The organism is Desulforegula conservatrix Mb1Pa (assembly GCF_000426225.1).
GTDB classification, from domain to species: Bacteria; Desulfobacterota; Desulfobacteria; order Desulfobacterales; family Desulforegulaceae; genus Desulforegula; species Desulforegula conservatrix.
This window is the reverse complement of record NZ_AUEY01000014.1, coordinates 1-57,671: the sequence shown is the minus strand read 5'-3', so window position 1 is coordinate 57,671 and position 57,671 is coordinate 1. Positions and strand designations below refer to the sequence as shown.

The following is a 57,671-nucleotide window of genomic DNA, read 5'->3' as shown; positions in this document are numbered from 1 at the left end:
TTCTTTATTATTTTCAGTTTCCTCAAACAATTGGCTTTTTCGTGAAATGTTCTGGGCTTTATTTTCATTTTTATCTATCTTTTTCAAAAAAAGAATAAGAGTGCATATAATTGAAACAAATAAAACCGTTATGAAGTAATCAAGGTAATGTGCGGCCTCTATAGTAGAAGGGATGCTTACAGAAGCTATTGTTACACAGATTTTTATTTTACTATCTTCCTTCTTAAGACGCATTATAAAGTCTTGAAAAAGGCTATTAACAGACAGTTTCATCAGAAAAATATCCCTCAATAAGGTAATCTGCCTTGTGATGGCAAGGAGAAACCATTATGTAAATTCAGCTACTGTTTTTCGGACATAGTGCTAGAAATTTACGCCAAAACCCTCTTCAATGCAAAGTTTTTTGTTTAAAAAAGCATAATATGCAAAACCACTGTCAAGATATTGTCTATGTTTGGTATCATCTATCATTCTCATCTTTTTTGAAGATTTGAATAATTACCACCTCCAGGAAAAACCGAGCATCGTTTCCAGAGACTTGCCAGGGATTGTACCGTAAACACCAGGTACTGTGTATGATGAATCAAAAAGATTTTTAACATTAAAAAAAAGACTCGAATTCTTAAATATAATATCATCTGCTCTGACACTTAAATTCAAAACCCATGGATCATTGTAAGACTCAACCATACCCTCCAAAGGATAAATGACCTGATCCTGTTCAAAATACTTCAATGAAACATAATTAGACAATTTGTCCGTAATCTGCCATTTCCAGAAAATGTTACCGGACAGCCTTGAACCTCTGTCATAAGGATATGAAAGATCCACGTAATGTTTGACTACTTCTCCATCGACTATATATGAATAATCATTATATTTATATATTTCCCATGGTCCGGCATTCTGTAGCCATGTCAGGCCGAATCCGATCTCGTTTGAGTACGGAAGAAGTACAGAAAAATCTGATTCGAGTCCCCATATTTTCTGATTATTTGGTTCCGAAGCTCCAACATTGGGATCTTCAAGCACATGGTCGTCAATTTTGTTATAAAAACCGGTGACAGACCCTTTAAAAATTCTATCAGGCTTGAAAGTAAGCTGAAGACTGAGATTCCTTATATACTCCATATCAGGGTCAGAATTTTCGAGCAATTGAGTACCAGAAGGAGTTCTGCAAGCAGTACCATATATCAGTTTAAGCATGAGCTCATCTGATTTCGCCCATGATAACCCTGTATTGAAACTTGGGGGACTGCCGTATAATTCGTGTATATCTTTTCTTGTTCCGGTCCATAAGTTGAAATTACCCCAATTATGACGATACTGAGTAAAAAAAGACCACATCCTTGATAAAGAATCCACAGGCGTTACAGTAGGCAAAAAATAAACATTATCAGGGCCGAGATAATCAGGGTAATATCCGTCCCATACCGGCGCATCATCAATTTCCTTGAATCTCCAGGCAACACCTGCGGTGAGTATGCCTTTTTTATCAAAAACAGAACGATCGACTGCGCCCTCAGAATAAAAAGTCCTCTCTTTTTGCGACAGGTCAAGGTCAATAATTCCTATTTCAGGATTGATCCATGAATATGCGCTTGTAAGTCTCAAGGCTGTATCCATGTCAAATCGTTGATTGGACTCAATTTTGAGCAAGCCTGAGTCGACATCCCTTGATTCAATCCAGACTTCTTTCATACCCTGGTCAGATCTGGTGTAAGGGGTAAAATATTTTGAAAAGCGTGCTGTAACAATAAAAGCCTCATTAAAAGAGACATTACCCGAAACATCTATGGATTCGGAATCCTTAATCTTCGATATCCCAGTCCTTTTGGAAGGAGATTCGGGAAAAAGCTGATTGCCGTTCCCCCAGAAGCTTACAATATTAGCAAATCTGTCATCATCTGATTCCCATTTTCTTGCCGATACAGAAAGGAACGAGTCAAAATCACCTGAATCGGATCCAAGGTTCAAATAAGCGCCATTTCTGGCCCCGGAAAACCCATTGATATAACCAGATTCAACCCCGTTTAAATCCTTACCTGTTTTGGGGACAATATTTACAATTCCTGCAAATGCATCCGGCCCCCATAAAACAGATCCTGGGCCATGTATTATTTCAACCCTTTTTACTGATGCCAGGGACAGATTCTGATCAAGATAATTAAACGACTTGCTGATTTCGGATCCAAGCGGAACCGCATCATATTGAAAAAGCACTGAATCTGCGATTCCCCTCATATAAGGCTGGGTGCCCCACTCCTTTTGAGCCATAAAAAAACCTGGAACTTCTGATAAAGCATCAGAGAGTGTATCATAACCCTTCACATCAATGTCGTGCTTAGATATCACATTTGCAATAGCAGGGGCCTCCCATGCGCTTTCTTCTCTTTTAGAAGCTATGCTCAGCATTTCAAGTTCCTCACCCACAAACAGAACTCCAGGATCTGAAGAAGCAATATTCAGAGATTCAGCCCATGAATCCGCAGACATTGTCATGATAATCAGTAAAATTGTTATGGCTGCGGATAAAAAAGCTGGCAGACTTGTTTTGCCATTATATATCATTTATTATCTTCCGCCTGTTTCATGAGAACCCTGAACTTGGCCCTGGTAAGTCCAAGAAGCTTGGCAGCAGCACTTTGGTTATTATCCGTTATTTCAAGTGCCTGCTTGACAAAATCATTTTCCAGTTTTTCAAGATCAATACCTTCCACAGGGAGCTTGAAACCTGTTGGCAGACATTTAGGCGCACCATTATTTAAAAAAAACAGTGAATCGCTGTTTATTGACCTTGAATCAAAAGACAGAATAACCGACCGTTCAACAACATTACCCAGTTCCCTTACATTGCCTGGCCAGTGGTAAGAATTCAGAATCTGCTCTGCGTCCTTCTGCAGGGAAAATCCTGGGCCATGACTTTTTAGAAAATGCCTTGCAATGGGGATAATGTCCTCGGTTCTATCCCTTAACGGAGGCATATGAATTGGGAATACATTTATTCTGAAAAACAGATCTTTACGAAAAGTACCTGCGTCCACCATCTCTTCCAGATTCTGGTTTGTTGCGCAAAGAACCCTCACATCAACCGGGATTTCCTCATTGCCTCCAACACGGTTTATTTTTCTTTCCTGCAGCGCCCTTAGAAGTTTTGCCTGGGCATCCAGCGGAAGATCTCCTATTTCATCAAGAAAAAGCGTTCCTTCAGAAGCAAACTCAAATTTCCCCTGCTTTCTTCGGTCGGCACCAGTAAAAGCACCTTTCTCGTAGCCGAACAATTCAGATTCAAGAAGCTGGCTCGATATAGCGGCACAGTTCACAGGCACAAAACGCTTATGCCGTCTATCACTCTTTTGATGAATGTATCGAGCAAGCAGTTCCTTTCCAGTTCCAGACTCACCAGTAATCATTACAGCCGAATTAGTTACAGCGACTTTTGAAGCAAGTTCCATGATCATTTCCATGGCCTTGGAAGCAAAAATCAGATCGTATTCCGAGTCCTTTTCACCAAGTTCCATCTTCAGGGTTCGGTTCTCAACCATCAGCCTGGAAATATTGAGAGTTCTCTCTACAGTCAATATTATGCGATCTTCTTCAAAAGGCTTTGTTATATAATCAACGGCGCCAAGTCTCATTGCTTCGACAGATGAATCAATCGTAGCAAAAGCCGTAATAAAGACGACGGGACAAGGACAATCAAGCATATTGATCCTTTTGATCAAAGCAAGCCCGTCCATCTTAGGCATCTTTATATCACTTATTACCATGTCGTAGCTTCCTGACTCCATCTTTGACAGAGCATCAACGCCATTCCCGGCCTGATCAACTTTAAAACCCCTTCTCTGAAGCATGATGCTCAGAAGGTGGCGCATTCTTTCTTCATCATCAACAACAAGAATATTTGACATATAAAACCTCTGCCAGAATCTCAGATACTATTATAACCGGGGATTCTGATTTCAAAAACAGCCCCGCCATTTTCATGATTTGAAGCCTCTATGGAACCTCCGTGCGACTCGGCAACCTGAGAAGCAAATGAAAGCCCAAGTCCCGTACCTTTTGACTTTGTTGTAAAAAAAGGTTCAAAAATCTTAATTAGTTCGGTTTCAGGAATGCCTTCACCCTCATCTGAAATTCGAAGAATCCAAGAACCATCCATGACCGCTGTGTCCACAAAGATCTGCCCCTTGTCCCCACTTGCCTCACAGGCGTTTTTAAGAATATTTGTAATGCATCTGGTCAAAAGGTCCTGATCGATCTCCGCATTGAAGGGCTGGTCAGAAATATTAAGATTAAAACTGACTGTTGGTTCCGGATAAATAAGAACAAATCGTTCGCAAATATCCTTGACCATAAAATTCAGGTCAGTGTCCCTGAATTTAGGATCAACCGGCCTTGCAAACATCAAAAAATCCTCTATGAGTCTGTTGAGTCTTCGTATTTCATCTTCAACATAGCTTACAAGTATATTATCCTTTTCTATGTCAAAATCCTTTTTCAAAATATCCATGGAACTCTTAATAATGCCGAGCGGATTTTTAAATTCATGCGCAATTATAAGGGAAAATTTACCTGCTTCAGCAAGGATTCTCTGGTGCATCATTTTTCTGTTTGCAGAGTTCAGCGCCTCTTTGCTTCTATCAAGAGAGTCAAGCATTGAATTGAACGCAACGGCGAGATCCCTTGTCTCAGGAATTCTGCCAGGATTTGCTCTTAACAGAGAATATCCCTGACCTATCCGCCTGGCCACACCGGCGAGGTCACTCATCTCATGTATTATTGGCCTAGAAATATAGTAAAAGATGGCAAACGCCAACGCCGTAAGAACTGCTGCCGCTACGATATACTGGGTCGAGATCTTGATCATGAGAACATCTATACCGTGTGTGCTGTATGTGATCTGAACTTTTCCTATAGAATCCTGTTTCATTGGATCAGGGGCGTTGCTTATGCCGGAGGCTGGTTCAAATAAAATATTTTCATCACCTGATTTTTTAAAGACAACCGGCATTTCGACATTTGAAAGAGGCCCGCTGACTTCCCTGTCAAGATCGACCAACAGATTGTTCTGATTGTCCAGAATAACAACTCGAGCGACATCCTCTTCTCCGAGAAGATTCAAGGCAAGAATTTTTAAGCCGGCTCTGTCACCGATTAGAACCCCGACTTCAGCATTAAGCGCCAAATATTTTGCGAGAAACTGGATTCTGTCAGCAAATTTCTGGTGCATAAAATTTTGGGTAATTGAGACGCCGATAAAGCCCAGAGTAAAAGTAACTCCCGCAATGAGCAGCACCGAAGCGCTCAATAGTCTGAAATTTATACCGGCTCTTTTACCTATGCTCATTTGAAACATCCTGATCTATATTTTCATTTATTGATTTTATTCTTAATTTAAGCATATCTATTATCTTTTGATTATTGATAATTTCGTAATCAGGCGATTCCCATGAACATGTTTTTTCTCTCAAAGCCTTCAGCGCATTTAGAGCTGCCTTGGCTCCAATATCCTTATAGTTGATGACAAAAGCCATCGTAGCTCCATTCTGCAAAAAAAATCGGTTATATCCTACAGTGGGGACACCTGCTCCAATTGATTTCTTAATTATGAAAGGAACAAGACTTTCTGAAATAACTGTCTGGTCAGGAATCATCCATAAAACGTCAATATTCCCTAATCTGTTCTCAAGCGCCGGAGTTATGTCATGATGGGTATTTACCTGGATTCGTATTATGCGCACAGATTGCCTGGCTGCCTCTGTCTCAGCTTTTTTTACAAACAGCTCATTATATTTGGGATCAAAAAGAATACCGATTTTTTTTGCGCCGCTTATCCTTGATATAATGCTGGTAATCTGTTCTGCAGGCGGGATGCTCAGGGAAACTCCGCAGAAAGAGTTTGCTGCCTGATTGTGGATATCATCAGTATTTATAATCATTGTATAAATTTTAACCATACCTGAAATTTTATCTGATGAAATAAATCTTGATGCTTCAGGGCCTATTGCAAGTACGACAGAAAATCCGCCATTTTTTATTCTTCCTGACAAAGGATCTGAATCTTTATCATAGTCTTCGAGTTCAAATATTTCTGTGTCGCTGCCTGCAATCTCTCTGAATTTTGTGGAATATCCTTCAAGCGCTTCATAATAGGGCTTGATATTCTTGGATATGACTGCGGCGGATTTAATAGGAGCTGCCGATTGTTCGGCAAAAACATTCATGCAGAATATGAAAATAAAAAGCAGCCCTCCGTTTATACTTTTATATAAAAAATGGAGTCGCTGCCTTTTTTTCAGGTGCATATATTTTTGTTCATCTTTGTCAAAGTGTTATCTGTTTAACTTTTTGTGATCCTCAATAAACACTGTCTCAATTTTTTTTCTGAAATTCTCTGTCATCTTGTCTACACTTTCACTGGAATTTATAACCCTCGGAGTTATCAGAATAACAAGTTCAGTCTTTGTCAAAGAATCGGACTGCTTGCCAAACAAAAAACCAATTAGAGGGAGATTACTAAGAACAGGTGTGCCTGCGTTACTATTATTCCGCTCTTCTCGCATTAACCCACCGATTACGATGGTCTGATTATTTGCCACAGTAAGATCAGTAACAACGCTTCTTTTCTTAAAAGAAGCATATTCTTTCCCACCAGCAATTGCTCCATTACCCTGGGAGCTTACTTCCTGGTTTACCTTCATGCTAACAACACCGTTTTCATTAATATGAGGAGTAACAGATAGAATTATTCCTGTCTTTCTATATTGCACGTTGGTTTGAAAAACAGGAGTGCTCCCTGTTGTTGTTGCTGAATACTCAGTGCTTACAACCGGAATGTCCTCGGAAATGTCAATCCTTGCCTCCTTGTTGTCAGATGCAAGAACAGTTGGTGCCGAAAGAATTTTTGCCTTGTTCTTGCTTGCTAGTGCACTTAAAGTGGCATTCCATCTATTTGCCTCTCCAATGACAAATTTCATCCCTGAGGCCCCGGCTGTGGCTTCAAGCAAGCTTGTTCCTGGACTGCCGTTTCCAGCCTTGTATGTCCATTCGACCCCAAGGCTGTCGCTCTCATCCAGTCCTATATCAGCAATTGTCACCTCTATAAGAACCTGTCTTGGCAAAATATCAAGCATCTTAAGTATGCCGGAAACTATTCTGTAATCAGATGGCATGGCCTCGATTATAAGGGCGTTTCTGTTTATGTCAGTGGTAATTTTTATCGGCCCTTTTAAGGTCGTGGACAATCCTTCTCCTGTACCTCCCCCGGACGATCCTGAGGAAGCCTTATTTAATTTTGATGCACCCGTCATCGGGTTTATTGACGCTGCTGGGGCAATGGACTTAAGAGCACCTCCGGCATTTGAAGACGAACCTGAAGTGCTTGTCGTAGAAGAAGACAAATTCTGTGTCTGGATCTGGCCACCGACCATGGAGGCCTGTATACCGTTCGGATCCTGTGTTGGCTGGGCTGCGCCACCAAAAACCGAATTAAGAATATTACCAAGATCTTCTGCATTGCCGTTCCTTATAAAATAAACAAAAATCCTTGACTCTCCGTCTTCTCCCGGCGCGTCAAACTCAGCCACCATGGAATCGAGCCATTTTAAGGATTCAGGATCGGAAGACACGGCAATTAGGGTGCTTTGGCGGGTAACAGGAACAAATTTGATGGTTTCGTTCTTGTTGCCTCGATTAAAGGCTGCAATTACATCGGTAAGAAGCTTGGACATCTCGTCAGGCGTTGAATATTTGAGTTTATAAAATCTGTGTGCGGCACTCTTCAGATTATCTGTATCAAAAGTATCAACCAAGTAGTTTACCTTTTGGATTACAGAATTTTTTTCTATCAGAAGGAGCATGTTTGATCCTTCGTTAGATATCAGCTGACCATTTTCCGTGATAAAAGGCTCAAGCATTTTCGACATTTCGCTTGCAGAAATATGGCGCAGGGGAATTATCTGGACTGAAAGCCGCTCTTCTGGAGGAATACTCTTGCCATCTTTAGTGCTTCTGAAGTTAAGAGGCATTTGGCTTACGTTTTTAGCCTCTATTATCCTGTAAAAACCGCCATCCTTGACGGCAGCAAGGCCATTGGACTCCAATATCTGGTAAAACACAGGAAATACATCTTTTTTATCGAGCCCTCGCGAAGTGTGTATGCTGACAGTGCCTGAAACTGCGGCTTCAACTGTATAATTTATTTCCAGAATATCAGCAAATGTCCTTATTACTTCCAGCAAATCAGCCTCATCGAAATTCAGCATTATGTCACCTGATTTTTCAGAAGAAGATGGAGTAAAAGGCTTTATTGATCTGTTATCACCAGAATAACTCTTTTTCACGAGCTTTTCTTCTTTTTCTTTTTTGCCGGACTTCAGGTCTTCTTCTTCAAATTGAGTCTTGCTCTTATCATTATTTTTTGATGAATCCTTGGCCGACGACCCAGATACGGTTTTTTCAACATTTTTGCCATCAGGGAACCCCCAAAGGCTTAAAGACTTTTTCTCACTATCCTGATCAGTTTTACTTCGATTAAATGATGCACACCCACCAGTAGCAATAAAGCAAATGACCAGTATATATAATTGAAAACGTTTGATACCTATTATCATATTTTATTTAACCTTACGCTTAATTGTTCCAAAAGGTGTTTTCATTATTTCGTATGTTTCCCCGCCTTCGGTCACAAGATTTCTCCCTTTACCATCAGGTGTTTGCTGGTTGTCAGGATTAGCCTGTGAGTCTTGAACAGTATCTTTGGGAGCAATTGTTGTTGACTTCTCAATGGTCTTACTTCCACCCTTGTCGCCTGCCTGAGCTTTTGAAGGTGAATCAGATATGATTTTTATCTTTTTTGCTGAAGCATCATCGGATGGAGTTTTCCCGGCCTGTGCCTTTGACTTCTTTTCATCTTTTGCCTCTGATTTTTTATCGACAGACTTTGATTTCCTAAGTTTCACCTCGAAGCTCTCATTGTTTTTTACAACAATGATTCTATTAGGCTCAATTGTCTCTATAAGGTAATCACCAAGGGTATCGCCTTTTTTTACCCGAATCTGTGCTTTGGTAATTTCTGGAATTCCAGGATTGCTGACAATGGCATAATTAATTGAGCCTCCGAAAAAAGTGGCAAAAAGATCCAAAGTCCCTTCTTCTATTTCTTTAGGTTCATCGGTTTCCTTTGCAACTTCGATTTCTTTTTCTTCCTTTTTTACATCAGCAAAAGTCCTGTCAGAGCTAAAAGGATTCTTTTCAGTAACAACTGCAAAATCCGACTCATTCATCTTTCTGCCAATAATGACGCCTGAAACTTCCGGCCATTTATCTGAAGCCTTAATACCAGTTGGAGACTGGACGGCAGGATTCTGCCTTAAAACGCCTATGGTCAGTATTATGACCACCAAGGACGCAGCAGAAAGTATAAGATTAATCCACCATATTCTTGAAATCATAACTTATTTAGCCTGCCTTACCATATATCCGTCAATAGTCATCACTGTATTGATAAGCCTTGAATCAGAGGCTGAAACCGTACATGCCAAGTCTGATATTGTCAAATATTTTGAATCTGTTTCAAGGCCAAAAACAAAGTCCCTGAGCTGCCTGGCGTCAGAGTCAAAAGTTATCCTGACAGGCACATCAGTATAATAATCGCCCTTTCCCACAGGCTTTTCTTTTACAACATCGGTTGACTTAATCTTTATGTCTGATTTTGCTGCCTTCAGATTAATGATGTTTTGAAGATTGACAGCAGCGAGCGCAGGAGAATCTCCTTCAAGGAGGGCTGAAGCAGACGCATCTATGCTTTTTTTCAAGGAAGAAATCTTGTTCTCGTACTCACTCTTTCTGGCAATAAGTTCCCTGTATTTGAGAATCTGCCGCTTTTTCAAAGAGGAATCATCTTCGCCAGAAAAAAAACCTGAATCAGGAGTGAATCTGTATACAAGAGCAATGAGCAAAAGAACCAGACCTGCTATAATTATCCATTTTCTTTCACCTTCTATCCTGAGCTTTTTAATATCCAGATTGAAATCAAACTTCATTTTTCAGGCTTCTCCTTTAAAGAGGTCTCTATTTTGAGCCCAATTCTGAAAAGATCGTTTCCATCCTTGTCCTTGGTTATGGGAGAAAGGAATTTAACGTCCTCAAACAAAAGAGAATTTTCAAGCAAAGGAACAAGCCCGGAAGATGAAGCCGAAATTCCCTGAATCTCCACTGTGTCGCCTTTTATGCTAAACTGTTTCAACCATGAATTATCAGGCAGAATCATAACTATTTCTTTATGAATTTCCAGAGCAGAAGGTTTTGAGTTAAAAATAAGCTTTAGATCCATAATCTTTTTTTCAAGCTCATCTGCCTCTGAAATCGCTTTTTCAACAACTAGTGCCTGATCTTTGAGCCCTGATATTTCTTTTTCATAATATGTTAGCGCTGAATTCTTTTTGTAGATAACAGCGCCAAGATAAAAAAGGACTGAAAGCAAAAAAACCGCTGATATTAAAATCAAATATTTAATCGGGGTAAGATCTTTCTTGCGTCTGTTAACTGCAGGAATGAAATTAAGAAAATCGCTCTTTCTGGAGTAAAGATTTGCAAGGGCAAAAGAACCGATAAAAGTGTCCGATTCCAAATCATAGGCTGAAAAATCTGCCTTAAGATAGAATTCCGAAAGACTCCCGGCATCTATAGCAAAAGCCCCTGGATCTGTAGTGCATCCCATGACCCTTAAAGAATCAGAGTCTCTCCCTGACTCAATTATTTTCTGTATCTGTACGGGTATATTCTCTGACAAAGGCTTTCCTGAATCAAATCCGCCTGCGGCAATGTCTTTCTCAGATACAAATGAAAATTCAATGCGTTTTTCCAATAGCCTGACGACAAGCAGGGTGGCATCATCATCTCTTACAATTTTTTCGGACACAAAATCATTCACAATGAATGAAGTTACTGTTAGGGCTGTTACTCCGTTTTTAATAAAACCTGCCAGTTCAAGAAAAAAATCCATTTCCTTTTTCTTCATTACGACCAGGGCTATGTTTATAAGGCCGGCTCCCGAATCTTTGACGATATAATCATAAATGATATCTTCAGGATTGACAGGCAGTATTTTTTCCATCTCATATCTGAGGGTCTCCCTGAGGTTTTCTTTTACCGCCGAAGGGAAAGATACATTTTTTATCATCAGATTATCAGATGGAATTCCCATAAATATTTCAACAGGCTCTGCGTTATTTTCAGCCATGAATCTGTTTATGTTTTCTGCCATCATGGAAGGCCTGTCGCCTTCGGCATAATTCCAAGAATCTTTGGCTATGATCTGAATCCCTTTAAAAGATGATTTGACATAAACCGCGGACACAAGGTCTTTTTGGATATCGATCCCAAGACAATCCTGAAAAATCAAGAATTACCTCCTGTTATAGTCATAATATTCAAGCCCGGCATAGATATCAGGATTGATGATTTTTTCCAGAATTTTGATTTTTTTGCTGTCATCTTTGCTATCTATAAAAACAGTCCATTTTATTCTCTGCTTTCCTGAGCCATCAGCCATCCAGGCGTCGACCGTGATGTCATAAAACTTGTTTTTCAAAACATGAACGTATTCCTTTATACCTGCAAATATTTCAGGCCCAGTGATATTTGCAAATTCTTCACTGCTCTTAAAATCAGATTTTTTTCGATATTCAATGACTTCTGAAACAATTTTTTCATTCATTCCCGGCAAAGCAAGAAGCACCGCAGACGGAGCGGCATTTATATTTATCTTGTTATAATCATATTCTTTCCTTTTCTTTTCTTTTTCTCGTTCACTTAATGTCAGAAACTGCTGTATACCTTCGCTGGTCTCCTCAGCTTCAAGCGTCATATATGAAGGAGAATTTGTCTTCTTTTTAATCATCAAAGAGTCCTCAAGAACAGAAATACATCCCTGAATATTTCGGGAATAATAAATTTCCCTGTTCATGCCCCTTACAAGCAGTATTTCATTCTTTGTGGATAAATAGCTGTTTTTGCAAAGATATGGTTTTTTCAGTGATTTGTAATAATCACTCTCTGCGCCATTAATTCTATAAAAATCATCTGAATCAACCCAGTCAATTATGGAGTCCCTCATTATGTCAATCTCGCTACCATTGAATCCCAAACCTGCAAGCAAAATGTTTAAGGTTTTTTCCCCAGCCTCATTTATATTCAGGCGTCCACTCTCATTTTCAATCGTTACTTTAAAAAAAGCGTCGCCAACGGCCACAGGAGGCATTTCAGAATTAAGACGCCATACATAAGCCTGGGGCGAATCTGAATTTTGATCCACTTTAATAATACTAGAATCATAGAAATTATCCAGCTCGCCATCTGCTATTGCCTTGACCGCCTTGCTAAAGCCCATTTCCGCCAGATAATACGTCTGTACAGATGACTTCATCTCCATAAGCGTCTTTGTCTCGTTCCTGACAGATAAAAGAAATTCAGCCGATATGACGGCAAGAAAAGCTATTATCCAAATAGCCATTATGCTTATGAATCCTTTATCGCCATGGCCATCAAACAAATACAAAGACCGCCTCTTTAATATAGAACAAATGGGTTTCAGACATTGAATTTCTGCTCAACAGATGTAATTAAACGAAGATTTTCATTTTTTACATTTAGAATATCAATAAGAACAGCAGCCGGATATCGAGTTGCCTGGGGCCATGCTTCAACCCACTGTGATTTTGAAGAACCGGTTTCCTTGAAATAAAAAATAATTTTTAATGCCTCGGGAACGATTATTTTACGCCTTTTATTCTCAGTGCTTCCGTCTACATTTTTTTTAATTGCGACAAGATTCTCTGCAAGGTTCTCTTCCTCACAAACAAGTCTTACATTCGAGCTCCCTTCAAGAGGCTCTATTTTATAAGTTACAATATACAGAGAATCTCCGCCCCCACCATCAGTTGATGCGGACGATAAAAACCTCATTATCTTTTGATTCCCTTCAAAAGGATAAGAATTTTTTCCAAGAACCTGCCTGAAGCATATTGAACCTATCTGGCGCCTTATAAGTGCCTCAAGCCATCTGCCAGTGATCTGCTCTTCCATTTTTTCAGAACCTTTTTCCCAGGCTCTGCGCCCGACATTTAAAGCCCCTGCGACAATTGCAACAATTATTGCTGCAAGGCTGACAGCTATCAAAACCTCCATAAGGGTAAACCCATTATGACCGGATATTTTAGGGTATTTATTTTTGGCTCTGTTCCCCTTTGATGTTGAAAACCGAAATAATGAAACTCTTTGCAGCTCTTGATCTTGGGGAACTTTTTGAAAAAGTTCCTTAAGTCCCCTCAAAAACTTTATGTTTTTATTATTGTCAGACGCAAATGTCCTAAAGTTGTATACGCACTGTTTCCTTACCTGAAAGTTTTTGCGGAGCTTTTTCCAAAAAGCGACCCGCCGGAGGCAGCTTTTAGATTTGAATATCAAATAGTTATTGTATATATCCTTCTCCACTCTTAAGGAGAACAGAGCCTTTTTTTTAGTATCATAATATTTAATCAATTAATGGCTGCCTTTATGGTAACAAGTTCGTAATCTCTTACCATTCCAAGGAAAGTCCATTCTACCCGGACTGCTATCTCAAGCTCCTTAACAACTGAATCTTTCTTGCCTTTAACAGGCGGAATAAAAGTCATGGTTCTTGTCCAGCGGAATTCATCGTCTATGGTTCCTGACTGCGTTCCTTCCAGAAGTTTTGGTTCGGAAAGAGCCTCTTCCATAAGATTCCTCGCATGGTTTATTGCCTTGGAGTAACTGTCAGTAAGAGTTATATTTCTGATTCCGCCGGAAAACTGCTGCATTATTATCGTCAGGGAAATAGCCAGCAGCATGACAGCCACAAGAATTTCCATAAGTGTAAATCCTTGGCTGTTTTTCAGGGGGTTAGAAAAATCAGCTTTCAAGTTTTGCAAATCCTGTCACACTGTCGATAATTATATGCTGAACATCACCATCTGAATTGGACAAAACAATGCTCCCGGTTCTTGATGCCCCTGACGGGAAAAAAAGAAACTGAAAAATCCCATTCGCAGGCGCTTCCTTGTAAAAATTATCAACCTGCAACAGTATGCCGTCTCCGAGCCTGATGTCCTGAACATTTTCAAGCCTGATATTCTGGACTCCTGGTCTATCTTCATCCACAAGAATTCTCTCCACCCTTACCAGTCTTTCATTTGTATTTAATGAAACAAGATGAGGAGTATTAGTGTATACAGACAAATTCTTTGCATATTTCAACGCTGACACTGTCTTCCTGGCTGCTGCATTCACTTCCATGGATGAAAAAGAACCAAAAAAACGGGGAATCACAATTGCAGACCCAAGGCCAATTATCACCATAACAACTATGAGCTCAAAAAGAGAGAATCCGGCATTGTTTTCGTGCTTTTCTGTCATAACAGGTTAATCCAGATCCTTCCAGCTGACTATGTCCATGTCATTTCCTTCACCGCCAGGGGCGTTATCCGCTCCATTTGACACGATATCAAAATCTCCATGTTCGCTAGGAGATCTGTAAACATAGGCATTACCCCATGGATCCACAGGGATTTCCTTTGGGAGATAAGGCCCCTTCCATCTTGCCGCGCCTTCTGGTTTTTCTCTTAAAGCCTTAAGCCCCTGCTCGCTCGTGGGAAACCTGCCGTTATCAAGCCTGTAAGTATCAAGTGCGCTTTCAAAAAGTGAAATCTGGGTTTTAGCAGTCTTCTGTTTTGATGAATCTACTTTCCCAAAAAGCTTTGGCCCCACAAGTCCTGCAAGGAGTCCAAGTATTACCATTACAATAAGAAGCTCAATTAGAGAAAAACCCCTTTCATTTTTTATTATTCTGACTGCTTTCATTTAATCTCCTGTTTTCATTAATTCTTAAAAAAATAACGCTACATAGGGATATCATTTATACTGAATATTCCAAGCAGCATGGAAATTACAATCCCGCCGACCACAACGCCCATTACAAGTATTAATGCGGGCTCAAGAAGGCTGATAAGACGTTTCAGAAGATTGCGGAGAGTCTTTTCGTAGTTGTCAGCCACCTTCATGAGCATTTCATCCATACGCCCGCTTTCTTCACCTACAGTTATCATCTGTATGGCAAGGAAAGGGAATATTTCCACGCTTGCGAGGGCATTGGAAAGCCTGTCACCCTCTTTTACCCTTTTATGAACGCTGTCAAGGGAAGAGGCTATCACCTTGTTTGATATGATCTCTTTTACAAGCTTGATAGCATCAAGAATTGGAACACCGCTCTGGAGAAGGGTTCCAAGAGTTCTTGAAAAACGGGCCGAATCGCTTTTCTGAATAATGTCACCAAGTATCGGCATTTTCAGCTTAAATGTATCAATCTTTATTCTGCCGCTTTGTGTGGACTCAAATTTTTTATATCCCCAGACAATAGCGCCGATCATTATCAAGCCAAGCCACCAGTAATTTTTAACTCCGTTACTTATGAAAAGAAGTATCTTGGTTGATATTGGAAGAGCCGAACCCATCCCCTCAAAAATCATGGAAAATTTAGGAATGACGTATCCCATGAGTATGGCAACAGACACACCACCAGCCACAAGAAGGAAAATAGGATACACAAGTGCTGAAGAAATGAATTCCCTTAGTTCCTGTCCAGTCTCAAGAAAAGTCCCTAAACGTTCAAGAACCTTTTCAAGCACTCCACCAGCTTCTCCTGCTCTGATCATATTTATATAGAATTCCGAAAAAGCAGAAGGATGTCTTGAAAGGGCAATCGAAAGATATGCTCCACCCTGGACAGCAACAAGTACTTCCCGAATTATTGCTCCCATGGCCGCATTTTCTGATGATCCAGAAAGAACAAGAAGGGCTTTATCAAGTGGCAGACCTGCTGCAAGAAGAGATGCAAGATCCTGGGTAAAAAGCATCACATCCCTCGATTTAACACGGGATGATGCTTTTTTTAAAAAACCGATTATGTCTGAGTCAGCCTTGTTCTGATTGACTCCTTGCTCTATCCTTATGGGAATGAGTCCTTTTTTCTGGAGCAAAGACGCAGCGCCCATTTCGTTTTCAGCATCAATCAGACCTTTCTGGATCTTTCCTGAAGTATCTGAAGCCTTGTATTGAAAAGACGGCATAAATTAAAACTCCAATGTAACTCTCAGAACGTCAGGAATTGTTGTAATGCCTTCCTTTACTTTACGCCATCCATCCTGCCTGAGTGTCAGCATTCCTTTCTGAATTGCGACCTGCCTTATTCTCTCTGTGCTAGACTTCCTGACTATTTCCTGGCGCACCTCATCATCTATCTGAAGAAACTCAAAAATTGCCATTCTCCCCCTGAAGCCGGTATGCCTGCAATTATCACAACCTTTACCAGCATAAAAAACAACGTCTTTAAGCTCTTCATCACTAAGATTCATGGAACGGATGAGCTTGGGATCAGGATCTATTTGCGTCTTGCATTCCGGGCATATGACCCTGACAAGACGCTGGGCAAGAACGCCAAGCAGTGTTGAACTGAGTAAAAAATTCTCAACACCCATGTCAAGAAGCCTTGTTACTGCCCCGGCTGCATCGTTTGTATGCAGGGTGCTAAAAAGAAGATGTCCTGTCAGTGCTGACTGAATTGCAATCTCAGCCGTGTCCTTGTCACGAATTTCACCAACAAGTATAATATCAGGGTCCTGACGCACTATTGAACGCAGACCGTTTGAAAATGTAAGCCCGATTTTTGGGTTTACCTGAACCTGATTAATTCCATGGAGCTGGTACTCCACAGGATCTTCGAGGGCGATTATCTTGGTCTCGCCCGAATTTATCTTTGCAAGGGTTGTGTAAAGTGTGGACGTTTTACCACTTCCTGTTGGCCCAGTTACAAGAATCATGCCATAGGGCTGACTTATCATTGTCTCGTATTTTTCATAAATTTCCGGTGGAAAACCAAGCCTCTCAAGATCAAGGATAAGAGTACCCCGGTCGAGAATACGCATAACAAGACTTTCGCCATAGATAGTCGGGAGAGTGGAAACGCGGAAATCGATTTCTTTGTCGGCAATTTTAAGTTTGATTCGACCGTCCTGGGGGAGCCTTCTTTCTGCTATATCCAGTTTTGCCATGATCTTCACGCGGGAAGTTATGGCAGCCTGAAGCCTTTTAGGAGGTATCTCTGCTTCATGAAGAACCCCGTCTATACGGAACCTAACTTTGAATTCGTCCTCAAAAGGCTCAAAATGGATATCACTGGCCCTTGATTCCACAGCATTCAAAATAAGACGATTAACAAGCCTTATTATTGGGGCCTCAGAGGCAAGATCCCTTAAATGGCCGACATCTTCATTGCCATCCACGGCTATCTCATAAACGCCCTTCCCAGCCTCTTCAATAATGGTCTCAATTGTCTGGCTGCCTGAACCGTAAAGCCTGTCAATGGCTTCTGAAATATCCTCCTGACGTCCTTCGACCGTTTCAATCCTGAAACCATAAGCAAATTTAAGAGACTCAATGGTCTGAAAATCAGACAAATCAGCAATCGCGATCCTAAGCGTCCCGTTTTCAAGCCCTAACGGTACAAAGCACGATTGCTGCATGAATTTTATGGAAAGATTTTCTAAAACAACTGGTTCTTTTGGATATTCCCTATACGAAAGCATTCTTTATAAACCGTCTATATTTATGGAAGCTACAAGCATCCAGATTTTATAATAAATTCAAAGCCATATTATGACTACAACCTGATTCTGGGGGATAATAGATCAATATTACCAAGTCCGCAAGTCCGATGCGCTATGTATCAATATACTCCCCAAGTCCCCTCAAGATAATATCTGTAAAGTACAGGAGATAGTTCTGAATTGATTTTAATTTCTGCTTCGTCAATCTTGCCTGTTATTTCCTTGCCGAAATATGTCATGGCCTGCATGGCTCCAGCGTCAAGGCTTCTTGTATTAATAGATTTAAAATCAAGCTTTCTGATCACGTTTAGTAACGCATCTGGCTTTATGTCTTCAGACCTGGCGCCTATAACCCATCCCCAATGTCCCATTGTTGGTATCTGATTCTGATATGTGGCTGTTGAAAACCCAGCGGCCTCTATGGTCTTTTTTATACATAGAAACGCCTTGGTTGCAAAAAAAGGGCTGGTTGACTGCGCTACCATTACCCCACCTTTAATAAGGTGTTTTCTAACCATATTGTAAAAGGTTTCGGAATAAACATGCATCAAATCCACTGAATCAGGGTCAGGAAGATCAATAATGACAACTCCGTATAAGTTTTCACTTTTTTCAAGAAAAGAAGCTGCGTCTTCATTCACAATTTTAAGTTTTTCACTGTTCATTGAATCTTTGTTTATTTCCTTCAGAACAGGATAGCTTTTTGCAAGATTTGTCATTTCAGGATCCAAATCAACCAGAGTAATGCTTCTTACATTCTTATGCTTCAAGACTTCCCTTGCTGCGAGACCGTCACCGCCCCCAAGGATGAGCACATCAGAATGATCAGCAGAAGCCATCATTGCAGGATGGACCAATGGTTCATGATAAAGTTCTTCATCAAAGGTTGAAAACTGTTCCTGACCATTCAGATAAAGCCAGAAATATTTTTTCCATTGAGTAATGACAATTTTCTGAAATCTGCTCTGGGTCGAATAGATGATCTTGTCTTTATATTTTTTCTGCTCGCCGTAAAGAATTATGGGCTTTGAAAAGAAGGAAAGGCCGATGATAATGATTAACGCCAAAGCCGAACAGAAAATGACCAGCCGTTTTCTTAAGATAAGATGCCTGTAGTTAAAGCATACAAGAAGAGCCACAAAAAAATTTATGCAGCCAAGAGCAATGGGCGTATAAGTCATTCCAAGATATGGAAGAGCAAGGAAAGCGAAGAAAAGACCACCGAAAAGGGCTCCATAGTAATCTTTTTCCATTACATTGGATATGTTTACCCTAAGTTCTTCATAAGCTTCGTTAATTCTGGTGACAAGCGGAATCTCGAGTCCTATGAGAGTGCCGACGCAAAATGCCTGGGAGTATAAAACAAAAGCAGTGTTATCTGCGGTATAAGAGGCAAGCGAGTATCCTACAACAGCTGAAAAAGCGCACATGACGGACAGGAGCAACTCAGTCAGTATGAAAACACCGATCAGATCATTATTTACATATCGGCTGACTCTGCTACCGGCTCCCATGGCAAAAAGCATGATGGACATTACTATGGTCCACTGAAAAACAGCATTCCCTATCAGATAAGTTGCAAGTGTTGACAGAACAAATTCAGCTACAATTCCAGCGCAGCCGGTTACAAAAAGAGCAAGTTTTAGGGTAAAGCCTGTTGATTTCAATCAGATGCACCAGTTTATAATGAATGCGGCTGCTATATATGAAAAAGCTTCCAAATATGCGGCACCTATGTTTGGTTTTTCCTGCCCTGCTATTTCATCTTCTAGGGTTACTCCTGGCAAAAGAATCCAGTCAGTCATGAAACGAACCACTGGCAGCATTAATATCCCAATTACCGAGATGAACAGATACCTTGGAAAATCTTCCTGCCACGAATGAAAATCACCTTCCGCAGAAAGTCCGACTATTATTCCTATTGAGATCAAAGCGCCTGCAAAGCTAACACCGGCAGCCACATTGTCTTTTTCAATTTCGTCCTGCATCTTGTAAGGAGTTATAAGCTCATAAACCAGGGCCGCAATTATGAGCATTACCTGACCGGCCGCCCAGAAAGCGATTGCCGTCCAGATACTCCCGCCCTGCCCGGACACGGAACCGTAAATCACAAATCCGCTTGCTATGCTGACTGCCATTGAAACAACGCCAGCTCCCTGATTCTGGTCTCTGATGAGCTCGTCTTTGATATTACATCTGAATAAGATAAGCCTGTCACAGATAACCCATGAAATATTCAGCAGAATAACCGCCAAAAGGCCATAAATACAGACATCAATGACATCATCCACCAAACCGCTGGAAGGCCCGGCAATTACTCCTCCAATGGCGATTACAAGACCTGCGTAATATCCAGTCATTGCAAGCGCAAGGGCAGAGTTATCCTTCTGGAAAAGTTCATGAACAGGGTCGTACCCACGATGCATGACCCTGTTTACGGTTTTACCTATAAAAAAAAGAACATAAAAAAGCAGAATGAAAATTGCCGAGCTGATTATTGAATCAAGGTTGACATTAAGGTTCATAATTATTTACCGAAGCCTCCTGATCTACCCCTGAAAGTGGTTTTTGTTCTGCCAACGCGACTGTTTACACGATCACCAAAACTTTGGGAGCTAGCCCGCTGCCTGCTCATTTTTCGTTCAAAAAAATCTGGTTTATAGGTTTTGGCAGCTGAGCCATATGTTCCATATTCATTGTTTCTTCCATAATAAGGCTGGCGCCTCGAACTGTAATCTGAATAGGTGTTATAGTCTGAACGGCTTATAGGCCTGAACCAGCCACCCATGAAATCCGAAAACAGCCTGTACTTGCCGTAGAATTCCCAGAAAGAACCTCCGCTGCCGTCGTCCCGCCATTTTCCATACCTGGAATCACCCACATATGAATATCCCGGAGGAGAAACATTATTGTCCATTTCTCCGTCTTTTTTGCTTAAAATTGCCATTCCGAGGAACGGTTCATTTTTTAAATAGTATTCTTTAGGCACATCATACCATTCAGTTTCCTTTGTTTCCTCCGCAGTAACAATCTTGTACTTGTGCTGATATCTTGTAGAAAAAAAGCCTTCTTCCTGCATATCATCAAGTATGATCGTGAAAGTCTCAACGTCCTTGAGCTGACGCTGAATCTGGGTGATCGGCAATTCTTTCCTTGACGAACAAGACATCAGAAGTGCTGACAGGAGAGTAAGTATTATTAAAGCCCTGCATCTGAAATTAATGACGGGGAACATTTTCTTATCCTTTTGAATCTGTTTACATTAGGTTATTCAAAATTTATAAACCAATTAACAGATGGGGTGCTTTTCTTCAAGAAAACTAATATCCATGTATAAATAGGCTCTGTTCCACTTAAGTACGGAGAAGGATATATACAAAACTATTTGATGTAAAAATCTAAAAAGCTGCCTCCGGCGGGTCGCTTTTTGGAAAAAGCTCCGCAAAAACTTTCAATCATATAAATATTGGGCTGTTATCATAAACAACCATAAAGTTTTGATGAGACTTAAGGAAGTTTTTACAAAAAGATCCCCAAGAAAATAAAATATAAACAATTTGTTCTGCATATTTCTACTTTTAACTGAAACAGAGCCTATAAATAACACCATTTGAGCTATAAAGATCACCCTCCTGGAAAAACAAATCCTTGTTTCCTGAAAAGACGGATACATGAATCAACGACTTCAGAATCATAATAAATGCCTCTACGGGTTTCGATCTCTTCCAGAGCATTATCAATGCCAAGTGCAGGCCTGTAGGGCCGATATGAACTTTTGGCTTCAGTTACATCAGCCACGGTTAAAACCTTGGCTTCAAGAAGGATTTCATCCCCTTTTAGACCCAATGGATAACCAGATCCATCCGTTTTTTCATGATGCTGCCTTACAACTTCGGCAATTGGCCAGGGGAAAGGAATATCCTTTAGAATATTATAACCGACCTCAGGATGAACCTTTATCATCTCTATTTCAGCTCCAAGAAGAGGGCCGGTCCTGGTTAATATCGAGACAGGTATTCGTATTTTACCAATATCATGGAGTATTGCTGCATATTCGATGGTTTTGAACTGTTTTTCAGACAGACCCAAATCATTGGCAATGGAACAGGCAAGCGCCGCGACACGCTGCTGATGACCTGCGGTATAGGGGTCTCTGCTTTCAAAAGCCCTTGCCATGCCGTAAATTGTGGAGGTCAGAAGATTTCTGAGCGCAGAGGTCTGCTCCCTTACCTTTGTTTCAAGTTCCTCATTTCTCTGGTGCAGGACAATCTGCATCTGCCTGAGAGTGAGATGAGTCTTAACCCTTGCCCTTACTTCATCCATATGAAAAGGCCTGACTATATAGTCGACGCCGCCGCACTTGAAACCCTTGGATTTTTCCTCGGCATTTTCAAGAGCTGTTATGAAAATAACCGGAATATCCCTGGTGTCAGGATCTCTTTTTAGCTCGTCACATACTTCGAAACCGGTCATTCCGGGCATAATGACATCAAGCAGAATTAAAGCCGGCGGATTCCTGCGTGCAAAAGACAATGCAAGCTCACCATTTCTTGCAGCTCCGATTCTGCATTCCCCGGACAGAGCCTCAACAAGCATGTCTATATTTGCAGGACTGTCATCGACTATAAGAACAAGAGGTTTTTCTATCATAGGCCTTTTTTTGAAAAACATTTAAAGTGGCAATAATTTGGATTTGGTTACGGATATTAGCATAGAAGTTTTTTAAAATGACATTTTTTTTGCCCGCTCAAAAATGACGAAGTCGCAAAAAGTCCGATTCCCGACATTCCGGCGGGGCATGTCCGGGTGAAATAGAGAGCCTTAATCCAGAAATATCTGAAAATACAAAGATGCCGTATCAAGCCCGGCCTGACACCAATGCCCTTTTTGACTTTTTGTGAGTCCATCAAAAATGGATCTGAGACCTTGTCAGCACAGTAATGAAAGATCATGATTAAGGCGTTTTTCAATTCATGCTTGATTTTATGCATTTTTTAAGCAATAAGCCGTATATTCTAAAGGATATTCACAAAACCTTTTCGGATTACTTACAGGTTCTTAACGACAATCTTACATCCCACTAAATTCAATGCAGGCAAGCCATGAACGAAGAAAATTTTGAAGAAATGCTCAACTCTTATGACCCCTCATCTGCTGAAACACTTAAACGCGGAGACAGGGTTAAAGCACGAATCATATCGATAACATCGGATACAGTCTTTGTGGACATAGGTTCAAAAATGGACGGGGCAGTGGCAAAATCCGAGTTTATTGACAAAAATGGTGAACTGACCTGCAAGACAGGGGATTCTGTGGATCTCTATGTTACTGCATCAGGTGAAAGCGAGATCATTCTTTCAAAAGCAATATCTTCCGGCGGCAGTGAAATGATCAGGGAAGCCTACGACTCAAGAATCCCGGTGGAAGGCAAAGTCGCCTCTGAATGCAAGGGCGGATTCAACATAGAAATAATGAAAAAAAGGGCTTTTTGCCCAATCAGCCAGATCGACATCAGGCACGTTGAAAATGCCGCAGAATTTATTGGCCAGACCCTGACATTCGTCATAACAAAATTTGAAGAAGGCGGAAGAAATATTGTGGTTTCAAGACGGGAGCTTCTTAACAAGGAACTCGAGTCATCCAGAAAAGAATTCCTGTCCAATCTTAAGCCTGGAAGCGTATATAAAGGCAGGGTCCAGAAAATTATCCCCGTTGGCGCCATTGTCGAGATTTTCCCGGGGCTTACAGGTATGGTTCATATTTCCGAACTTTCATGGTCAAGAACAGAAAAGCCTGAAGACGTTGTAAGAGTCGGTGATAATGTGGACGTTGCTCTTATCAAGACTGAAAAGACCGCTGACAATCAGCTTAGAATATCCCTTTCGATCAAAAAGATAGCTGAAGATCCAATGCTTTCCGCAGCAAACCGTTTCACTGCTGGTGATATAGTTTCGGCAAAAATTACAAGACTTACACAGTTCGGAGCATTTGCCGAAATTGAGCCAGGAGTTGAAGGACTCATTCATGTTAGCGAAATGAGCTACACAAAAAGAGTGCATAAACCTTCTGATATGGTCAGCTCAGGCGATGTTGTCCAAGTTTCCATTAAATCAGTTGATCCTGAAACAAAAAAGATATCCCTTAGCATGAAGGCCGCAGAAGGCGATCCTTGGGCTCTCGCTGCTGAAAATTTCAAGCCTGGCAGTGCTGTTGAAGGAACAGTCGAAAAAAAGGAAGCTTTTGGCCTTTTCATCAAGCTTGCTCCTGGAGTAACCGGTCTTCTTCCAAAATCCATAATCAACGAAAGCTCTGACTCTGCAAAAGTACTCGGCATGAAGCCAGGAGACAAAATACAGGTTTTTGTTGGTGAGCTGAATATAAAGGATAGAAAAATCTCACTGCGTTTAACAGGCTCAGAAGATACAAAGGATGACTGGAAAAACCACGCCAAGTCTCAGCAGAATGAGAACCAGTCCATGGGATCGTTTGGTGAAAAGCTTGCGGAGTTAATGAAAAACAAAAAATAACTCCTTAAAACAACATTCAATAATTTGAAACACGGACGGGCTCTGAATAAATGCCTTTCCGTGTTTTTGCATATTTAATCTTGTTTATTCAGTTTTTTTTAAAATCATAACCCCGAAAAAGCAGGCCGCAAGCGGGGCGTTTTTTGAAAAAAGCTCCGCAAAAACTTTTAAGGGTTTTAAATCTGTTATTCAAAATTGACAAAGTCGCAAAAAGTCGGATTTCCGTCATTACGGCGCAGGTCGGAATCCACAAGTATCTGAAAATACAAAGATACCGGATCAAGTCAGGCATGGGGCCGAAGCCCCTTTATGACATTTGCGAGACCATCAAAATTTAAAGCATGAAAAAAAACATCCTTTTATTCGACTCCCATTGCCATCTTCAGGATGAAAGAATTACTGACAACCTCGAGCAAATTATGCAAAGAGCATATCAGGCCGGAGTGTCGTCATTTTTATGCTGCGGTTCCTGTGAAGAAGACTGGCCTGTAGTTGAAAAAGTAAGCCTGAAATACCCTGGTGTTTTTCCTGCATATGGGATTCATCCCTGGTATATACATGAAAAAAGCCGGAACTGGCTCGAAACCCTTGAAAGATATATATCCACAACAAATGCTGCTGTTGGCGAAATCGGTCTCGACAATGCTATAACATCCAACTCCTTTGATGAGCAGTCCGAAATATTCAGGCTCCAGATCCGGCTGGCCAACAAATACAAGAGACCAGTATCTCTTCATTGCAGAAAAGCGTGGCAGGCCATGACTGAAATTCTTTCTGAAGAAGGAGGTCTCGTCTCGGGCGGTGCCATTCATTCTTATTCAGGCTCCGCAGAATTTATCCCTATACTTGAAAAACTCGGATGCTATATTTCCTTTTCATGCTCTGTCACAAAAAGCGGGAACAAAAGGGCAAGAAAAGCCTGCCCGGCAGTATCAGACTCAAGACTCCTGATCGAGACCGATACACCTGATATCCCGCCCCTTGGTGACAACCCTGTTAATGAACCGGCCAACATCTTGCTTGTACTCAAAACTGTTTCGGAGCTGAGAAATTCGAGTATCGATGAAATAGCAAGACTGACGTTTGACAATGCAACAAGGCTCTTTGGAAAATCATGATAAGATTCACAAGAACAAAAAAACTCATTGGAGATGAAAACCTTCTTAAACTTCAAAATGCTAGAGTAGCCGTGTGCGGCCTCGGTGCCGTAGGATCTTATGCCGCCGAAGCACTCGCAAGGGCAGGAGTTGGTTATCTACGCATAGTTGATTTTGATACTGTGGATGAGTCCAATATAAACCGTCAGCTTTTTGCTCTTTCATCAACAATTGGAAAATCAAAGACTGAAGTTGCAATTCAGAGAATAAAAGACATAAATCCTGACTGTGAGATTGACAGCAGAAATGTCTTTATAGATGCAGAAACGGCGCCTGAAATACTCGAGAAGCCTCTTGATGCGGTGATTGACGCAATAGATGGGCTTTCTTCCAAAGTTTCCCTGATTGCAGAAGCCGTAAAATCTGACATTTTCATTGTCTCAAGCATGGGAGCAGCCTTAAGACTTGAACCAACGAGTATAAGATACGGCGACGTTTTTCAAACATCAGGTTGCCCGCTTGCGAGGCTGGTGAGAAAACGTCTCAGAAAAATAGGTATTTCAGAAGGAGTTCAATGTGTATATTCAGACGAATCAGTGGAAATGCCTCTCGAAGAAAGAGAATTCCAGAGTGAAACACTTAGGGGAAGACCAAGGCTTACCCTGGGCAGCATTTCTTATGTGACAGGAATATTCGGACTGACTGCCGCAGGAAAAGTCATCAGGCATATAATAGAACAAAATGATGATTAAGGTAGGTGATTCACAATAAGGAAAAGGTTTTTGCGGAGCTTTTTTACAAAAAAGCGCCCCGCTCGAGGCACTCGCCCTATCAACTTCAAAACAGCCGAACAAATACGTTTGCCTGACTTTGGTAGATTGGGTTATAAAGCCTCGCCTGAGGTCAGCTTAAAATCACTTTATAACTTATATCCCCGATTTTAAGAGATCACCTTATATTTTGCCCCAAGCTGACCGCAGCCCGCAGCAACAAAAGTTCCCTTGCTCCATCTTTTTCTTACAAAAAGCCCTTCTTGGGTCAGAAGCTCGGAAAAAACAAGGATTTCCTCATCTGTCGTTGCTGTGAATCCGCCGCCTGAAGACGGGTTGCATGGTATCAGATTTATCCTTACAGGAAGGTTTCCTATGAATTCAGCTACCTGTCTGGCGTGCTCCGGAAGATTGTTTACGCCTGGGATTACGATATATTCGACAAGGAAGCACCCACCTGACCTTAAAGGATATTCTTCGAGCGCTTTTTTGAGTTTGGCCATGGGAGCATGGATATTTATGGGCATAAGCCTTGATCTGATCTCGTCATTTGGGGCATTCAGGGATACTGCCACATGGAGTCTGCGAAGGCCAAGTTCCCCCAGTTTTTTTAATCCTTCGGGCAAGCCTGCTGTGGATACAGTCATATGGCTCATGGCAAAATCAAGACCCTTTTGTTCATTAAGGATCATTATGGCCTTTATGAGATTGTCAAAATTGTCTAAAGGCTCTCCCATTCCCATGAAAACAATATTCTTGATGTCCTGTTTAAGCTTAAACCTTGCCAGATAAACTTGGGCAACAATCTCCGAAGCGGAAAGGTTTCTGAATAGTCCGAGACGTCCTGTTTCGCAGAATATGCAGCCCATTCTGCACCCGACCTGGGTTGATACACAGATTGTGTTGTAGTTGTTCATCGGAATTAATACTGATTCAACAATAGCACCATCATCATATCTTGAAGCAAACTTGAAGGCATTGTCTTCGGCTTTCTCGGACATGACTATTTCAGGAAGATTAATTTCCACGTCCTTCATCATGGTTTCAGCAAAAACGCCTGATTTTTTAAAGGCGGGGTTTTCCTTGAAATTTTTTGAGCCGGTCTGAAATACTTCCTTGAATACAGCTTCCGCGTGATATGCGCCTTTCCCATAATTATTTTTCAAAGTCAGGGTCAGATCATGCAGACTTGTTTCGAGAATATCTATTTTCATATGTGCTTTGTTCGGTTATAGGGAATGGTCGTTATATTTTTTGTTGTATTTATTCTTTTTTTTGTACGGTTCTTCTTTATCAAGCATAAAAAAAGACAATAGAGTTCAATTTTAAATTTTATAAAATGCCAAACAAATTGTTATGATAGAAAAAACTGCACAAACCAAAGGAATAAACCACAAATCAGGACTTCTTGCAATCATTGGGCTGATAATTGCCATGATTTTCTGGGCCAGTTCATTTATTGCAATGAAATCCGCTTTCAGGTTTTATGATTCTTTTTTCGTAATATTCGGGCGCATGGCTGTCGCAAGTGCTGGTTTTCTTCTTTTCATTCGTCAGATCAAAAAAGTAAGGATAAGAAAGCGTGACCTGAAATTTCTACTTTTGATGGGGCTATGTGAACCCTGTCTCTATTTTGTGCTTGAGGCTTTTTCGCTTAAATATACATCTGCGTCACAGTCAGCCATGATAACATCCATGCTTCCGCTTATGGTGGCTTTTGCTGCATGGCTTTTTCTTGGTGAGAAAATCAGTTTTAGATCTGTTATTGGTTTTATAATTGCCATTGCAGGAGTTTCATGGCTTAGCGTAGCAGGGGAGGCAACCGCAGAAGCACCAAATCCTTTTCTCGGTAATCTTCTGGAATTTATGGCAATGATCTGCGCTACTGGGTATACAGTTTCTCTTAAATATCTGAGTGACAGATATTCTCCTGTTTTTTTAACCAGTTTTCAAAGCTTTATCGGTGCTATTTTTTTCGGGGTTTTTCTTTTTTTCAGACCAGAGAGCATACCCACCGAGATTCATCCTGGCGCGACTCTGACCATTCTTTATCTGGGTATTGCTGTCAGCATGGCCGCATATGGACTTTATAATTATGGAGTAAGTATTATTCCTGCAAATCAGGCATCGGCTTTTACGAATCTGATACCAGTGCTTGGAATGATTATGGGTTGGGTTATTCTTGGTGAGAGATTTACAAAGTGGCAGTATCTTGCTTCTGCTCTGGTTTTTGCAGGTGTTTTCATAAGTCAGAATAGATCTGATCAAAAAAAGACTTCATCTTCTCCGGTCAGGGGAATAAAATAAGAAATATTAGTTATTAATAGGCGCATTGTTTGGGGTAACTTTTTGTAAAAAGTTACCAAAAGCCTTCTAAAATTTCGTATTTTTATTATTTAAGCGCAGATGCCTCTATATTTTCTCTCTACTATGACTCTAAATCTAAAAGTTTTTGCGGAGCTTTTTTCAAAAAGTGACCCGCCAGAGTTATTCGGATCAATGTCGGATTACGAGCAAAGGACGCTCTAATCCGACCTACTAATCGGCCTTTTTTACTGCAATTTAACCATAAAAGGCCGATTTTTTTAATCTAAAATAATCATTATTTGCCAATGGGAACAGGGTCTGCGCTCTTTATGGCATAGGTGGCATTTTTGTCATCATAGACCGCCGTGATTTTTTTGCACTGATAAATAAACAGGTCGCTGAGCTGGATTATCCCGGTTATTTTATCTTCGGGCTTGTTGAGATAAACAACTATATCCAGTCTTTTACCTGTAAAAGAGCTTTTAAGGCCATATTTTCTTTCCCAGGCCACTGTCTCGTTTCCGCTGTCCGAGGCGTAGCTGAATGTTCCGTTCAGGGGGACTCTCAGAACCTCGATGAATTCGCCTTTAATAAGCTTGATTACTCTGAGGGTCTTGACATCCGAGTCCCTTTTTTCAATGGATTCTATGGCTATTTCCTTGACATCATCACCGTCCGTGTCGAAACCATAAACCAGGAAATCTCCCCTTACTGCCTTAAAGCTTATGGGTTCTATTTTTGATTCGGGAAATGAAATTGAGAGGCAGTCTTCGGGCCATTTTCTGCATTCCTTGTCTCTTGTGATCTGATCGTCTAAGGATACTTTAAGCTCCTCGGATTTTTTTGCAGAAAACCATGTACCCATAATTACTCCGGGTTCCTCAAGATAGTTCTGGGGAATTAAATCAGTTTTTGTAAAATCTATGGAGCTTGAAGAAGGCCCTGTTGATTCCGATGATTTTGACTGGGCCTGTTCATTGGAGACTGGCGATGAAGCCTGGTTTTTTTTATTCAGGCCGCAACCGGTTATGGAAAAAATAACTATTATAGAAATAATTGTTAAATTGGCATTTAACCTTTTCATGAACTTTTATTGTCCTCTTAAATATTTTTATTACATTTCATGGATATCCTGAGTATGGCCTCAAGATACTCATTCATTCCATAATAAAAAATACTGTTATGATCAGCTTCCCTGATTTTAAGAAGCTTTTTGTCTGTTTCTTCAGGTAATGATTCAAAAAGCTCTCGGGCGTCTGAATATGGTATAATATTATCGTATTCAGCATGAATAATAAGTACCGGTTTTTTGAAATTGGCCAATTTATCCGCATTGTCAAAAAAAGATTTTTTTGGTGACATGCCTGAAGTACTTGCTCCAAGCCTTTTCAGAAGAGGCTCGGCCCTTGAGAATCCGCTTTCTATTATGAGACAGTCTAATTCATTTTGGTAATTTTGGGCTATCTCGCATGCCGATGCGCTGCCAAGGGATCTTCCCATTACAATCATTGGCCCGGTGAATCCTCTTTCAGCCATAAGATTTTTTGTGAAATCAAATATTTTTAAGCTGTCATGCATCATCCCTTCAACTGTAGGACTTCCGGTCGATTTGCCGTATCCTCTGTAATCCGCAGCCATAAAATTCATGCCAAGCTTATTGTAAACAGGTCCGAGATCATCATAGTCTGATGCTATTTCACCATTTCCATGAAAAAAAAGAATCATAGGGAGCTTTTCGTCTGTTTGAAAAAGTCTTGCACCCAAAAAAATATTTTTTTCAGTGCTTATCATGAAATCTTCGGCTCCGGCAGGCGTTTCAGTCGAATAATCCTGCCTTGGATGAAAAAGAAAATCTAATATTTCAGGAATGTCAAACGCCTTATAGTCCGGTTTAGACGTGTCTTTTTGCACTATCTCACCTGTTATTAGGTTGATTTTAAATATTTAAGATGAAGTGACTCGAAGGTTATGAAGATTGCCATGAACCTGAAAAGATATACAGGTTCACGGCATATAGTTCAATAGAATTTGAAGGCTACAGATTTTGCTCGTTAATGCCGCCCTTTGCTTTTGACGGCTTTGGGACAGGTGGTGCTTCATCAATATCCGGAATCGGCTCTTCAAAATTTGCTTCAGGCTCAGGAGCAGCCGGTTTCACAGTTTTTTGCTTTGCGGCCGGCTCCTGTTTTGGCTCGGTTACAGCGCTTTTAGACGATTTTGAAACTGGTGCAGGGGCAATGGCTGCAGGTGCTGATTTTGGCTGCTTTGCGATTTTCTGCTCAAGTTCCTTGATTTTTGTTTCAAGGCGGGCTGTTTCTTTTCTGATGTCATCGGCTGTGGCAAATCCGCTTGATTTTAAACTCGCTGCCTCTTTCTGAGCAGTTTTTGCAATGCTTGTGGCTTCAGATACTGATCCCTTTAATGATTCTATTTCAGGCTTGACGCTTTTCTCAATGTCATTGACGGATTTGACCGCAGCATTGACACTATTTTGCATCTGACCAACGCTTGCCTCAACGTCTTTCTTGATTTTGTCAGCAGTTGAAGCGGCTGTTTCAGAAGCTGATTTCTGAATCTGCTCAAGTTTTGACGTAGCCTGGGCATTAAACGCGTCGAAATCCTTTTTATCCGGCTTGCTCTGTATCTTGGCATTGAGATCTTTTACAGATGCAGTGGTCGTCTCAAGGTCAGCGGTTATCTTCTGCTCTACTGTTGCAAGTCTTGTTTCAAGATTTGTCACCTTCTGCTGAAGCTCCGCAGAAAGATTCTTCAGCTCAGTTGATCCAGAATTCTGAATTGATGTGAGTTCATTTTTTATCTGAAAATACATTACCAGTATTGCAATTGTGACTATGCACGGAATAATGATGGCTACAATATTCAGCTTTGTCTGAACTTTGCTTACAGGATCAACAGTTCTGCCTAATCTTTCTTCATAATATTTGTCGCCGCCCTGTTCATGAACAGTGAGGCTGTTATCCTTTTCATCACCAAAACTGAAACTCGGTCTTATTTCTTCTTTATCATCTTCGTAGAGTCTCATTTTTCACTACTCCCACTCAATTGTTCCCGGAGGTTTTGAACTGATGTCATAAACCACCCTGTTAACGCCAGAAACCTCATTTATTAATCTGTTGGATATTTTTGCGAGAAGATCATGCGGAAGTCTTGCCCAATCCGCAGTCATGGCATCTATGCTGTTCACTGCGCGGATAGCGATGCAATTTTCGTATGTTCTCTTGTCTCCCATTACGCCGACGCTTTTTACAGGAAGGAGGACGGCAAAGGATTGCCAGAGCTTTCTGTAAAATCCGGCATTTCTTATTTCTTCAAGAAGGATTGAATCTGCTTCACGAAGTATGGCAAGGCGTTTTTCGGTCACTTCTCCGAGTATTCTTATGGAAAGCCCAGGGCCGGGAAAAGGCTGACGCCAGACCATTTCTTCTGTGAGTCCCAGTTCCTCGCCGAGTGCCCTTACCTCATCCTTGAATAGATGCTTTAAAGGCTCGATAAGCTTTAGTTTCATGTCTTCAGGAAGACCACCAACATTGTGATGGGATTTGATCACTGCGGTCGGGCCGCCAAAGGCTGATTTTGATTCGATAATGTCAGGATAAAGGGTGCCCTGGGCCAAAAATTCCGCATCTTTAATTTTTGACGCTTCTTCGTCAAAGACTTCTATGAACAGAGCGCCTATGATCTTTCTCTTTTTTTCAGGGTCTGTAACGCCTTCAAGGGCACCCAGAAATTTTTTACTGGCGTCCACATATATTATGTTCATGTGGAAATTATTCGAGAAGGTTTCTTCCAGTTTTTTTCTTTCGTCTTTTCTGAGCAGCCCGTTATCTACAAATATACAGGTCAGATGATCTCCGATTGCTTTGTGAATAAGCACAGCGGCCACAGATGAGTCGACTCCTCCGGAAAGGCCGAGGATTACTTTTTTACCGTTTGTTACTTTTCTGATTTCAGCTATTTCTTCTTCAACAAAGGATTTCATTGTCCAGGAACGTTTGCAGTCACAAATATTGAAAAGGAAATTGCTTAAAACTTTTCTTCCTTCCTGGGAATGCTCGACCTCAGGGTGAAACTGAACTCCGTAGAGTCTTCTTTTGTTGCATTCGATTACCGCTATTTCAGTATTATCTGTCGAAGCAGTGATTTCAAACCCTGAAGGAAGGCCGGTGCTGGAGTCCCCGTGGCTCATCCAGCATACAGAGTCGTCTTCTATGTCTTTAAGTAGTCCTGATTTGTTGTCTGTCTTGAGACGTGCAAATCCGTATTCTCTTTTTTCAGCTGATTCGACTTTTCCGCCAAGTGCATCAACCATGAATTGCATGCCGTAGCATATCCCGAGAACAGGGACTCCAAGTTCAAATATGGCCCTGTCGACCTTTGGGCTGTGTTCGTCATATATGCTTGAAGGCCCTCCAGAGAGTATTATCCCTTCTGGTTTCATGGCCTTTATTGCCTCAATCGGAGTGTTTGGCGGTTCAATCTGGCAGTAAACCTCGCACTCACGCACACGCCTTGCTATTAGCTGATTGAACTGGGATCCGAAATCGATGATAACTATCATATAATCCTCAAAAGTATTTATTTGGTGTTTCAAGGTAACCCTTGCAAAATTGCACCTATTTTTAGCAAATGCCCTGAAAAATACAATATCAAAAAGCCTTGATAAAAATATGGTGGTAAATTATCAATTGAAACATTCGGATTTCCCCCATAATTCCCATTAAATATTTTATCCGGTTAGTAACACATCCGGGGTGTGTCAAGGAGATTGATTTGCTTAACAAAAAAAACAAAGGTCAGGCAGAATCCCTGATCAGTGAAGCCATGATAAAATTCGAAAAAGAATATATGGGGAGAGGTCCCGTCGAAACCAGGACATATATTATTGAGGATATGATTCTGGTTCGCTTAAAAGGAGTTCTTACACCAGCAGAACATCAGCTCGCAATGCATCAGGATAATGCGAGCGGAAGGGAGCTTATCAAGCAGGTCAGGGTCAAGCTTCTTGAAAGCGGAAGACCTTTGATGGAAAAGGAAATTGAGGGCATCATGAATTGCAAGGTCAAAAGTCTTCACACAGACATTAGCACAATAACAGGTGAAAGGGTTATTATCTTCATATTGGAAAAACAGATTCCATAGGCCCTGATCATTGCAGATTTTATAATTCGGATTTGTGATTGCGGTGGGATGTTTGGCCCCACAAATTTCTGAAGGGATTGGATGCAAGAATTGATGCTTGTTTACAAGCAAAAGACGACTTCAAACCAACTAAAAATAAAGTATAACCACATTTTTCATTTGACATATAAATTCATTTGTGGTCAACAGCCTATGAAGCGATCTGGATGTGTTGCTTACAGCAAGGCGTTTGGATCGATTTAAAATCGATATTCGTTAATTTCTGAATATCAAAATAAGCCCCAGAGTTCAAAAGGATATCGGATTTTATAAAAATCCGGGATGCTTTTTAGGAATGTAAGGCCAGAGTCTGTATGTTTCATACAGGTTCTGGCCTTTTTTTATTGTGTTAAACCGGGTCTTCCATATTTAAGGAGCTAACAATGGGCGAGAATAATACATATAAACCTGTGATATCAAAATCGGCTTATATTCATCCCTCCGCAGTTATAATCGGCAATGTGGAAATAGGCGCAAATGTATTTGTCGGGCCCAACGCCGTAATAAGATCTGATGAAGCTGACCACAACAACCATGTTGCTCCGATGATAATTGAAGACGATGTAAACATTCAGGATAATGTTGTCATACACGCGCTTGCAGGATCCACCTTAAAAATAGGAAAAGGTTCTTCGGTTTCACATTCAGCAATAGTCCATGGGCCATGTGAAATAGGAAAAGAGTGTTTTATAGGATTCGGCAGTGTTGTATTCAAAGCGTCAGTGGGAGACGGCACTGTTGTTATGCATAAGGCTCTTGTGGAGAATGCCGTGATTCCTGAAAAAAGATCCGTACCTTCAGGAACAATAATAAAAAATGATGAAGACGCCTTAATGCTTGAGCCTGTGACTGAAGATTTGTCGGCTTTTGCCGGAAGGGTCAGGCAGAATAATCTTAATCTCTTGAATTCTTCCATCTATAAAAAGACCAACTATAAAATGAACAGGGCTCCCAAAATTGCTGTGGTCATGGGAAGCAAGTCAGATATGGATGCAATGAAAGAATGCATAAATGTTCTGGACGATTTTGGAATACCCCATGAAGTCAGAATTATTTCAGCACATAGAACTCCTGAAAGAGCACATGCTTTTGCCAGGGAAGCTACTGACAGAGGCCTGCAAATAGTAATTGCAGCAGCAGGAAAGTCAGCTCATCTGGCAGGCGTAATGGCTTCCATGACAACAATTCCTGTAATAGGTGTTCCAATGCAGACTTCGGATCTCGGCGGTCTTGATTCTCTCTTTTCAGTCGTTCAGATGCCTGGCGGTGTACCGGTTGCTACAACCGCGATAGGCCGGGCAGGCGCTAAAAATGCGGCATTACTGGCAATTTCCATTCTCTCACTTAATGACAATTCATTAAATGAAAGACTTAAGGAGTACCGGAGGGCAATGCAGCATGCAGTTGAGATGATGGATGATGAAGTGTGTGTGGCAATTCCTTGTTGAACGGGTGGTAAGAATATTGTCGGATCTCCTTGAATATTATTGACATTCTTTTAAAAAACAGGTTATGGACGCAATTCAATTGTGTTTTTTGATAAGTAGAACTTAATTGCTTCAAGACTTGATCCGTCATTGAACGGTGAACACATATATAAGGTTAGGCTTCAGGCAGAGTTAAGGTGGCAAATGTCCGGGCCGTGTAAAACGCATTGCAGCGAATAGGCCCTACGCTTTTTCCATGTTTTTGTTTAAAGCTTAAACCAAGAATATCAGCAAAGGAGTCTTTTTTATGGCAAAGACCATGAAAACAATTGACGGGAACACGGCTGCCGCGCATGTTGCTTATGCTCTCACAGATGTTGCGGCTATATATCCAATAACTCCGTCAACCCCCATGGGTGAGACATCAGATGCGTGGGCGGCGGATGGCAAAACCAATATCTTCGGTTCTCCACTTACCGTAAGACAGCTTCAGTCAGAAGCCGGAGCGGCAGGTGCAGTCCACGGCGCACTTGCAGCTGGTGCTCTTACCACAACGTTTACAGCTTCCCAGGGTCTTCTTCTGATGATCCCAAACATGTACAAGATAGCTGGCGAACTTTTGCCTGCTGTTTTTCATGTTACTGCAAGATCAATCGCTGCACACGCTCTATCCATCTTTGGCGATCACCAGGACGTAATGGCCTGCCGTCAGACCGGTTTTGCGATGCTTTGCTCAGGTTCTGTTCAGGAAGTTCAGGATATGGCGCTCGTCGCCCATCTTGCATCAATCGAAAGCAGAGTTCCTTTCCTTCATTTTTTTGATGGTTTCAGAACCTCCCATGAAATTCAGAAAATCGAGATGATCGATTATGCTGATATGAAGAAACTCGTCAACATGGAAGCTGTCGAAGCTTTCCGTCAGAGCGCCATGAATCCTGAGCATCCTGAGATTCGCGGTACTGCACAGAACCCAGACATTTATTTCCAGGGCCGTGAAGCCGCAAATCTTTATTATGATGCAGTTCCGAGCGTAGTTGCGGAATACATGAATAAGGTTTACGAGCTGACAGGCAGACGCTATGGACTCTTTGACTATGTAGGTCATGCTGAAGCAGACAGAATAATTATTGCAATGGGTTCAGGCTGCGAGGCCATTGAGGAAACCGTTGAATACCTTCTTGCAAAGGGTGAAAAAGTCGGTCTTGTTAAGGTAAGACTTTTCCGTCCGTTTGACATAAATGCATTGCTTGAAGCAGTTCCAGCGACTGCTAAGTGCATCACTGTTCTTGACAGAACCAAGGAACCTGGATCAACAGGTGATCCTCTTTATCTTGATGTCTGCACTGCTTTCATGGAAAAAGGTCAGTCTCCAAAGATAATCAGCGGCCGTTATGGTCTTGGCTCCAAGGAGTTCACTCCTTCCATGGTCAAGGCTGTTTATGACAATATGAAAAAGGCTGGCCCCAAGAATCATTTCACGGTTGGTATCAAGGATGACGTTTCCTTCACTTCACTTGATGTGACAGAAATAATTGAAACCACTGCAAAAGGAACTGTTCAGGCCAAATTCTGGGGTCTTGGTTCAGATGGTACTGTTGGTGCGAATAAGACTGCCATCAAGATCATCGGTGACAATGCAGGCAAGTTCGCGCAAGGGTATTTTTCATACGACTCCAAGAAGTCCGGCGGGATCACTGTGTCCCATCTCAGATTCGGTGATCTTCCGATAAAGTCGACTTACCTTGTATCAAACGCTGACTTCATAGCATGCCACAAGTCCAATTATGTTCAGATTTATGATGTTCTCGAAGGCATAAGAAACGGCGGAACCTTCCTTCTCAACTCTCCATGGACTGCGGAAGAGATGGAAAATCAGCTTCCTGCCAATGTTAAGCAGATAATAGCTGCCAAGAATATCAAATTCTATAATATAGATGCTGTAAAGATTGCGACCGGCGTAGGTCTTGGCGGCCGCATCAACATGATCATGCAGACCGCATTCTTCAAACTTTCTGGTGTTCTTCCTGTTGATACGGCTATTGCCTATCTTAAGGACGACATCAAGAAGACGTACGGAAGAAAAGGCGATGAAATTGTTCGCATGAATATAGAGGCAGTTGACCAGACCATAGCAAATCTTGTTGAAATTAAGGTTCCTGCTTCATGGGCTACAGCGGCTGCTACATCTTCCGAAGTTGAAGAAGTTCCTGAATATGTAGAAAATGTAATGCGTCCGATTCTTGCTCAGAAGGGTGACAGTCTCCCTGTTTCAGCTTTTGAGCCTGACGGTCTTTTCCCTGTTGCAACTTCCCAGTTTGAAAAACGAGGCGTTGCCATAGATGTTCCTGAGTGGATACCTGCAAACTGTATTCAGTGTAATCAGTGCGCTTATGTATGCCCTCATGCAGCTATCATTCCTGTTCTTGCAACTGATGACGAGCTTGAAGATGCTCCTGCATCATTTGTTACCGTTCCTGCAACAGGCAAGGAGCTCAAGGATTTCAAGTTCAGAATCCAGGTTAATACCCTTGATTGCCAGGGCTGCGGAAACTGCGAGGATATCTGCCCTGCCAAGACCAAGGCTCTTGTAATGAAGCCTCTTGATACCCAGACTGCTGTTGAGGTTCCAAACCATAAATTCTCCCTGACAATTCCTTTCAAGGATAATGTGGTTCCGCGCACAACAGTAAAAGGCAGTCAGTTCCAGAAGCCTCTCATGGAATTCTCAGGTGCGTGCTCGGGATGCGGTGAAACTCCGTATGTCAAGCTCATCACCCAGCTTTTTGGCGAGCGCATGCTTGTTGCAAACGCCACTGGTTGCTCGTCAATCTGGGGCGCTTCAGCGCCGTCAACTCCATACTGTGTTAACAAGGATGGCTTTGGCCCTGCATGGGGTAACTCACTCTTTGAAGACGCAGCGGAATTCGGGTACGGAAAACTTGTTGCCATCAAGCATCGCAGGGAAGCTCTTGCTGCTCAGGTAAAAGAAGCTCTCAACCTTGAAATTTCTGACGAGCTTAAAGACGCCATGAATGCATGGCTCGAAACCATGGATGACGGTGAAAAATCCCGCCAGACTGGTGATATGATGAATGCAATTCTTAGCATGGAACCAGTTGCAAGTGATCTCCTTGACAAAATAGCTTCCCAGGCTGATCTGTTCACCAAAAAATCACATTGGATATTCGGTGGTGACGGCTGGGCATATGACATAGGTTTCGGTGGTCTTGACCATGTAATTGCTTCAGGTGAAGACATCAATATCCTTGTAATGGATACAGAAGTTTACTCGAATACCGGCGGGCAGTCTTCAAAGGCTACTCCGACTGGTTCGATCGCAAAATTTGCAGCATCAGGCAAGAAAACAGCAAAGAAAGACCTTGGCAGAATTGCAATGACCTATGGCTATGTTTATGTCGCATCCATATCAATGGGCGCTAACAAACAGCAGACCATTAAGGCGATTCTTGAGGCAGAAGCTTATCCTGGGCCTTCAATCATACTCTGCTATGCACCTTGTATAAATCAGGGCATAAAGAAAGGTATGGGCAAATCCCAGGAAGAGGCAAAACTTGCTGTTGAATGTGGATACTGGCCTCTTTATCGCTTTAATCCTGATCTTGCTTCAGAAGGAAAGAATCCTTTTGTTCTTGAATCAAAAGCACCGGATGGAACGCTTCAGCAGTTCCTTTCAGGCGAAGCGAGATATTCCCAGCTTGAGAGGTCTTTCCCTGATGAGTCCAAGCGCCTCAGAGCCAAAATCGAGGAAGAGGTTGCTGGAAGATATAATGATCTTGTTTCTCTTTCCGGCGCAAAGCCTGAATGCAAATAACCTGTTAGTCTGATATATATTTGAATATAAAGGCTGTTTCACTTTATGTGAAACAGCCTTTTTTATTGGCTATGTTCTCGTTAAATTATGAAATCTAAAAAAATATTTTTTTAAAATGGTTTCTGATCACCTGATCAACGATTGTTAAAAATATATCTGAATTAGGGTGAATTTTTAATCAATAAGAGTATAAATAAAACCCTAATATAATTCAGTTATAAAAAGGATTTTTAAATGCCATTAAAAGAACAGTTTATTTATTATTTTCTTTGCGGATTGATCCGAGGCCTTGGTTTAATTCCTGTAAAAACAAGAGAGTATCTTGCGTCTCAGATTGCAAGGCTCTGGTTTAATCTGGACAAAAGGCACCGTAGTCTGACCATGAAAAATCTTTCCATGGTTTTTGATAAAAAAAGCAAAACAGAAATCAGGGATCTTGCCAGGGATGTCTTTAAACAGTGGATTCTTGTTCTTTTTGAATTAGGATGGGGGTTCTCGCTGGATAAGAGGAATTTCGGCAAATATGCGGATATTTATGGGTGGGAGCATGTAATGGCTGCCCATAAGAAGAAAAAAGGCATTCTCTTCTGCACTGGCCATCTTGGAAATTGGGAAATTATGATTGCAGGTTTTCAGAAGATGAAGGCTCCGATAAATGTTGTATATCGTCCGATTGATTTCAAACCGTTTGACAGATTTATAAATGAATCAAGAACCAGGCTTGGACTTAAGCTTATTCCAGTAAGAAATGCCATGGAAAAGATTACAAAAACCCTGGCTGACAGAGAAATGATTGCCATGCTGATAGATCAGAACGCAAATTACAGCAATGGCGTTTTTGTGGACTTCATGGGACACGAGGCATGTACATCCCAGGGTATGGCAAGACTTGCTCTCGCGACAGGCGCATCTGTTGTTCCTGGTTTCATGGTCAGGGACAAAGGCAGATACAGAATGGAATTTCTTCCTGAGATTCAACTGATCAGAACCGGCGATTATATGGAAGATATCCAGATCAACACAGCAAGGTATAACAAGGCTGTTGCTGATTATTCTCTTAAATATGCAAATCAGTGGTTCTGGCTTCATAACAGATGGAAGACCAAAAGATTCAGCGCATGGCCAAAGCAGTAATTCTGCTCGGAGTTTTTTTCAGGCTGTGTCTGTGTTTGTAATAATGAGGTCGAAATGCCGGATTCGACTCATCAAGAACAGCCTTCCAGCTAATCCGTTCAAAGAAACTCCGAAAAAAGATAACAACACCGGGGGGTTGTGAACAAACCACCATTTCTGAGTTTGTTTGCGGGCTTTTTTACAAAAAAATACCCGCTGGAGATTGTTCAAATCAATGAGACCTTAATTTAAAGCTGGAAAAGACCGAGCCACGCTCATTTCAGAAAAACAGGAATCCGAAGAATATTTTAATTGGAAGGCCATCAATCTGGAATTTTTTGGGAACAGGCTGGTCTGCAATAATAATCACCTCTATTGCTGTTTATTATTATGGCGTCCGGTCTTTCATGGACAAGTTCAAGGAGGTTCTTGTCATTGATGGTTTTAGTTTCAATGCCTGCCATGTTTTCTTCAGTGAACGTTCCATCTTTTAGGCTTTGAACAATAATAAATTCGTATTCGGATCTCCATGAACCGATAAGATTTGAGCAAGGTTAATTATGATAAAACCGCAAAAAGCCTAACTTTCGTCATTCCAGAGAAAGCCGGAATCCATAAACACCTGAAAAATAATGGATGCCGGATCAAGTCAGACATGACGGTGTAGTCATTTTTGAGTTTTTTGGGGCCTAAGCTGAGTCTTTAGTCATTGAGGCGGACTTGGAGTAAGCCTCATTCCAAAAAGTTTAGCGCACCTTGAATCGGAAATTTTTATTTTGCCATCTTATTGCGGTTTTATCAAAATTAATCAATATCAGAACAGTATTTTGATTCATTATTGAGGTTATGCAGCCAGACTATTGATTTAATGAGTATAATGAGTTATTAAACTTCATCTGAGATTATCCGAGGATATACTATTCAAAATGCCTTAGCACGGTTTAAGTTATGTCTAAGTGCGGGCATTGCCATCAATTAGACCAAGTCGTTAGATTTAAAAGCCACAAATAATTGGACTTCGGGTTTCCGTGATATTTTTTCATAATAATGTTTTGAAAAACTAGATGACTCGAATCGCTGTTTACAGCACAAACTCCTTTATTTGTCTTTTGCGACTCCATCAATAGTCATTCTGGATGATTAAAGCTATTAATCCCCACTTAAAAAACATAAATACAAGGATCCGGATCATGAGAAAGTTTAAAAAAACATTAGGGATAATATGCATGCTTGCGCTGCTTGTTCCTGTTATGGCCTATTCTGCGGATAAACCTGAAAAGGCTCCTTCAGGTCCGCATGCGTCAAGTTTTGTTGATAACAAGGATGGCACAGTCACTGACAAGAAAACCGGACTTACCTGGAAGCAGTGTCCTGAAGGGATAACCGGTGGCGACTGTGCTACTGGAAAAGCCGATAAATTCAAATGGCAATTCGCCCTGGATCATGCAAAGTCAATTAATGACGGTGAAGGATTTGCAGGTAAAAAGGACTGGAGAGTCCCGGCGATAGATGAGCTTGCGACCATCATTGATGCTAATCGGAAAGACCCCTCAATAAATTTGACTGCATTCCCTAATACGCCTTTTGATGCATTTTACTGGTCGTCAACTACGACTGACGATGGTAAAAACGCTTGTTGCTACATCTTTGGCATTGGCAAGAGACTTTGGAGCTTTAAATTCGATGTCGGATATCTCAGGCTTGTCCGCGGTGAAATGAAAAATGCCGTAAAGGCGACTGAAGAAGATAAGCCTGAGGAAAAAAAGAAAGACTCATCAAAGAAAAGTGATAAAAAGACCGGCGATGTAAAGACCACTGACACAAAGACTGATGCTGTAAAAAGCGAATCAGAAAAGAAATAATTTTAAAAGAAGATGTGAATATGAGGGTAGCCTTTTGGGCTGCCCTTTTTCTGTAATGTTTGTGAAGCTTTTTTTAGATCTACCAGCTTGTCAAAATTTCCAACCTACTATTATTCAGAATACGTCATCTATTGTAACTTTTTTAAAGTTCTTGACCTCTGAAAAAATAAAATATAAGTTTTTTATAAACAACGTTTGCTAAAAGGTTTTTTGTTCAAAAAGGTGCTTTAAAAGTTGGCAGATGTTCTTTTTTTTAGTCTTAATGGGACGATTTTCATTAGCCTTTTGGTGGTATTACGTAAATGCGTTTTCTCTCAAAAGCAATATAACGCCCCTCTGTTTCGAGAATCATAAGTCTTTTGGAGGAAAAAGCCCGGAAACGCAGATGATCTGGGTATCAGGCAGTATTAACAAATACCTATATGCCTTGTGGAGGTATTATGAAAAAATTTTTAGCGAGTATAGCAGCTGCGGCAATCATTACTGTTCCTATGACTTCCTTCGCCTTAGAACCAATGACTAAGGGTGATCTTAAAAAAGCTACTGGACAGGCAGGAGTAAGTATTTTTTTTGATCACATTGTAATGGTTATTAGCTCGCAGCCAACTGTCACATATTGGGATACGGATGGAGTTTCATCTTATGCCGGAACTATAGGGCAGGTAAAGTCGGCTGGTATCAGAATTGAGTATGGACCCAAAAAATCAACCAGCCAAAAATAATTCTGAGTCTGGCCTGGATATGGTTGTTATTGCTTTTGTTTCTTTTCGATTTTAACGGCACAGGCTTTGTATTCTGCGGTGAAACTGACAGGATCATAAACTGGATTTGTCAGCCAGTTGGCGCATGTTTCCCTGAAATGGAAGCTCATCCAGAGCATTCCAGCAGGGACTTCATCCGTAATTCTTGCGTTTATGCTGACTTTGCCTCGTCTTGAAATAACGTTGATTCTGTCTCCTGATTTTATTCCAAGTTTTTCTGCGTCTTTAACTGAAATATCCGCAGTTTCCTCAGGCATGAGTTCATCAAGTCCGGCGCATCTTCCTGTCTGGGTTCTTGTGTGATAGTGGTACAGTCTTCTGCCTGTGCTTAGCATGAAAGGATATTCGCTATCCGGAACTTCAGCAGGAGGAGTCCATTCAACAGGCGTGAATATTCCAAGCCCGCATGTGAAGCGGCCTTCTTTATGCAATATGCATACGCCGGGATGTTCTTCATCCGGGCATGGCCACTGAAGGCCATTTTTTTCAAGCCTTTTGTATTTTATTCCTTTTAACTGGGGAGCAAGTTCGGTAACCTCATTATCCCATATCTCACTGGCACTGTCTGATTCCCAATTATGGCCGAATCTTTTTGCAATCTCCTTGAAAATCCACCAGTTTGGCATTGCAATTCCAGGAGGATTACTTGCTGTTCTTACCCTGCTTACCCTTCTTTCGCTGTTTGTGAAAGTTCCGTCATTCTCACTCCATGCGGCTGCAGGAAGCACAACGTGGGCGAAGCGGGCTGTCTCTGTCATGAAAATATCCTGACAAACAAGAAATTCTGCGGAAGACAGGTTCTTTTCAACTTTTCTTATATCAGGCTCTGAATTGGCAAGATTTTCGCCAAAGACATAGAAAGCCTTTATTGATCCAGTTGAAAGAGCTTCAATAATTTGGGGAATCATGATGCCTTTTTTATCAGGAAGACCAGTAACACCCCATGCTTTTTCAAATTTATCCCTTGATCCCTTGTTCGTGACTGACTGGTAACCCGGGAATATTCCAGGCAGTGCGCCCATATCGCAAGCTCCCTGAACATTATTCTGGCCACGCAGAGGATTTACTCCTCCACATTCAATGCCCATGTTTCCAAGAAGCATCTGAAGATTGGCAATGGCAAAAACATTATTTGTGCCGCAGGTATGCTCGGTTATTCCAAGAGTATAGCAGAGCATAAAAGGTTTTACAGAAGCAATTTTTCTTGCGACCTTGACTATGAGCTGGGGCGATATTCCGCATATTTCAGCCGATCTTTTTGGTGTGTAGGATTCAACATTTTCCTTAATATCGTTTAATCCGATGGTGCATGAATCGACAAATTTTCTGTCATAAAGTTCTTCACTTATTATGACGTGCATGAGGCCATTTAAAAACGCAATGTCAGTCCCGACTTTTAGCGGTACATGAATTGAAGCAAAATCCACAAGCGCATGACGCCTCGGATCCACAACAATCATTTCAGCTCCTGCCATTACAGCATTTTTGACAAAAGTTGCCGCAACAGGATGGGCTTCGGTCATGTTTGAACCTATGACCATGAACATTTTGGCTCTGGCAAATTCATTAAATGAGTTTGTCATGGCGCCTGAACCGAAAGCTGTCGCCAGACCGGCGACTGTGGGAGCGTGTCAGGTTCGGGCGCAGTTATCTATGTTGTTCGTGCCAAAAACAGACCTGAATAGTTTCTGCATCTGGTAAGAATCTTCGTTTATGCTCCTTGAGCAGCTGATGCCTGCCACAGAATCAGCCCCATGTTTTTCAATAATTTGCTTGAATTTTGATGCAACAAGGTCAAGAGCCTCGTCCCATGACGCCTCTCTGAAACTATCCTTTTCGCGTATAAGAGGGGTTTTCAGTCTTTCTTCCGAATAAATAAAATCATAACCGAATCTGCCTTTTACGCAGAGTCTGCCCATGTTTGGCTGGGCGTCATCTACTCCTGTAACCCTGAATATCTTTCCATCCATGACATGCAGCCATACCTGACATCCGACTCCGCAGTAAGGGCAGGTTGATCTTATTTTTGTTTTTTTGGAGGACTGCTTGATTTCATTTATTGATTTTTTTTCTTTTAACGCACCAACAGGACAAGCTTGGACGCATTCACCGCAGAAAACGCATTTTGAATCTGTAAGTGTTTTATTGGCTCCTGCAATTATTCTGCTTTTTATTCCCCTGAATCCGAATCCTATAGCATTGTTCACCTGGAAATCATTGCATGCCTGCACGCATCTTCCGCAAAGTATGCATTTTGACATATCCCTGATTATCATCGGATTGTCAGTCTCTGGCTGTATTTCAGCCCTGTCAGATCTTTTGAATCTTTTGGGGTCGGCCTTATATTTTTCGGCCAGATTTTTCAGCATGCAGTCGTCATTTGCTCCGGCACATTCTCCTGTGTCGCAGTCATGTTTTCCTGATGCAAGCATAAGTTCTAGAACCATTTTTCTGGCATTCTTAACTTTTTGAGATTCAGTCTGAATAATCATACCTTCAGAAGCTGGAGTGCAGCATGATGCAGCAAGATTTTTCATTCCTTCTACTTCCACAACGCAGATCCTGCATGCTCCGGTCGGAGTTGCTCCCTTGAGATGGCATAATGTGGGTATACCTATTCCATTTTCCCGAGCTATTTCGAGGATTGTCATTCCTGCTTCGAAAGCAATCTCTTTACCATTTATGTTTATAGCATTAGTCGACATTAATGAACCTCCTCACTGTCCTGGGATTCCATTACAGATATATTCTTGCCCTTTGATTTGGCCGTATATAGAGCCTCGTCCGCACGTTTTACAATGGTGTCCATGGTATCATTGTCTCTAAATTCGGCAACACCGCAGCTTATGCTTATGCTCAGATCCTCACCTGGCATTGATTCTGCGTATTCGGAAAATCTTGTCTGGGCTATGCATTCCCTTATTCTTTCAGCCATGTATATGGCACCCTTTTTGTCGCTGTAAGTGAGGATGATGAATTCATCCCCGCCCCACCTGACAAAAACATCTGTTTTTCTTATGCAGGTCTGGGTGATGTTCGATATGTCAACCAGGATCTTATCTCCATAAAGATGGCCAAGGCTGTCGTTAAGTGTTTTGAATCTGTCTATGTCATAAAGAATGATTGAAAAATGTCTTTTTTCCCTTCTGAAGGTATAAACAGCCATTTCAAATTGCCTGTCAAACTCTCTTCTGTTGCAGGCTCCAGTGAGTTTGTCCGTAATAGCAAGAATTTCAAGATTTTTCTGGAAAATATTAATGGTAAAAACGATTAGAATAATAACAATCAGAGTAATGGACAGGCCGATAAGAAGATTGGTTGCAAAATTCTGTCTGATTTCTGTCATGGAGCCTGTTTCGTTATGTTCAACCATAAGAAACCAGTTGAATTCAGGTATGTATCTTACAAGAAGAAGTATATGCTTGCCATTTTTGTCAAACTCGTAAAAGGTCCCGGATGTATCACTTTCTGTTTTCTTTTCAAGTATCTTGTCCGCAATTTCCCCAAGTCCTTCAAGATTCTGGATTTTGACTTTTTCGACCAGACTTTTATCTTCATGAACCTGTATTGTTCCTTTGTCATCAACAAGATAGATTTCCTTATTATAGTTATGGCCGTACTTTTTCAGGGAATTAGCAACGCTCTCAAGCTTGAGGCCGACTCCGGTAACTCCCAGCAAATTTCCGGAGCTGTCATTCAGTCTGTGATTTATAAATATTGTGAGGGTCCCGTCAGCTGCTTCATCAGTATCTACATCAAGAACATATTCCTTGTTAGTTGCTTTAAATGCGTAATACCAGACATCATGGGCGTCTTCTTTGCTGATTTTTTTCTGAATACCTTTGAAATGATAGTAATTGCCCGTATTTTCTGAAACCAGGAAAACCGAGAAAAAACCGTATTTATCCCTTATTTCTTTAAGATAACTAGTGATTTTTGATATGTCTTTTTCACCTTCCATACTCCAGTCTTTAAGGAAGGTGTCATTGGCCATGAGAGATGATATAAAGATCGGTCTGATCAGATCCTGCTGTATTTCAGAATAGATATTATTGCTTGTAAGTGGGAGGGCACTGTTTACAAGATTATCCCTGACAGTGTTTCTTGAAATCTTGTAGTTGAGGAAATTGATTAGAAAAAAGCCCAAAAAAAGGATTAATGTCACCGCTGTGATGAGCTTTGTTTTGTGTCCAGTTTTTTTCAAAATGTTTTCCTTTATCTTTTATAGCCTTTCCAGCACGACAGATGCTATCTATCCGTCAAAAAATACAGATTCTCATTATCCGGGAGGCGTATATAAATATGCGCTTTATTATTGGGGGGGATTATTTAAAAATCTTTCTCTTTTTATACTATTTAGCAAAAAAATTAAAAATGAATTTAATATTTAAAAATGATTTAGCTGTTTCATAAAGGTCTTTTTTATCCTATACGGGACAACGGCCAATGGCGATTGACAACTTTAAACTAAGGCTTTGTTAGTGTTAAAAAAGGCCTATTAGTAGGTAGGATTAGAGCGTTCTTTGCTTGTAATCCGACATTGATCAGAATGCCGACGGGTCGCTTTTTGAATAAAGCTCAGCAAAAACTTTCAGGTAGTTAAACAGTGCATACACAGCTTTAGGGCATTTGCGCCTGATAAAATAAAACATAAAGTTTTTTAGGGGACTCAAGGAAATTTTTGCAAAAAGCCCCCAAGATCCAGAATAGCAAAAAGGTTTATTATATAGCTTTTCAACATCTAAGGGCACATAGCCTAAACTAATGACTATTCGGTTTTTTTTGATTAGATTGCTAAAACCTGCTTTTACAAGTTTTTTAGAAATTTCATAGGGGTTGTTTTGAAAGACCTTTCAAGCCGCGTTAAGGACGTCAGGGGCTACGGTTGTGTGATTCTTGCCGCCGCACTCTGGGCAAGCAGCGGATCATTCTCGAAGTATCTTTTTACAAAGGGGAGCATCACCACATTTGATCTTGTTCAGGCAAGAATAACTCTTGCCAGTATATTTCTTTTTTTGATTATTTTTTTTACGGACAGATCAAAGTTGCGTATATCCAGGAAATCAATTGGTTATTTTTTCTGGCTTGGTTTCGTCGGCATGGCTCTGGTTCAGTTTACCTACCTTTATGCCATAAGCAAGATCAACGTGGCATCTGCAATTCTTATACAGTATCTTGCCCCTGCATTCATTGCCATTTTTTTTCTTATGACTGGGAGAGAAAAGATCAGCAGGATAACGGTAGCAGCTCTTCTCATGTCTATCTCAGGATGTTTTTTTGTCGCTGCTGGCAAGAAATTAGGGCTTGGAGATATGAACAAGGCAGGAGTGATTTCAGCACTTTGCTCAGCTTTGACATTTGCCTTTTATTCTGTGAAGGGCGAAGAAGGGATGAAAAAATATGATCCTTCCACTGTGCTTTTGTATGCACTCATTTTTGCGGCAGCTGCATGGAATATTTTCAGATTCCCTTTTTCCTGGGTCTCATCCGACCTTGATATGTTGAGTGTGGCGGCAATTATTTATATCGCTGTGATGGGCACTATTGTTCCATTTCTTCTTTATTTTTGGGGCATAAAAATGATCAGACCCACAAACGCATGCATAACAGCCACAATCGAGCCAATCATCGCAGGCATTATTTCATGGCTCCTTGTTGGCGAAAAAATGGATGCGGTTCAGATATCCGGAGGCGTTCTTGTCATTTGCTCTGTTGTTCTGCTTCAACTTAAATCAGCGTCTGTTAATAAACCATCTTACCCGTAAAAACAAAACTCATGCCCTGTTCTTTTGGCTATGATCCAGCAAAAATTGATGGACTTGCAAAAAGTCAAAAAATGGCGGCGGCGTAAAGCCGGACTTGATTCGGCATCTTTGTATTTTCAGATACTTCTGGATTCCGGCTTGCGCCGGAATGACGGAAACGGATTTTTTGCGACCTTGTCAATTTCCATAGGTGGCCTGAAAAGGGAAGAGAGTCTTTCTTTTTGATGTAAATAGGATAACAGAGCGTCTTGCCGGGGCGTTGGTCATGGTTGGCTTTGTTGTATTGTATGGAACTGTGTGGTGACCTTAAGCCACGATGGTGGGCAATGCCCACCATACAACTCTAAAAATGCGAAAGGCTATTTATTCTTTTTCTTTTCAAGCTTTTCCTGCTTTTTCTCTTTTTGTGTCTTCAGAGGTTTTTTCTTTTCATCTTTTTTTGTATCTTGTGATTTTGCCATGGGTTTTCTCCTTTTTAAAAGCCGATTGAAAATCAGCCAAGATCAATAGTGTATATTATTATTGTGGGCTTCTGCCCTTGGTCTGAAGTGTTATTTAGAACATATCAAAAAAAAATAATCATGTGATTAATGATATCAGAATCTGTAGAAAAGACCTGCGTTCAGCATTACTCCGCCAAGGTCTGTGTCATTGTCGCCGAATCTGCTTACTGCCGAATATTTTGACTCTAAAATCAGTCCTGCACCTTCAAACATTTCACTCTGGGTAAAAAGCTTTAGTCCTCCTTTTACAAACCATCCCGAAACTGTCCCGTCATTGGATTTGAAATAATCATCTGAAGGATCTTCGTTTACATACCACAGTTCTCCTCCAAGGCCTCCGAAAATGCTGACAAAAGGCATTACTTCATATTCATATTGGGCTCCGATGGATACAGGGATAAGGGTGAGCTCGGTTTTAACCCCTGTTTCTTCACCTGACACAGTTACTGCGTATCCTGATTTCCACATATAACCTGCTTCAATGTCAGCAAGTATATTGTCGCAAATTTTGCGCTCATAAAGAATAGTGACTGGAGAGCTGCTGTTGTCATAAACGTCTTCATAAAGGCTTTCTGAAGGTTTGAAATATCCCCATTTTAAAGCAATTGTATTGTTTCCATCAATAGCTGCGGCAGGACTGACCGGAGCCAAAATCCCTGCTATTACCGCAACCATTATTACCGCCCTGTATTTTTTGAAAAAATCTGCAGCTATGAAAAGAATTGCCGCCATAATGCCGAGTGCCGCAACTGCGTCTTTTCTGGCGTCCGATGATGAAACAAAACAACCGCTGAAGGAACTGTCATCGCTGAGAAGTGTTTTGGATTTTTCGATCACGACTTTTTTTTCGGCAGAATATCCACTTTCATTATTATAGTAATCATAGGCCGTTGCCACAAAATAGTAGGTGACGTTCTGGGTCAGTCCCGTAATTGTTGTGCTTGTGCCTGTCCCTATATCAATTGGTACGCTGTCGTAAACTCCTGGATTTGTTCCATACAGTATTTTGGTTCCTTTTATGTCGGCAAGTCCTGGAACAGGATGTTTGATTTTTATGGTTATGGATTCTGTGCCTGCTATGCCTGCAAAAGTAATTTCAGGAGCAGGAGGAGCTAATGTGTCAGGGGTAGTGTCTGCGGCGATTTCACTCGTTTTGTCAGATTCCTGACGGTCTGTATTTACAGATGTAAGAGCAAAGAAATATCTTTTGCCTGATTCAAGTCCTCCCACCTCAAAAGCACTTAAATTTGCCCCTTCTGTCTCTGCTTTTGAAGAATAATGTCCTGCAGAAGTTCCGTAATAGACCCTGTAGAAAAGAAGATCCGATTCTGTGTCTTCTTTCCATGTAAGAGTTATGGACGTGTCTGTTATTGAATCAAGACTCTGTATTTTGAAATTTTCCGGGGTAGGTGGCTTTGACGGCCCTGTTCCTGTTGTTGCGTTTACTGTTGTTGAATTGCTGCTTGTCTCACTTCCTATATAGGCTGCCACGGCAAAATAATAGGTCGTCAGAGGTTCAAGGTTTTCAAACTTGTATGAAGTAGTGTTTTTACCAGTAACCTCTTTTGATGTAGTCAGAGACGTTGATGAAGTTCCGTAGCTGATTTTATAGCCTTCAGTGCTGTCTGTATTTGCGGTCCATTTAACCGTGATGCTTGTTCCAGATACTTCGAGTGAAACTCCCTGGGGAATTGAAGGTGTCGCAGCAAGGGCGTATCCTGATAATAAAAGTAATAAGGCAAAAGCAAGTAGATTTGATTTAATTAAATGTCTCAACTTTATCTCCTGATCCCTGGTTTTTCTATAAATATCTGGGCAAAATTTGAAGTGTCAGTGTTGTTCATTTCAGCCATCAAGATCCACTGCTTTTGCAGATTAGAACAGATATGCTGAAGATATTCTATATCACCGGAACTTATATATTTAATGATAATCAATTTCAATGTTATTCAGCCCCATATCTCTTTGTTTTTCAAAGGAGCTGTAGGCCGAGGCTATAATATTCTCCAGACTTGCATTTCCAAAAGATATGAATTTGACAATCGAAGCTTCTCGCAGACCCAATTCTTTTGTTGCCGTTTTTAATGGTATTCCTTTTTTCCAGATTTCCTGGCATTTTCCGTAAAGATCTTCCATGAAGGAAAGTTTAATACCCAAGGCTTTTTTTCCATTTTTAAGCACAGGATTATGTCCGCAGAAAAGTGTGTCAAAATCAAGATTGATCGCTTTTCTCAGAGATTCGATCTGATCAGTGATCTGTTCGTCTGATCTGAAATATTTTATTTTATTTCCAAGATAAAGATCACCTGAAAAAAGCCATCCCCTGTCTTTGACAAGGTAAACGGTATGATCCTTGGCGTGACCTGGAGTGTATATATTTTCAAATCTGTAATTTCCATGCTCGATATATTCCGGAAGAGCTTCTACTTCGCATCTTGAGGCTCTCCCCCAAACAAGATACTGATAAGGCATGATTCGTCTGCCCGAAATCATTTTGGCCGATGTCAGTTCATGCCCTGAAACCATTGCTCCTAATTTTTTCTGGATATCACCTGCGTTGCCTGCATGGTCTTCATGGTGGTGAGTCAGTAGAACTCTGCTGATTTTATGGATAGATGCTATTTCAAGCGCCTCTTTTTTCATATGAGGCTGGCCCGTGTCTATCATGACGTTATCTATGACATACAGGCAGACTGTCATAAGCGGATTACCGACCGGTGACCAACCCAACCTGTAAATTGATACTGATTCAAACTCTGATTTATTCTTAAGTCTCATTTTACGGTTTCTTCATCTGATGTATCGACTGGTCAACTATACGGCATTTATGAGTATAGAACTCCCAGTCCTGATTATATATTATTCTGGCACCCTTTTTATTTGTCATATACGATATCATCCATTTTATGAATATCATAATCCTGTTGTTAAATCCGGTTATGAAGTAGATGTGTACAAAAAGCCATGTCAACCAAGCAGGGAAACCAGAAATTGTCAATCTTCCTATTTCTACAATAGCCCTGCTTTTGCCTATGGTTGCCATCTGTCCTTTGTCGAAGTAGGAGAAATCTTTTCTTTTTTTGCCTTTGATATCATTTAGGATGTTTTTGGCTATGCATTCTCCCTGCTGTATCGCTACAGGTGAAAGGCACGGAAGGGGAGAACCTGTTTGGTGCGAGAAGCTTGCCTGATCTCCTGCAACAAAAGCATTGCTGAAGCCAGGAACAGACAAATCTTTTTCGATAATTATTCTGCCCTGCTTATCAAGCTCAAAACCTATCTTATAGTTGAGCTCAGGCGCTTTTATCCCGGCAGCCCATATAACTGTTCCTGCGTCAATTCTTTCATTGCCGATTTCAACGCCTTTATCGCTAACCTTGGTTACCATGCTTGAAGTCCATACCTGGACTCCAAGGTTTTCAAGATCCCTTGTTGCTATGCTGCTAAGTGCTTCAGGAAAAGACGATAAAATTCTTGGCCCCGCCTCTATTAACACTACCCTGGTAAGTTTCGGGTCTATGTTTCTGAAGTCCTTAGAAAGCGCAAACCTGCTCATTTCTCCAATTGCTCCCGCAAGCTCAACGCCTGTGGGACCGCCTCCCACAACTGCAAAAGTCAGATTTTTTTTCCTTTTTGAAACATCGGTCTGTCTTTCAGCTTCTTCAAATGCAGTCAGTATCCTTCTTCTGATTTCAACTGCCTGCTCAAGGGTTTTTAGGCCTGGAGCGAAAGGTTCCCACTCATCATGTCCGAAATAGGCATGCTTTGCTCCGCAGCAAAGAATGAGGTAGTCATATGATAATTCGGAAAAATTTGTTGTGATCTTTTGATTATTAAAGTCAATATTATCGACTGTTTCCTGAAGAATATAGATGTTTTTAAATCTGGAAAGAATGCTTCTTATAGGGACTGCAATATCAGACTCGCTAAGTCCTGAAGTTGCCACCTGGTATAATAGTGGCTGGAAAAGGTGGTGATTTGATTTGTCAATCAGAGTCACCTTTACATCCTTTGATTTGCCAAGAACCTTGGCTGCTTTAAGCCCTGCGAAACCTCCTCCTACTATAACAACATGTCTCATAATAGATCCCTTTCCTGAGGGTTATGCACTTTAGAAGTTTGGTATTGTTTGAGTATTTTCATGAATTAAGACAGGCTTAAAAAACCTTGGCTTTGTGAAATCAGAATTATTTTTGATGAACTCGCAAAAAGTCAAAAAAAGGCATCGACGTCATGTCTGGCTTGATCCGGTATCCATTAATTTCAGTCAATTCTGGATTCCGGCCTGCGCCGGAATGACGGCAATAGGATTTTTTGCGACCTTGTCATTTTTAAGATAACCTATTATTAGTGATCTTGAAAAATCTTTTTTATGAGTTAGCTTAATTCGCAATACTAAAATCAAATTCAATTTCAGAATAATATCATAATTACATAAATATACGGAGATTCATGATGAACAACAGAATTAAGACAGCAATACTGCTTGCAGCCCTTACCGCCTTTATTATCTGGATTGGCGGAATGCTGGGAGGCAGATCGGGAATGATAATAGCTCTTTTTATGGCTGGTGTCATGAATTTTGTCTCGTACTGGTTTTCTGACAAGATAGTTCTTAAAATGTACAGAGCGACTGAGGTTGATCAGACAAATGCGCCTGATCTTATGAGAATGGTAAAGGATCTTTCCGCCTCAGCAGGTCTTCCGGTTCCAAAGGTTTATATAATTCCCGGTGATGCTCCCAATGCTTTTGCAACAGGCAGAAATCCCGAAAATGCAGCTGTTGCGGTAACAGAAGGAATAGTAAGACTCCTTGAGCCTGACGAACTGGCCGGAGTAATCGGGCATGAGCTTGGGCATATAAAAAACAGGGATATTCTGATAGGGACTGTAGCAGCGACAATGGCAGGAGCAATTATGATGCTTGCCAGCATGGCCAAGTGGGGAGCTTTTCTTGGTGCTGGCAGAGATGATGAAGAGGGCGGCGGACTTGGTTTTATAGGTATCATACTAATGAGTATACTTGCACCAATCGGTGCAACCCTCATTCAGATGGCCATATCAAGATCCCGTGAGTATCTTGCGGATGATGCCGGAGCCGAGATATGCGGCAGCAGATTTGGCCTTGCAAGGGCTCTTGAAAAGCTTACTACTTATAATCAAAAAATACATATGGATGCCCAGCCAGCAACTGCCCATATGTTTATTGTTAATCCCCTTTCTGGAAATGCGGTTTTTAACCTTTTTTCAACTCACCCTCCAATAGAAGAAAGAATTGCAAGGCTTCGCGGCGGAGCAAGGCCAGAAGCAAAAACTGAAACCAGGTTTGAGGACAATCAAAAGGGTGAAGCAAATAGAAACGGAAATGCTGAAAATATGTGGGACAAGTTCAGATAGATTGACGTGTTCGCAAATTCTTTAAAGAGCCCAGGCTTTCTTTATGGCCTGGGCGCATATTGTGCCAGAGACATAAATTTAAGCTCCTTATAGATTATAGATTGAATTAGTCAGAAAGCTATTGGGCAAATAAATCCAAATCGATGATTATTCAAGAAACTCAGATACTTGTTCAAATAGCAAACCATCAGAAATAAAGTGAGGGGAATTTGCCAACAAATCCCCCACACTATTTTTTAAACAACTTTCTTTATAACCCGGCAGCGTTCAATAAAGGTTCATGATAATTATCTGGATCACCTGTGAATCCGCCAGTCTCTCCCTGATCTATTCCATGATTTATCAGGGCTGCTTTTACGTCAGCAGGTGATAATCCTGGATTATTATCAATATATAGGGCTGCAGCACCGGCAACATGTGGCGCCGCCATGCTTGTTCCGCTTATTATCTTATATCCGCCGCCTTTCCATGTGGAATTTATGCTGACTCCAGGTGCCGCAATATCTACATCAGCCCCATAATTACTGAATGTAGCGAAGGTATCATCAGGACCGTAATAAGTATCAGGACCGCCGCCTCCTGGTTGACCATTGGAATCAGCGATAGCTGAAACTGTTATGACAGACTTATAAGCTGCTGGAACACTGTTCTTTGCATCTGTGCTTTCATTTCCAGCCGCCACAGCATATGTAATTCCAGCTGCCACAGAATTATCTATGGCTTGTCTGAGTGTTGAGTCCGTATCTGTGCCTGTTCCGCTAAGACTCATATTTGCTACTTTGATAATCCCAGCACGTGCTGTAACCCAGTCGATCCCGGCAATAACTCCTGACCATGTGCCTGAACCATTTTTATCAAGCACCTTGACTGCCCATAATCTTGCGCCAGGAGCCACGCCAACAACCCCGATGTCGTTGTCTTTGGCTCCAATGATACCGGCAACATGGGTTCCGTGGCCATTATCATCATCAGCCCCAGTCCTTGTCCTTATGAAGGTCACACTGCGTTCTATACTGACATTCAGATCCGGATGATCAAGATCAATTCCTGTATCAAGCACGGCTACGTCAATATCAACTGGACGAAGAGTTGTATTGAGATCTGCATTTATTCTTTTAATTCCAGTGGGCAGAACCTGTCCAGCCGGTGGTGGTGCTGGCCCAGGCTTTGCCTTTGCTTCAAAAGATCCAGAAGCATGAATCAAACGGTCTGGATCTATAAAGCTTACCCTCGGATCAGATCTCAGTTTTTCGAGCCTTTGTTCAGGGATATAGGCTGAAAACCCTTTTAAAGCATGTGTATAAATATGGCCTATTCCTAAGCCGTGTATTCTTGCCATTTCATTTGCGGTTTCAGGCAGGGATTTATCAATATTATCATTCAGAACCACTATATAATGATCAGGTACAATTCCAGAATACAGGTTTTCCGAAGCCTCAACCGAAAAAGCAAACAGCAGAATAACCGCGATTGCCGATAAGATAATTTTCAGGAGTTTCATAGTAGTCTCCTTTTAAAAATAGTTTTCTTCTATAATATAATTAAGCATTTATTTTGTATGCGTCCATCATACTCATGTTTATCGTTATTATTCTTTGAATCAGAGTTTCAGGCAAATCCGCACGAACATATTGCCTTTTAAAAGCCATAAATGTAGATTTCTAAGAAATCTGAAAATCAAACGAATATTTCAGATAACAATTTATAAAAAAGTTCTCAAAAATTGAGGAAAATCACTGAAAACATTCATCTTGGGATTAATACTATCTATTACGGCCAATATTGCTTTTGCATATGGCCCAACTTCCATAGCGCTTTCAGACAGATCTCTATGGCCAGAAAAAATTTCGGACGCTGAGAGCTTCGACCGTGCATCGCTTGCTGAAATTCTTGTTTTTACGAGTGTCTTCAATGAAAAAGAAATAATGGGACAGGATTACCTTGGGAAATGGCTGAACATTAACTCGGTCAGTATGGATTCAGTCAAAAAATGGAGAGAAAAGACAGCTGCCATCCTTTTTCAGAATTATAAAATTGCGGCTGCATCGTGCCCCAAAGATGATTTCATGTGTTCAAAGTCGGTCAAAAGCTTCAAAGATCTTTCAGAAGTGGCCAAAGGCATTGGCTCAAAAATTCCAGCAAGTTATAAATCATGGTACGAGAATTCCAGAGCCTTTCATGAAGCCTATATCCACGAACAATACAGGCTTGCCGCGCTTTTTCCTGAAACCACCAGCGAGATTGGAAAACTTAGCGAAGATGAAATTAATGGATTTGAAATGAAGGATAAAAACTTCATTCTGACATTTGATGATGGCCCTTCAGAACTACCTGGAACTACAGACAAACTTATTGAAATGCTGAATAAAGAAAAAAAGACCGCCATTTTTTTCATGCTTGGAACAAATCTGAAACAGAGACTTAAAACCAAGCCTAAAACCGAGCTGAGCGCAATCTATAAGGGAATGACTGTGGCATCCCACGGAATGGAGCACAAGTCCCACTCAACATGGCCTAATTGGAAAAACTCCCTGGACGATACAGCCCTATTGCTGCAAAACACCTTTGGAGAAAGCTATTCGCCGCTGTTTAGGCCACCATATGGAAAGAGAAGTCAGGAATTGCTGGCTTACGCAAAATCAAAGGGCATCAGGACAATGCTCTGGAATATCGATTCCCAGGACTGGAACAACAAAATATCTGCGGCTCAGGTCTCAGACAGGGTACTAACTCTGATGCTGCTCTGGAGACATGGGATTATTCTTTTCCATGATATTCATGACAAGGCGGTTAAGGCCCTGCCGGTAATGTTCGACAAAATCAAAGATTCTGAAATCAATTGGATTGATTATAGCACTCGGCATTAATACTAAAGGCTAAGCTCCCCTTAGATGTTGAAAAGTGAAAAAATAAACTTTTTTGTAATTCTGGATCTTGTGTAACTTCTTTTAAAAAGTTCCCCTACCCCCTCAAAAACTTAATGTTTTTATTATTATCAGACGCGAATATCCTAAAGTTGTTTATGCACTGTTTATTTACCTGAAAGTTTTTGCGGAGCTTTTTTTAAAAAGCGACCCGTTGGAGGCCGTTCTTTTATTTAAAATATTAGTTAGTTATTGAAATAATAAATCATTCCTAAATTAACGGGAACATAGAGCTGGTCTGGAAAAATTGGACAGCCATTTAAGTGAAAATCTGCTTTATTAGAACATCAAAAAAAAGGAGCAGAAGAATGGCAAAAGGAATCAGAAGAAATCACGGACCAGCATTCAAGGCTAAAGTGGCGTTAGCGGCTTTGAAGGGAGACAAAACCCTCTCGGAATTATCCGATCAGTTTGGTGTGCATTCCAATCAGATATCAGCCTGGAAGAAAGAGCTTGAACAGAATGCCTCAGAACTGTTTGATCGTGGAAAAAGGAATGATGAA

The 57,671-nt window shown here is 41.1% G+C and carries 46 protein-coding genes (1 of these 46 running past the window's edge); 14 read left to right on the top strand and 32 right to left on the bottom strand.

Going from position 1 to position 57,671, the window contains the following annotated elements:
- The 20 genes from K245_RS0107565 to K245_RS23540 all read right to left on the bottom strand — a co-directional run.
- Positions 1–234: the 5' end (the start) of a protein kinase family protein gene (locus K245_RS0107565; protein ID WP_198013849.1), read on the bottom strand. Its footprint begins 1,941 nt before the window's first position; 234 of the gene's 2,175 nt are visible here — the first part of the coding sequence; it begins with the start codon at positions 232–234; its stop codon lies off the left edge, out of view.
- 264 nt (positions 235–498) lie between these two features.
- Positions 499–2,571, bottom strand: a complete 2,073-nt coding sequence (locus K245_RS0107555) for a TonB-dependent receptor plug domain-containing protein (protein WP_027358799.1) — start codon at positions 2,569–2,571, stop codon at positions 499–501.
- Positions 2,568–3,911, bottom strand: a complete 1,344-nt coding sequence (locus K245_RS0107550) for a sigma-54-dependent transcriptional regulator (RefSeq protein ID WP_027358798.1) — start codon at positions 3,909–3,911, stop codon at positions 2,568–2,570. Before K245_RS0107550 ends, K245_RS0107555 begins: the two co-directional genes overlap by 4 nt.
- Positions 3,912–3,931: 20 nt before the next feature.
- Positions 3,932–5,350, bottom strand: coding sequence for a sensor histidine kinase (locus K245_RS23550; RefSeq protein ID WP_035276744.1), 1,419 nt, complete (start codon positions 5,348–5,350; stop codon positions 3,932–3,934).
- Complete coding sequence (locus K245_RS0107540; RefSeq protein ID WP_232223808.1) at positions 5,337–6,227, bottom strand: ABC transporter substrate-binding protein; 891 nt, start codon at positions 6,225–6,227, stop codon at positions 5,337–5,339. Before K245_RS0107540 ends, K245_RS23550 begins: the two co-directional genes overlap by 14 nt.
- Positions 6,228–6,335: 108 nt before the next feature.
- Positions 6,336–8,615 (bottom strand): type II secretion system secretin GspD, encoded by a 2,280-nt coding sequence (gspD, locus tag K245_RS0107535; protein ID WP_027358796.1) that lies wholly within the window; start codon positions 8,613–8,615, stop codon positions 6,336–6,338.
- A 3-nt stretch (positions 8,616–8,618) separates the two neighbouring features.
- Positions 8,619–9,455: a hypothetical protein gene (locus K245_RS0107530; RefSeq protein WP_027358795.1), complete on the bottom strand. Its 837-nt coding sequence runs from the start codon at positions 9,453–9,455 to the stop codon at positions 8,619–8,621.
- Between the two features lie 3 nt (positions 9,456–9,458).
- Complete coding sequence (gene gspM, locus K245_RS0107525) at positions 9,459–10,046, bottom strand: type II secretion system protein GspM (protein WP_027358794.1); 588 nt, start codon at positions 10,044–10,046, stop codon at positions 9,459–9,461.
- On the bottom strand, positions 10,043–11,407 hold the full coding sequence (locus tag K245_RS0107520) for a PilN domain-containing protein (protein ID WP_027358793.1): 1,365 nt from the start codon (positions 11,405–11,407) through the stop codon (positions 10,043–10,045). Before K245_RS0107520 ends, gspM begins: the two co-directional genes overlap by 4 nt.
- A gap of 3 nt (positions 11,408–11,410) precedes the next feature.
- Complete coding sequence (locus K245_RS0107515; RefSeq protein ID WP_156906736.1) at positions 11,411–12,517, bottom strand: type II secretion system minor pseudopilin; 1,107 nt, start codon at positions 12,515–12,517, stop codon at positions 11,411–11,413.
- Between the two features lie 77 nt (positions 12,518–12,594).
- Positions 12,595–13,497 (bottom strand): PulJ/GspJ family protein, encoded by a 903-nt coding sequence (locus K245_RS27670; RefSeq protein ID WP_269545261.1) that lies wholly within the window; start codon positions 13,495–13,497, stop codon positions 12,595–12,597.
- A 44-nt stretch (positions 13,498–13,541) separates the two neighbouring features.
- On the bottom strand, positions 13,542–13,946 hold the full coding sequence (locus tag K245_RS0107505; protein ID WP_027358790.1) for a type IV pilus modification PilV family protein: 405 nt from the start codon (positions 13,944–13,946) through the stop codon (positions 13,542–13,544).
- Entirely contained in the window at positions 13,936–14,439 is a 504-nt protein-coding gene (locus K245_RS0107500; RefSeq protein ID WP_027358789.1) for a prepilin-type N-terminal cleavage/methylation domain-containing protein, read from the bottom strand. The genes K245_RS0107505 and K245_RS0107500 overlap by 11 nt, the downstream gene beginning before the upstream one ends.
- Before the next feature lie 6 nt (positions 14,440–14,445).
- Positions 14,446–14,883 (bottom strand): type II secretion system major pseudopilin GspG, encoded by a 438-nt coding sequence (gene gspG, locus K245_RS0107495; protein ID WP_027358788.1) that lies wholly within the window; start codon positions 14,881–14,883, stop codon positions 14,446–14,448.
- A gap of 38 nt (positions 14,884–14,921) precedes the next feature.
- A complete protein-coding gene (locus K245_RS0107490; protein WP_027358787.1) occupies positions 14,922–16,148 on the bottom strand; it encodes a type II secretion system F family protein in 1,227 nt (408 codons plus the stop codon).
- A 3-nt stretch (positions 16,149–16,151) separates the two neighbouring features.
- Entirely contained in the window at positions 16,152–17,663 is a 1,512-nt protein-coding gene (gspE, locus tag K245_RS23545; RefSeq protein ID WP_035276740.1) for a type II secretion system ATPase GspE, read from the bottom strand.
- A 140-nt stretch (positions 17,664–17,803) separates the two neighbouring features.
- On the bottom strand, positions 17,804–19,351 hold the full coding sequence (locus K245_RS0107480; RefSeq protein WP_027358786.1) for a polyamine aminopropyltransferase: 1,548 nt from the start codon (positions 19,349–19,351) through the stop codon (positions 17,804–17,806).
- Complete coding sequence (locus tag K245_RS0107475; protein ID WP_027358785.1) at positions 19,352–20,209, bottom strand: DUF350 domain-containing protein; 858 nt, start codon at positions 20,207–20,209, stop codon at positions 19,352–19,354.
- A 2-nt stretch (positions 20,210–20,211) separates the two neighbouring features.
- A complete protein-coding gene (locus K245_RS0107470; protein ID WP_027358784.1) occupies positions 20,212–20,919 on the bottom strand; it encodes a hypothetical protein in 708 nt (235 codons plus the stop codon).
- 389 nt (positions 20,920–21,308) lie between these two features.
- Positions 21,309–22,334, bottom strand: coding sequence for an HD-GYP domain-containing protein (locus tag K245_RS23540; RefSeq protein WP_035276755.1), 1,026 nt, complete (start codon positions 22,332–22,334; stop codon positions 21,309–21,311).
- A gap of 452 nt (positions 22,335–22,786) precedes the next feature.
- Here K245_RS23540 and K245_RS0107450 point away from each other — a divergent pair, with 452 nt between their 5' ends.
- The 3 genes from K245_RS0107450 (at position 22,787) to K245_RS0107435 (ending at position 26,060) form a co-directional block, all read left to right on the top strand.
- Positions 22,787–24,211, top strand: a complete 1,425-nt coding sequence (locus K245_RS0107450; protein ID WP_035276738.1) for a S1 RNA-binding domain-containing protein — start codon at positions 22,787–22,789, stop codon at positions 24,209–24,211.
- A gap of 341 nt (positions 24,212–24,552) precedes the next feature.
- A complete protein-coding gene (locus K245_RS0107440; RefSeq protein ID WP_027358780.1) occupies positions 24,553–25,329 on the top strand; it encodes a TatD family hydrolase in 777 nt (258 codons plus the stop codon).
- On the top strand, positions 25,326–26,060 hold the full coding sequence (locus K245_RS0107435; RefSeq protein ID WP_027358779.1) for a tRNA threonylcarbamoyladenosine dehydratase: 735 nt from the start codon (positions 25,326–25,328) through the stop codon (positions 26,058–26,060). Before K245_RS0107440 ends, K245_RS0107435 begins: the two co-directional genes overlap by 4 nt.
- Before the next feature lie 188 nt (positions 26,061–26,248).
- Here K245_RS0107435 and rlmN read toward each other — a convergent pair whose 3' ends face one another.
- Complete coding sequence (gene rlmN, locus K245_RS0107430) at positions 26,249–27,292, bottom strand: 23S rRNA (adenine(2503)-C(2))-methyltransferase RlmN (protein ID WP_035276736.1); 1,044 nt, start codon at positions 27,290–27,292, stop codon at positions 26,249–26,251.
- A 142-nt stretch (positions 27,293–27,434) separates the two neighbouring features.
- On the opposite strand from rlmN, the gene K245_RS0107425 reads away from it, so the two are divergent.
- Positions 27,435–28,385 carry a DMT family transporter gene (locus K245_RS0107425; RefSeq protein ID WP_084156166.1) on the top strand — a complete coding sequence of 317 codons (951 nt, stop codon included), beginning with the start codon at positions 27,435–27,437 and terminating at the stop codon, positions 28,383–28,385.
- Between the two features lie 295 nt (positions 28,386–28,680).
- On the opposite strand, the gene K245_RS0107420 is transcribed toward K245_RS0107425, so the two are convergent.
- The 4 genes from K245_RS0107420 to guaA all read right to left on the bottom strand — a co-directional run bounded on the left by K245_RS0107420 (position 28,681) and on the right by guaA (position 32,964).
- Positions 28,681–29,469 (bottom strand): hypothetical protein, encoded by a 789-nt coding sequence (locus K245_RS0107420; RefSeq protein WP_027358776.1) that lies wholly within the window; start codon positions 29,467–29,469, stop codon positions 28,681–28,683.
- A 17-nt stretch (positions 29,470–29,486) separates the two neighbouring features.
- Entirely contained in the window at positions 29,487–30,296 is an 810-nt protein-coding gene (locus K245_RS23535; protein WP_035276735.1) for an alpha/beta hydrolase, read from the bottom strand.
- A 124-nt stretch (positions 30,297–30,420) separates the two neighbouring features.
- Positions 30,421–31,428, bottom strand: coding sequence for a prolipoprotein diacylglyceryl transferase (locus K245_RS0107410; RefSeq protein WP_027358775.1), 1,008 nt, complete (start codon positions 31,426–31,428; stop codon positions 30,421–30,423).
- A gap of 6 nt (positions 31,429–31,434) precedes the next feature.
- Complete coding sequence (gene guaA / locus K245_RS0107405) at positions 31,435–32,964, bottom strand: glutamine-hydrolyzing GMP synthase (RefSeq protein WP_035276733.1); 1,530 nt, start codon at positions 32,962–32,964, stop codon at positions 31,435–31,437.
- A gap of 212 nt (positions 32,965–33,176) precedes the next feature.
- On the opposite strand from guaA, the gene K245_RS0107400 reads away from it, so the two are divergent.
- The 4 genes from K245_RS0107400 (at position 33,177) to K245_RS0107385 (ending at position 39,977) form a co-directional block, all read left to right on the top strand.
- A complete protein-coding gene (locus K245_RS0107400) occupies positions 33,177–33,545 on the top strand; it encodes a DUF2294 domain-containing protein (protein ID WP_035276732.1) in 369 nt (122 codons plus the stop codon).
- Positions 33,546–33,967: 422 nt separating this feature from the next.
- Positions 33,968–35,032 (top strand): 5-(carboxyamino)imidazole ribonucleotide mutase, encoded by a 1,065-nt coding sequence (purE, locus tag K245_RS28515; RefSeq protein ID WP_084156165.1) that lies wholly within the window; start codon positions 33,968–33,970, stop codon positions 35,030–35,032.
- A 286-nt stretch (positions 35,033–35,318) separates the two neighbouring features.
- Positions 35,319–38,843 carry a pyruvate:ferredoxin (flavodoxin) oxidoreductase gene (gene nifJ / locus K245_RS23530; protein ID WP_035276730.1) on the top strand — a complete coding sequence of 1,175 codons (3,525 nt, stop codon included), beginning with the start codon at positions 35,319–35,321 and terminating at the stop codon, positions 38,841–38,843.
- A gap of 234 nt (positions 38,844–39,077) precedes the next feature.
- A complete protein-coding gene (locus K245_RS0107385) occupies positions 39,078–39,977 on the top strand; it encodes a lysophospholipid acyltransferase family protein (protein WP_027358771.1) in 900 nt (299 codons plus the stop codon).
- A gap of 302 nt (positions 39,978–40,279) precedes the next feature.
- Here the strand turns inward: K245_RS0107385 and K245_RS27665 are convergent, their stop codons facing one another.
- On the bottom strand, positions 40,280–40,420 hold the full coding sequence (locus K245_RS27665; RefSeq protein ID WP_156906734.1) for a hypothetical protein: 141 nt from the start codon (positions 40,418–40,420) through the stop codon (positions 40,280–40,282).
- Positions 40,421–41,146: 726 nt separating this feature from the next.
- Here K245_RS27665 and K245_RS26460 point away from each other — a divergent pair.
- Both K245_RS26460 and K245_RS0107370 read left to right on the top strand, forming a co-directional pair.
- Positions 41,147–41,818 (top strand): Lcl C-terminal domain-containing protein, encoded by a 672-nt coding sequence (locus K245_RS26460; protein ID WP_051283963.1) that lies wholly within the window; start codon positions 41,147–41,149, stop codon positions 41,816–41,818.
- A gap of 440 nt (positions 41,819–42,258) precedes the next feature.
- Positions 42,259–42,540, top strand: a complete 282-nt coding sequence (locus K245_RS0107370; protein WP_027358770.1) for a DUF6160 family protein — start codon at positions 42,259–42,261, stop codon at positions 42,538–42,540.
- A 26-nt stretch (positions 42,541–42,566) separates the two neighbouring features.
- On the opposite strand, the gene fdhF is transcribed toward K245_RS0107370, so the two are convergent.
- The gene (gene fdhF / locus K245_RS27180; protein ID WP_084156163.1) at positions 42,567–45,284 is read right to left on the bottom strand and encodes a formate dehydrogenase subunit alpha; all 2,718 of its coding nucleotides are present in this window, start codon (positions 45,282–45,284) and stop codon (positions 42,567–42,569) included.
- Entirely contained in the window at positions 45,284–46,783 is a 1,500-nt protein-coding gene (locus tag K245_RS0107355; protein ID WP_035276728.1) for a sensor domain-containing diguanylate cyclase, read from the bottom strand. Before K245_RS0107355 ends, fdhF begins: the two co-directional genes overlap by 1 nt.
- Before the next feature lie 637 nt (positions 46,784–47,420).
- On the opposite strand from K245_RS0107355, the gene K245_RS0107345 reads away from it, so the two are divergent.
- Entirely contained in the window at positions 47,421–48,344 is a 924-nt protein-coding gene (locus K245_RS0107345) for a DMT family transporter (protein WP_027358766.1), read from the top strand.
- Between the two features lie 596 nt (positions 48,345–48,940).
- Here K245_RS0107345 and K245_RS0107330 read toward each other — a convergent pair.
- The 3 genes from K245_RS0107330 to K245_RS23515 all read right to left on the bottom strand — a co-directional run bounded on the left by K245_RS0107330 (position 48,941) and on the right by K245_RS23515 (position 52,928).
- Positions 48,941–50,623, bottom strand: a complete 1,683-nt coding sequence (locus K245_RS0107330; protein WP_027358765.1) for a fibronectin type III domain-containing protein — start codon at positions 50,621–50,623, stop codon at positions 48,941–48,943.
- Between the two features lie 147 nt (positions 50,624–50,770).
- Positions 50,771–51,625 carry an MBL fold metallo-hydrolase gene (locus K245_RS23520; RefSeq protein ID WP_051283962.1) on the bottom strand — a complete coding sequence of 285 codons (855 nt, stop codon included), beginning with the start codon at positions 51,623–51,625 and terminating at the stop codon, positions 50,771–50,773.
- A 1-nt stretch (position 51,626) separates the two neighbouring features.
- Positions 51,627–52,928 carry an NAD(P)/FAD-dependent oxidoreductase gene (locus tag K245_RS23515; protein ID WP_084156162.1) on the bottom strand — a complete coding sequence of 434 codons (1,302 nt, stop codon included), beginning with the start codon at positions 52,926–52,928 and terminating at the stop codon, positions 51,627–51,629.
- Positions 52,929–53,299: 371 nt separating this feature from the next.
- On the opposite strand from K245_RS23515, the gene htpX reads away from it, so the two are divergent.
- Positions 53,300–54,244: a zinc metalloprotease HtpX gene (htpX, locus tag K245_RS0107310; RefSeq protein ID WP_332248659.1), complete on the top strand. Its 945-nt coding sequence runs from the start codon at positions 53,300–53,302 to the stop codon at positions 54,242–54,244.
- Between the two features lie 250 nt (positions 54,245–54,494).
- On the opposite strand, the gene K245_RS23510 is transcribed toward htpX, so the two are convergent.
- Complete coding sequence (locus K245_RS23510; RefSeq protein WP_051283960.1) at positions 54,495–55,745, bottom strand: S8 family peptidase; 1,251 nt, start codon at positions 55,743–55,745, stop codon at positions 54,495–54,497.
- A 250-nt stretch (positions 55,746–55,995) separates the two neighbouring features.
- On the opposite strand from K245_RS23510, the gene K245_RS0107300 reads away from it, so the two are divergent.
- The gene (locus K245_RS0107300; RefSeq protein ID WP_051283959.1) at positions 55,996–57,111 is read left to right on the top strand and encodes a polysaccharide deacetylase family protein; all 1,116 of its coding nucleotides are present in this window, start codon (positions 55,996–55,998) and stop codon (positions 57,109–57,111) included.
- Between the two features lie 365 nt (positions 57,112–57,476).
- The coding region (locus K245_RS0107295; RefSeq protein WP_027358762.1) for a helix-turn-helix domain-containing protein at positions 57,477–57,671 on the top strand (195 nt) is incomplete at its 3' end.

What these genes read in the sequence shown, in the direction of transcription:
- K245_RS0107530 (WP_027358795.1), bottom strand. Translation starts at nt 9,455, where the DNA reads ATGATTTCAAGAATATGGTGGATTAATCTTATACTTTCTGCTGCGTCC.
- K245_RS27665 (WP_156906734.1), bottom strand. Translation starts at nt 40,420, where the DNA reads ATGGCAGGCATTGAAACTAAAACCATCAATGACAAGAACCTCCTTGAA.
- K245_RS23510 (WP_051283960.1), bottom strand. Translation starts at nt 55,745, where the DNA reads ATGAAACTCCTGAAAATTATCTTATCGGCAATCGCGGTTATTCTGCTG.
- K245_RS0107420 (WP_027358776.1), bottom strand. Translation starts at nt 29,469, where the DNA reads ATGAAAAGGTTAAATGCCAATTTAACAATTATTTCTATAATAGTTATT.
- K245_RS0107540 (WP_232223808.1), bottom strand. Translation starts at nt 6,227, where the DNA reads ATGAATGTTTTTGCCGAACAATCGGCAGCTCCTATTAAATCCGCCGCA.
- K245_RS0107385 (WP_027358771.1), top strand. Translation starts at nt 39,078, where the DNA reads ATGCCATTAAAAGAACAGTTTATTTATTATTTTCTTTGCGGATTGATC.
- K245_RS0107435 (WP_027358779.1), top strand. Translation starts at nt 25,326, where the DNA reads ATGATAAGATTCACAAGAACAAAAAAACTCATTGGAGATGAAAACCTT.
- K245_RS0107470 (WP_027358784.1), bottom strand. Translation starts at nt 20,919, where the DNA reads ATGTTCCCCGTCATTAATTTCAGATGCAGGGCTTTAATAATACTTACT.
- K245_RS0107500 (WP_027358789.1), bottom strand. Translation starts at nt 14,439, where the DNA reads ATGACAGAAAAGCACGAAAACAATGCCGGATTCTCTCTTTTTGAGCTC.
- htpX (WP_332248659.1), top strand. Translation starts at nt 53,300, where the DNA reads ATGATGAACAACAGAATTAAGACAGCAATACTGCTTGCAGCCCTTACC.
- K245_RS0107490 (WP_027358787.1), bottom strand. Translation starts at nt 16,148, where the DNA reads ATGCCGTCTTTTCAATACAAGGCTTCAGATACTTCAGGAAAGATCCAG.
- K245_RS0107555 (WP_027358799.1), bottom strand. Translation starts at nt 2,571, where the DNA reads ATGATATATAATGGCAAAACAAGTCTGCCAGCTTTTTTATCCGCAGCC.
- gspM (WP_027358794.1), bottom strand. Translation starts at nt 10,046, where the DNA reads ATGAAGTTTGATTTCAATCTGGATATTAAAAAGCTCAGGATAGAAGGT.
- K245_RS0107515 (WP_156906736.1), bottom strand. Translation starts at nt 12,517, where the DNA reads ATGGCTATTTGGATAATAGCTTTTCTTGCCGTCATATCGGCTGAATTT.
- K245_RS0107440 (WP_027358780.1), top strand. Translation starts at nt 24,553, where the DNA reads ATGAAAAAAAACATCCTTTTATTCGACTCCCATTGCCATCTTCAGGAT.
- K245_RS0107450 (WP_035276738.1), top strand. Translation starts at nt 22,787, where the DNA reads ATGAACGAAGAAAATTTTGAAGAAATGCTCAACTCTTATGACCCCTCA.
- gspE (WP_035276740.1), bottom strand. Translation starts at nt 17,663, where the DNA reads ATGCTTTCGTATAGGGAATATCCAAAAGAACCAGTTGTTTTAGAAAAT.
- K245_RS0107425 (WP_084156166.1), top strand. Translation starts at nt 27,435, where the DNA reads ATGATAGAAAAAACTGCACAAACCAAAGGAATAAACCACAAATCAGGA.
- gspG (WP_027358788.1), bottom strand. Translation starts at nt 14,883, where the DNA reads ATGAAAGCAGTCAGAATAATAAAAAATGAAAGGGGTTTTTCTCTAATT.
- purE (WP_084156165.1), top strand. Translation starts at nt 33,968, where the DNA reads ATGGGCGAGAATAATACATATAAACCTGTGATATCAAAATCGGCTTAT.
- K245_RS23520 (WP_051283962.1), bottom strand. Translation starts at nt 51,625, where the DNA reads ATGAGACTTAAGAATAAATCAGAGTTTGAATCAGTATCAATTTACAGG.
- K245_RS26460 (WP_051283963.1), top strand. Translation starts at nt 41,147, where the DNA reads ATGAGAAAGTTTAAAAAAACATTAGGGATAATATGCATGCTTGCGCTG.
- gspD (WP_027358796.1), bottom strand. Translation starts at nt 8,615, where the DNA reads ATGATAATAGGTATCAAACGTTTTCAATTATATATACTGGTCATTTGC.
- K245_RS0107410 (WP_027358775.1), bottom strand. Translation starts at nt 31,428, where the DNA reads ATGAGACTCTACGAAGATGATAAAGAAGAAATAAGACCGAGTTTCAGT.
- K245_RS23515 (WP_084156162.1), bottom strand. Translation starts at nt 52,928, where the DNA reads ATGAGACATGTTGTTATAGTAGGAGGAGGTTTCGCAGGGCTTAAAGCA.
- K245_RS23540 (WP_035276755.1), bottom strand. Translation starts at nt 22,334, where the DNA reads ATGATAGAAAAACCTCTTGTTCTTATAGTCGATGACAGTCCTGCAAAT.
- K245_RS0107550 (WP_027358798.1), bottom strand. Translation starts at nt 3,911, where the DNA reads ATGTCAAATATTCTTGTTGTTGATGATGAAGAAAGAATGCGCCACCTT.
- nifJ (WP_035276730.1), top strand. Translation starts at nt 35,319, where the DNA reads ATGGCAAAGACCATGAAAACAATTGACGGGAACACGGCTGCCGCGCAT.
- rlmN (WP_035276736.1), bottom strand. Translation starts at nt 27,292, where the DNA reads ATGAAAATAGATATTCTCGAAACAAGTCTGCATGATCTGACCCTGACT.
- K245_RS0107370 (WP_027358770.1), top strand. Translation starts at nt 42,259, where the DNA reads ATGAAAAAATTTTTAGCGAGTATAGCAGCTGCGGCAATCATTACTGTT.
- K245_RS0107475 (WP_027358785.1), bottom strand. Translation starts at nt 20,209, where the DNA reads ATGAACCTTAATGTCAACCTTGATTCAATAATCAGCTCGGCAATTTTC.
- K245_RS23550 (WP_035276744.1), bottom strand. Translation starts at nt 5,350, where the DNA reads ATGAGCATAGGTAAAAGAGCCGGTATAAATTTCAGACTATTGAGCGCT.
- guaA (WP_035276733.1), bottom strand. Translation starts at nt 32,964, where the DNA reads ATGATAGTTATCATCGATTTCGGATCCCAGTTCAATCAGCTAATAGCA.